Below are 55,037 nucleotides of genomic sequence, written 5' to 3'. Positions count from 1 at the left end.
CGCTCGCAATGTGGCGGCCCGCGCCCGCACTGCGAACCGAACACGCGCTGCGCGACGGCGCTCTGGTGCCGCCCTTCTACGATTCGATGATTGCCAAGCTGGTGGCGCACGGCCGCACGCGCGACGAAGCCCGGCAACGGCTGCTCGCGGGGCTGCAAGACACAGTGGCGCTGGGCGTTGGCACGAACCAGCAGTTTCTGCAGCGCATGCTGGCGCACCCGGTGTTCGCAAGCGGCGCAGCGACTACCGCCTTCATCGCCGAACAACTCGATGGCCTGCTCGCGCCCGATGCCGAGGCCGAAAAACGCGCGACGCTGCTCGCTGCGCTGTTGCTCCAGCTGGGAGAGCACGGCTGGCCGTCGCCGCTCGCCCATCGGCTACCGAACGCATTGCGCTTTGCGCTCGATGGCGCGACCTGCGCAGCGCGCGTGCAGCCGCTGGGTGCGGGCCGGTTCGACATTGCCATTGCCGACCAGCCGCCAGTGCGCATGGAGTTGCTTGCGCTGCCGGGCGAAGGCCAGGTGCGCTTCTCCTGCAATGGCTTGGCCGAACAAGCGGTGGCGGTGCGCCACTCGGCCAATCGCCTCTTCTTTCACTACGGCGGCCGGCCTTTTCAGCTTGAGAACCTCACCCACGTTGCCGTCGCGCGGGAAGGCTCCGCTGCCGCCGACGGGTTGCTGCGCGCTTCCATGAACGGCCGCGTCATCGCGCTGCTGGCCGCTGAAGGCGATGCGGTGGCCGCCGGCCAGCCGATCGTCACGCTGGAGGCCATGAAGATGGAACATGTGCACTGTGCGCCGCGTGCCGGCCGCCTGGCCGCGCTGCATGTGGCGGTTGGCGCGCAAGTGGCCGCCCGCCATGTGGTGGCCGAAATCTCCGATGCCTGACCGATGCCACTCCTGCGCCGACATGTGTTGAAAGCCGCTCGATGAACACTTCATCCCGATACCGGTCCGTTTTCTCGCCCGGTCTCTTCGCTGGCCATGTGATCGTCGTCACCGGTGGCGGCTCGGGCATCGGGCGCTGCACGGCGCACGAACTCGCGTCGCTCGGCGCGCAGGTGGTGCTGGTCGGCCGCAATGCCGCGAAGCTCGAATCGGTGAAAGAAGAGATCGCCGGCAACGGCGGCAAGGCCAGCACACAGGCCTTCGACATCCGCGAGGAAGATGCAGTGCGCAGCGCGGTAGCCGCCATCGTCGCCGCACACGGGCGCGTCGACGGGCTGGTCAACAACGCCGGCGGCCAATACATCACGCCGCTCGCAGCCATCTCGGCCAAGGGTTGGGAGGCGGTAATCCACACCAACCTCACGGGCGGCTTTCTCGTGGCGCGCGAATGCTTTGTGCAGAGCATGCAGGCGCACGGCGGCGCCATCGTCAACATCGTGGCCGACATGTGGGGCTCAATGCCCAACATGGGCCACAGCGGCGCGGCGCGCGCCGGCATGGTGAGCTTTACCGAAACCGCCGCGCTCGAATGGGCCGCGAACGGCGTGCGCGTGAACGCGGTGGCCCCGGGCTACATCGCATCGAGCGGCATGGACCACTACCCGCCCGAAGCGGGCGACATGCTGCGCGCAATGCGCAACACGGTGCCCGCGGGCCGCTTCGGCAACGAGGCCGAGACGTCCGCCGCCATCGCCTTCCTGTTGAGCCCTGCGGCAAGCTTCATCAGCGGCGGCGTGCTGCGCGTAGACGGCGCGCGGCCTCAGGTGCGCATGGGCTGGCCGATGACGCTGCCTGATGCACAGGTGCAGCAGCGCCGGGCCGTGCGCCCGTTCGACGGCTTTCACCTCGCCCGCACGCCGCGTGTCTTCAAGAACGGCGACGAACCGAACGACTGACTGGAGACAACCGCATGCAGTACACCCACGAGCACCTCGAAATACAGAAGACGCTGCGCCGCTTCATCGACGAAGAAATCAACCCGCACGTCGACGAATGGGAAGCCGCCGAGATCTTTCCTGCGCACGAGGTCTTCAAGAAACTCGGCAACCTCGGCATGCTGGGCCTGAACAAGCCTGAAGCCTTCGGCGGCGCGGGGCTCGACTATTCGTATGCGATGGCCATGGCCGAGGCGCTGGGCCATGTGAGCTGCGGCGGCGTGCCAATGGCCATTGGCGTGCAAACGGACATGTGCACGCCCGCGCTCGCCCGCTTTGGCAGCGACGAACTGCGGCGCGAGTTCCTGGCACCTGCCATTGCGGGCGACGTGGTCGGCTGCATCGGCGTGAGCGAGCCCGGTGCCGGGAGCGACGTGGCGGGCCTGAAGAGCCACGCGCGAAAGGACGGCGGCGACTACCTCATCAGCGGCCAGAAGATGTGGATCACCAACAGCCTGCAAGCCGACTGGATGTGCATGCTGGTCAATACCAGCGACGGGCAAAGTGCAGCGGGCTACAGCCCTCATCGCAACAAGTCGCTGGTGATGGTGCCGATGGACAGCCCGGGCATCGAGAAGGCAAAGAAGATCCGCAAGATCGGCATGCACTCGAGCGACACGGGGCTCATCTACTTCGACAACGTTCGCGTGCCGCAGCGATACCGCATCGGGGAGGAGGGCCAAGGCTTTGTCTACCAGATGCAGCAATTCCAGGAAGAGCGGCTTTGGGCGGCCGCCAGCTCGCTCGAGCCGATGGAAGACTGCATTGCGCAGACCATCGAGTGGGCGCAGGAGCGCAAGATGTTCGGCGCCACGCTGGCCGACCAGCAATGGGTTCAGTTCAAGCTGGCCGAACTCAAGACCGAAGTGGAGGCGCTGCGCGCCCTCACTTACCGCGCCTGCGACCTGCATGTGCAGGGCCAGGACGTGCTCGAACTCGCCTCGATGGCCAAGCTCAAGACCGGGCGGCTCACGCGCCAGGTGGCAGACACCTGCCTGCAGTTCTGGGGCGGCATGGGCTTTACGCTCGAGAACCGCGTTTCGCGCCTTTACCGGGACGGCCGCCTGGGCTCGATCGGGGGCGGCGCGGACGAGGTGATGCTCGGCATCCTCGCGAAGACGATGGGCATCGCCAAGCGGCCGCCGCGCGGCTGAACACCGACATGGATGCAGAACTGCAAGCCGACCGGGCAGCCCTTGCCGACACGGTGAGGCGCTTTGCTGAAAGCGAGATCGCGTCGAACGTCCAGGACTGGGAAGACGCGGGCGAGTTTCCTCTTGCGCTGTATGCACGCGCGGCAGCACTGGGCTTGCTGGGCCTTGGCTACCCGGAAGCGCTGGGCGGCACGCCGGCTTCTTATGCGCTCAGGCTGCCGGCGTGGATTGCGCTCGCGCGCCACGGCAAGAGCGGCGGCGTGCTCGCAAGCCTGTTCTCGCACAACATCGGCCTGCCGCCCGTGGTGCTGCACGCGAACGAGGCGGTGCGCAGAGAAGTGGTGCCACCGGTGCTGCGCGGCGAGAAGATCTCTGCGCTGGCCATCACCGAGCCCGGCGGTGGCTCCGACGTGGCGGCACTGCGCACCACGGCGCACCGGGACGGCGACTCTTACGTGGTGAACGGCGAAAAGACCTTCATCACATCGGGCATGCGCGCCGAGTGGATCACGGTGGCCGTGCGCACCTGCGATGCGCGCGGCGCCAGCGGCATCTCCATGCTGCTGGTGCCCGGCGATTCACCCGGCCTTACGCGCACCCGCCTCGCAAAGATGGGTTGGCTGTGCTCCGACACCGCGCAGCTTCACTTCGACAACGTGCGCGTGCCCGCACGCTATCTGCTCGGCAACGAGGGTTCGGGCTTTCGCATGATCATGGGCAACTTCAACGGCGAGCGCATCGGACTGGCGGCGGGCGCCCTCGGGTTTGCACAAGCCTGCCTGGACGAAGCGCTGGCGTGGTCGCAGGAGCGCAAGAGCTTCGGCGTCGCGCTCATCGAGCACCAGGCGGTGCGCCACAAGCTGGTCGACATGCAGATGCGCATCGCGTCCACCGAGGCGTGGCTCGAGGCTGTATCGGCAGAAGGCGATGCACACGAGGCCGCGGGCCGCTTCAACGCGCCCGAGTGGGTTGCGAACGTTTGCATGCTCAAGAATCACGCGACGCAAACCATGCAGTTCTGCGCCGACCAGGCCGTGCAGATACTGGGCGGCATGGGCTTCATGCGCGGCACCGTGAGCGAACGCATCTACCGCGAAGTCAAGGTGATGATGATCGGCGGCGGGGCCGAAGAAATCATGAAGGAACTGGCCGCGCGGCAACTGGGCTGGCTGTAGGCCGCGAGGCTCAGTCGTTCTTCTCGCTGTCGCTATCGTTATCGCTATCGCTATCACCCTGCCGGGCAGCAGCCAGCGCATTGGCCGCTCGCAGCTTGTCCTTCTTGCTCGGCCGCTTGCCTTTGATGCCACCCGTGCCGGAGTTGTCGACCACCGGAACGGCGGCTTCGGTGGGCTCGAAACCCTCGATGCGCTCGCGCGGGAGGTGAAGGCCCTGGCGCTTTTCGATGAGCCGAAAGTGCGCCTCGGTCGCTGCGCTCACAAAGCTGATGGCCAGCCCGTTTTCCCCGGCGCGGCCTGTGCGTCCGATGCGATGGATGTAGTCGGTGGGCGAGCGCGGCAGGTCGTAGTTGATGACGACCGGCAGCTGTGCAATGTCGATGCCGCGTGCGGCAAGGTCGGTGGCAATCACCACGTCCCAGCGGCTCTCCTTGAACTGCGCGAGGATGCCGGTGCGCGTGCCCTGCGCAATGTCGCCATGAAAGGGCACTGCGTACACGCCGTTCTTGTAGAGCTTCTCGGCCACGGTCTGGGCCGCATGCTGCGTGGCGACGAAGACCAGCACGCGGTCCCACTCGTTTTCTTTCAGCAGGTGGCGCAGCAACTGGGTGCGGCGGTTCGCGTCGACCTCGATCACGCGCTGGACGATGGCAGGCTCGGTGCCGGGCTCGCCCTGCACATCGATCACCTCGGGGTCGCGCAGCGTGCCGTCCGCCAGCGCCTGGATCGCGGGCGGGAAGGTGGCAGAAAAAAGCAGGTTCTGGCGCCGCGCAGGCAGCAGCGCGACGATGCGGCCCAGTTCTTCGGCAAAGCCGAGGTCGAGCAAGCGGTCGGCCTCGTCGAGCACCAGCATCGAAACCGCGTTGAGCTTGAGCGCGTTGTGCTCCACAAGGTCGAGCAGCCGGCCCGGCGTGGCCACCACGATGTCGGCGCCGCCGCGCAGGCTCATCATCTGCGGGTTGATGGATACGCCACCGAAGGCGACGGCAATCTTGAGCCTTTCGGGCAGGTGCTGCGCCAGGCTGCGCATGGTCTCGCCCACCTGGGCGGCGAGTTCACGCGTGGGCACCAGCACCAGCGCGCGCACGCGGCGTGGCGACTCTGCGCGCTCGGCCGAGAGGCGCTGCAACAGCGGCAGGGAAAATGCGGCGGTCTTGCCGGAACCGGTCTGCGCCGAGCCCCGCACGTCGCGGCCTTTCAAAATTGCGGGAATGGCCGCAGCCTGGATGGCGGTCGGCGCGGCATAGCCGCTTTCGGCGGCAGCCTGCACGAGCGCGGGGGCCAGGCCCAGTGAGTCGAATGGCATGTGAGCAGACAGAGAGAGATGAACCGGAAAACAGTGAAAACGCAAGCGTTGAAGAAGAAGAGATCGACCGAATGACGATGAAGAGCAATCAGTCCACCGCCCTGGTGTATTCCACCGAAGCCGGGGGCCGGATGTGTCCCGAGTGCCGCGCACCCATGGCGCAGTGCCGCTGCAAGGAACTCAAGACGCGCGTTCCGGCCGCTGACGGCATTGTGCGTGTATCGCACGAAACCAAGGGCCGCAAAGGCAAGGGCGTGACGGTGGTCAAGGGCCTCGCGCTCGATGCGGCCGCGCTCGCGGCCGTGGGCAAGCAGCTCAAGACCGCCTGCGGCTCAGGAGGAACGGTGAAGGACGGCATCATCGAGATCCAGGGCGACCACCGCGAACTCGTCATTGCGGCCCTTGCGAAGCAGGGCCACGTGGTGAAGCGCGCCGGCGGCTGAAGCCCATGAAACCCGAAGACCTGCAGCGCCTCGTGACGCTCGAAATGCCTTTCGGCAAGCACAAGGGCACGTTGATTGCCGATTTGCCCGGCAATTATCTGAATTGGTTCGCACGCGAGGGTTTTCCCGCAGGTGAAATCGGCCGGCTGCTCCATTTAATGCATGAAATAGACCACAACGGGCTCTCCGGCCTTCTGGAACCGTTGCGAAACCGCCCGCCAAGGCGTGATGTTTCGTAATAAGAGCGAATTTCATCACCCTTTTTCCAGATCGCATTGATAATCGTGCCTACGTGTCTGTGAGCTTGTCTCCCGTGCACGTAATTCGGTGATCGGTCAGTTTCGCGCCACAGCGCATTTGTTTGTTGTGATTCTGGGACTCCATCGCTTTGTCTTGTTGGTTTGAATTAGGAGTCCCTCAATGGGCAAGAAACTCTACGTAGGCAACCTCGCCTACTCTGTGCGTGACAACGACCTGGAACAGGCTTTCGGCGAGTTCGGCTCGATCGTCAGCGCCAAGGTCATGATGGAACGCGACACCGGCCGCTCCAAGGGCTTCGGTTTCGTGGAAATGGGCACCGACGCTGAAGCCCTGGCAGCCGTTGAAGCCATGAACGGCCATTCGCTCCAGGGCCGTGCCCTGACCGTGAATGAAGCACGTCCGATGGAAGCTCGCCCCCCCCGCACCGGTGGTGGCGGCGGCTACGGCGGCGGCGGCGGTGGTGGTTACGGCGGTGGTGGTGGCGGCGGCGGCTACGGTGGTGGCGGCGGTGGCCGCAGCGGTGGTGGCGGTGGCTACGGCGGCGGCGGCGGTGGTCGCGGCGGCTACTAAGCCCTCCCCCCGAGACCTCGCTCTCAAATAAAAAGCTCCTTCGGGAGCTTTTTTCGTTTCTGCTCCGGCCCGTTTTGCAGGCCCCTGGAGAACCCTTGTACGCATTTGTCCTTACCGCGTCGGTCAGCCAACGGTCAGGCGCGGGCGACGACCCTCACCGGTCCAATCAAGAGGGTCGAGACAATGCGTATAAAAAGTCAGGCTGACTTCTTTTCAGGAGTCATGTTCACAGCCGTGGGGGGTGCCTTCGCCATCGGCGCCACCACCTACACCATCGGCGACGGCGCCCGCATGGGCCCCGGTTACTTCCCGCTGATGCTGGGCATTTTGCTGGCCGTGCTCGGCGCGGCAATCATGTTCCAGGCACTGGTGGTCGAAACCGCCAGCGGAGACCCGATTGGCAAATGGGCCTGGAAGCCGCTGGCCTTTGTGCTGGGTGCCAACCTGGCTTTCGGCGTGCTGCTGGGCGGGTTGCCAAGCATCGGACTGCCCGCCATGGGAATGATCGTTGCGATCTATGCGCTCACCATCATCTCGAGCATGGCCGGCGAACACTTCAAGCTGCGCGACGTGCTGGTGCTGTCCACCATCCTGGCTGCCGGCAGCTACGTGGCCTTCATCTGGGCGCTGAAGCTCCAGATCCAGGTCTGGCCTACTTTCATTTCGGGTTGAGGAGCACACCGCCATGGAACTGTTCCACAACCTGGCGACCGGCTTCGGCGTCGCCTTCACGTTTACCAACCTGCTGTATTGCCTGGTCGGCTGCATCCTGGGCACGCTGATCGGCGTGCTGCCCGGCATTGGCCCGGTTGCAACCATTGCAATGCTGCTGCCCGCCACGTATGCACTGCCGCCGGTTTCGGCGCTGATCATGCTGGCCGGTATTTATTACGGCGCCCAGTACGGTGGCTCGACCACCGCAATCCTGGTGAACCTGCCTGGGGAGTCGTCCTCGGTGGTCACCTGTATCGACGGCTACCAGATGGCAAGGCAGGGCCGCGCAGGCCCCGCGCTTGCCGCAGCAGGCCTGGGCTCGTTCTTTGCCGGCTGCGTGGGCACGCTCATCCTGGCTGCCTTTGCACCGCCGCTGACCGAGCTGGCCTTCAAGTTCGGCCCGGCCGAATACTTCTCGCTGATGACCCTGGGCCTGATCGGCGCCGTGGTGCTCGCCTCCGGTTCGCTGCTCAAGGCGGTCGCCATGATCGTGCTGGGCCTGCTGCTGGGCATCGTCGGTACCGACGTGAACTCGGGCGTGGCGCGCTTCAGCTTCGACATTCCCGAGCTCACCGACGGCATCGGCTTTGTGGTGATTGCCATGGGCGTGTTCGGTTATGGCGAAATCATCGGCAACCTCTCGCAGCCCGATGACGAGCGCGAGGTGTTCACGCACAAGGTGAAGGGCCTGTGGCCCACCAAGGAAGACTTCAAGCGCATGACGCCCGCGGTGCTGCGCGGCACGGCGCTGGGTTCGGCGCTCGGCATCCTGCCGGGTGGTGGCGCACTGCTGGCAGCTTTTGCGGCCTATGCGCTAGAGAAGAAGATCAAGATGCGCCCCGGCGAAATCGCCTTCGGCAAGGGCAACATCCGCGGCGTGGCATCGCCCGAGTCGGCCAACAACGCCGGCGCGCAGACCTCCTTCATTCCGCTGCTCACGCTGGGCATTCCGCCCAATGCCGTGATGGCGCTGATGGTGGGCGCAATGACCATCCACAACATCCAGCCGGGCCCGCAGGTGATGACCAGCAACCCCGAGCTGTTCTGGGGCCTTATTGCCTCGATGTGGATTGGCAACGCGATGCTGATCGTACTGAACCTGCCGCTCATCGGCATGTGGATCAAGCTGCTGACGGTGCCCTACAAGTTCCTGTTTCCTGCCATCGTGCTGTTCTGCGCGATTGGCGTGTACTCGACCAACAACAATACCTTCGACATCTGGATGGTGGCGGCCTTCGGCTTCATCGGCTACCTGTTCATCAAGCTCAGGACCGAGCCCGCGCCGTTGCTGCTGGGCTTCATTCTCGGGCCGATGATGGAAGAAAACCTGCGGCGCGCGTTGCTGCTGTCGCGCGGCACATGGAGCGTGTTCGTCACGCGGCCGCTGTCGGCGGGCCTGCTGGTCGCCGCGGCGCTGCTGCTGGGCATCGTGCTGCTGCCCTCCATCAAGGCGAAGCGCGAAGAAGCCTTCGTCGAGGAATAAACGCGAGCCGGCGGTCAGCGCACAAGCAGTTGCCAGGCCATGCCGGCCACTGCCGAAGCAAGCACCACCGGAATCACGCCAGCCTTGAAGCGAAAGAGCGCGATTGCCGCGAGCGCGCCGATGATGGCAGAGGGAAACTCGAAGGGCCCTGACAAGCCCTTCGGCCAAAGCACGTGGTAGGCGAAGAAGACCGCAAGGTTGACTATCACGCCGACCACTGCCGCCGTGATCGCAGTCAGCGGTGCGGTGAATTTCAGGTTGCCGTGGGTCGACTCGATGAATGGGCCGCCCAGCAGAATGAACAGGAACGACGGCAGGAAGGTGAAAAAGGTCGCCACCGTCGCCCCTGCAGCACCCGCCGCAACCAGCGCATCCGGGCCGAACAGCGCCTGGCTCCACGCACCGACAAAGCCCACGAACGACACCACCATGATCAAGGGACCGGGTGTGGTTTCTCCGAGCGCGAGGCCGTCGATCATCTGCGTGGCCGTAAGCCAGTGGTAGTGGTCGACCGCGCCCTGGAACACATAGGGCAGCACCGCATAGGCGCCGCCAAAAGTAAGCAGCGCCGCCTTGGTGAAGAACCAGGCCATTTGCGTGAGCGCCCCGCTCCACCCGTACAGCGCCGTGAGCGCACCAAGTGCACCTAGCCACAGCAGAACGAAAACCGCCAGCACGCGCGCGAAGCGGCCCCAAGTGAACAGTGCATGCTGCGGCGTGGGCGTGTCGTCGTCGATCAGCGCCGGGCCGGCCGAGGCTGCAGCAGCGCCGTGCCCGCCGCCGGGCGCGAAGTACGCCGGCGCGAGGCGGCTGCCGACGTAGCCGATGGCGCCCGCGCCCAGCACGATCAGCGGAAACGGCAGCTGCAGCGCAAAGATCGCCACGAAAGCGGCAACGGCAATCGCCCAAAGCCACGCATTCTTGAGCACCCGCGAGCCGATGCGCCAGGCGGCGAACAGCACGATCGCCGTGACCGCCGGCTTCACGCCGTAGAGCAGCCCCGCCACCGCCGGCACCTGGCCGTAGGCCATGTAGGCCCACGACAGCCCGATGAGGATGAAGAGCGAAGGCAGCACGAAGAGCACACCCGCCGCAAGACCGCCCCAGGTGCGGTGCATGAGCCAGCCGATATAGGTGGCAAGCTGCTGCGCTTCAGGGCCGGGCAGGAGCATGCAGTAGTTGAGCGCATGCAGAAAGCGCTTTTCCGATATCCACCGCCGGCGCTCCACAAGTTCCTGGTGCATGAGCGCAATCTGCCCCGCGGGGCCGCCAAAACTGATGAAGCCGAGCTTGAGCCAATAGGCGAAAGCCTGCCAGAAGCTGACGGGTGCGGGGCGCCCGATGGGCGCAACGGGCACAACGGGCGCAACAGGTTCCGGCAGTGCCATGAAACGGGGCTTTCTGGTTTTGCTATTTCAGGAATGCGTCATAGGCGGTCTTCAGGATGAGTGCGCTCACCACGACGATGAACACCACCCGTACAAAGCCGGCCCCGTGCTTCAACGCAACACGCGTACCCAGCAGGCTGCCCGCCACATTGGCCACAGCCATCACCAGCCCATAGTGCCACCACACATGCCCCTTGAGCGCCAGCAGCAACAGGGCCGCGGCGTTGGTGAGCGTGTTGATGATCTTGGCCGACGCGGAAGCATTCAGGAAGTCGTAGCCCATCCAGCGCACGAATAAAAAGACCAGGAAGCTGCCCGCCCCCGGGCCGAAGAAGCCGTCGTAGAACCCGATCGACAGCCCGATGGCGCAAGCCGCCAGCGTTTCGGCGCGTCCGCTGAAGCGAGGCACGTGGTGGCGGCCCAGGTCTTTTCGCGCCAGCGTATAGAGCAGCACTCCGAGCAGCACGATGGGCAGCGCCCGGCGCAGGAAGTCGCCCGGAAACAAGGTGACGCCCCAGGCGCCCAGCATGGAACCCGCAAATCCGAGCACCGCTGCCGGCCACAGGGCGCTCCAGCGCATCTGCACGCGCTGGCTGAACTGGGCCGCCGCGGCCGCCGTGCCCCAAATGGAAGCACTTTTGTTGGTGCCCAGCAACGTGGCCGGAGGCGCGCCCGGAAACACTGCAAAGAGCGCCGGCACGAGGATCAAGCCACCCCCGCCCACAATCGAATCGACAAAACCTGCGAGCAGCGAAGCGCCCGTGACTACCAGCATTTCCATGCCGGCATTGTCGCACCCGGTCTGCTATAAAAAAAGGAGCTTCAGAAAGAGGCGGGGCGGGGGTGCAACCCGGCTTCGGATGTTTGAAAAGTGGCCGCCGGGACGGGTGCTTCGGGCAATAAAAAAGGCGCCGACCAGCGGCGCCTTTCAAGTTCAAACACGGCTTCTCGAACGGAAGCCTTTGAGAATTATTCTTGTAGACCGAATTTTGTCTCCTCGGACCCTCGGCAGCACGAGCTTGGCCCGTTCGCGAGTGGGCAGACTTTAGGCGGTGCACCGGGCCAGTGCATTGGGAATTACCCGCTTTGCCTTACCTTCGGAACGCTCTTGGCAGACAAAAGTGTTTCTGGGCGTTAATGGTGCCGCTAAAGCATGGCACGACTTGTGCACGCAAGTGGTTCGAGCCATTCATGGGAGCCCTCGAACCATGTCCATGTCCGAAAGTGAACGCATCGCCCTTGCCGCGCGGCTTCACGTGGCATTGCGGCGAAAGCACGGGCGCGTGACCGACACCGAATGGATGGCCACCAATGCCGAATACGCCGCCGAGATCGTTCGCATGGCGCGCGCCCATGCCGCAGAAACCAAGGACGAGGATCTCTACCTGCTCGCTACCCGCCTCGAACAGGCCATGGAGCCGCTGGCGCGCGCCGCACGGCTGGCGGCGCGCACGCCCGACGGCAATCCGCCTAAGCCGCGGCCACGGTTTGCGGGCGGGCTGCGCTGATCTTTCTTTGACGCCAGGCGTTCACCAGCCGCTCAGCCGGCAGCAAGTGCCGCCTTGCGAATACTCTGCAGCGTGCTGGCCGGCGTGATGGCTTCCGGATCGAGCAGGCAATGCAGCACCGCCGGCTTGCCGCTTGCACGGGCGCGCGCGAGCGCAGGGGCGAACTCCTCGGTGCGGGTCACCCGCTCACCGTGGCCGCCGAACACCTCGGCATAGCCCCGGAAATCCGGGTTCTTGAGCTGCGTGGCGCTCACGCGCCCCGGATAGTGCTTTTCCTGGTGCATGCGGATGGTGCCGTACATGGCGTTGTCCAGCAGCACCACGATGATCGGCAGGCCGTACTGCACGGCGGTTGCGAACTCCTGGCCATGCATCATGAAGTCGCCGTCGCCCGCGAACACCACCACCTCGCGCTGCGGCCACAGCCGCTTGGCGCCCACGCCGGCGGGCAGGCCGTAGCCCATCGATCCGCTGGTGGGTGCCAGCTGGCTCGCAAACGAGCGAAACGGCCAGAAACGATGCACCCAGGTGGCAAAGTTGCCGGCGCCGTTGCAAAAGATGGTGTCGGCCGGCAGCACCTCGCGCAGATGCTGCATCACCTCGCCCATCTGCAGCGGTCCCGGAATACGGATGGGCGCCGGATCGCTCCAGCGCAGGAAGTCTTCGCGCGCGGTTTTTGTCTCGGCCTGCCAGGCCGGCGGCAAAGCCGGATGCAACGCCGCCACCGCTTCTGCAAAAGCCTGCGGCGTGGCGTGGATGCCAAGCGCAGGACGATAGAGCTTGCCGAGCTCGTCGGCATCGGCGTGCACATGCACCAGCGCCTGCTTCGGTTGCGGAATGGCAAGCAGTTCATAGCCCTGCGACGGCACCTCGGAGAGGCGGCCGCCGACCAGGAGCACCAGGTCTGAATTGCGGATGCGCTCCAGCATGCGCGGGTTCGCGCCAAGCCCCAGGTCGCCCGCATAGCAAGGATGCTCGGCCGACAGCAGCATCTGGCGGCGGAACGAGCAATACACCGGGAGCGAGAACGCTTCGGCAAAGCCGGCGAACTGCCGCGTCGCGGCTTCGGACCAGCGGCTGCCGCCGAGGATGACCACCGGCCGCTGCGCCTCTGAGAGACGCTGCTGCAACTGCGCGATCTGCGCCGCGCCGGGGTAGGTTTCGGTCACTGCATAAGGCTGTGCATCGGCCACTGCGGCGGCTTCGGTCAGCATGTCTTCCGGCAGCGCAATCACCACCGGCCCCGGCCTGCCCGAGGTGGCAACGTGAAAGGCGCGCGAGATGAGCTCGGGCACGCGCGCAGGATCGTCGATCTGCACCACCCACTTGGCCATGGTGCCGAAGACCGCGCCGTAGTCCAGCTCCTGAAAGGCCTCGCGGCCCATCGCCTCGCGCGCCACCTGCCCCACGAAGAGCAGCATCGGGGTCGAATCCTGGTGCGCGATGTGCACGCCGGCCGCGGCGTTGGTGGCGCCTGGCCCGCGCGTGACAAAGCACACGCCGGGCTTGCCGGTGAGCTTGCCTTGCGCCTCGGCCATCATTGCTGCGCCGCCTTCCTGGCGGCACACCGTCACGTCGATCGATGCATCGTGCAAGGCGTCGAGCACGGCCAGAAAGCTTTCGCCTGGCACGCAGAACAGTTGCTCGACGCCGTGGGTGATGAGCTGGTCGACCAGGATCTGGCCGCCGGTGCGGGAAGAAGTCATGCTGTGTCCAATGCAATGAAGGTCTTGGTATCTACTCCTTCCCCCTCCGGGGGAAGGTTGGGATGGGGGCATGCGACGCTGGCCAAGCCGACAGCGATTGATACGCCGCTTGCCCCCACCCCTGCCCTCCCCCGGAAGGGGAGAAAGAAATTCATGTGAGAGCTTCGCATGCCACCACGATGCGCGAACACGCCTCTTCGAGCTGCGCCATCGAAGTGGCATACGAAATGCGGAAATACGGCGCGAGCCCGAACACGCTTCCCGGCACCACCGCTACTTCAAAATCCTGCAGCAGGTAGCTGCAGAAGTCGCTGTCGGTCTGCAGCAGCATGCCGTTCGCCGTGCGCCGGCCGAGCACGCCGGCACAGCTCGCAAAAGTATAGAAGGCGCCTTCGGGCACGCGGCAATGCAGGCCGGGCGCGCGATTCAATGCCGCCACCACGAAGTCGCGCCGCGCCTGGAAGTCGCTCCGCCGCTCGGCCACGATGTGCTGCGGCCCCGTAAGCGCCTCGATGGCGGCGGCCTGGCTCACCGACGAGGGACACGAGGTCGACTGGCTCTGCACCACCGCCATGGCCGCAATCAGCGCACGCGGGCCCGCCCCGTAGCCGACGCGCCAGCCCGTCATCGCATAAGCCTTCGACACGCCGTTGACGGTGAGCGTGCGTTCGCGTAGCCGCGGCTCCACGGCCGCGGGGGTTGCAAATGCAAGGCCGTCGTAGAGGATGTGCTCGTAGATGTCGTCGGCCAGCACCCACGCGTGCGGGTGCCTCAGCAGCACCTCGCACAGTGGAACCAGCTGCGCAGCGCTGTAGGCCGCGCCGCTCGGGTTGGACGGCGAGTTCAAAAAGAGCCAGCGCGTGCGCGGCGTGATGGCGGCCTCGAGCTGCGCCGCTTCCAGCCTGAAGCCGTTGGCCTCGCTGCAAGGCACGCTCACTGGCACGCCGCCGCAGATCTGAACGATGTCCGCGTAGGAGGTCCAGTAGGGCGCGGGCAAGATCACCTCGTCGCCCGGGTTCAGGCTTGCCATGAGCGCATTGAAAATCACCTGCTTGGCGCCTGCGCCCACGCTGATTTCATTCAATGCAAAGTCCAGGCCGTTGTCGCGCTTGAACTTGAACTGCACCGCCGCCTTCATCGCCGGGCTGCCGTCGAGCACGGTGTAGCGTGTGTCGCCACGCTCCATGGCACGGGCCGCGGCGGCGCGAATGTACTCGGGCGTGTCGAAGTCCGGCTCGCCCGCGCCCAGCACAATCACCGGCCGGCCCGCGCGCTTGAGCGCGTTGGCGTGGTCGGTAATGCGCAAGATTTCCGACACGCCGATGGCCCGCACGCGCTGCGCGGGCTCGAATTCCGAAGACGAAGAAAGCGGCGGGGCAAGCACGGCGGAAGTCACTTCGCGTATGCCTCCAGCGGCTTGTCGTTGGGTTCCGCAATCAGCTGCTTGAGCGCTGTGCTCATCGGCAGGTTCAGGCTGGTGTTCTTAGGCGGAATAGGCGCGACGAACCATTTGGTGTAGATCTTCTCGAGCTCGCCGCTCTTCATGAGCTTGCGCAGCGAATCGTCCACCGCGGCCTTGAAGGCCGGGTCATCCTTGCGGAACAACAGCGCGATCGGCTCCGAGCCCAGCGCCTCGCCAGTGATGCGGTAGCCCGCGGGGTTCTTCGAGTTGGCGATGATTCCGGCAAGCAGGTTGTCGTCGAGCACAAAGGCATCGGCGCGGCCCGACTCCATCAGCAGAAAGCTCTCGAGGTGGTCCTTGCCGAGCATCGTGTTGATGGTGGTGTTCTGCGCGCGCTCGCGCTTGCGCAGCAGCTGCACGGCGGTGGTGCCGGTGGAGGCCGACACGGTGCGGCCCGCCAGCTGGTCGAGCGAGTTGATGCCTGAGTCGACCTTGGTGGCCATGCGCACTTCGCTCACATACGTGGTGAGCGCAAAGGCCACCTGCTGCTGTCGCGCGGTGTTGTTGGTGGTGGGGCCGCAGCCGATATCCAGCGTGCCGTTCTGCACCAGCGGAATGGTGTTCTGCGCCGTGACGGCCATGTATTCGAGCTTGGCAGAAGGCGCGATGTCCTTCAGCACGCGCTCGCAAAGCTCGACGTGGTAGCCCACATATTTATCGTTGGCGCCCAGCATGTAGGCCATGGGCGGCGAGGCCTCGCGCACGCCGAGCACGGCCTTGCCGCTGCTCTTGATCTTGTCGAGCGTGCCGCCGGCGGGGGCCTGCTGCGCCGAAGCGCCAAAAGCGACCGCAAGCAGCGCTGCAGTGGTGAGTGTCTTGAAACGCATCTTCATGTTCTCTGTCTCCTGGTAATTTTTATTCGGGGCTGCGCGGCAAGAACAGCGGCCTTGGTTGGATCAATCCCCGATATCGAAGGTCACGCCCTGCGCAAGTGGCAATGCCGTCGAATAGTTGATGGTGTTCGTTGCCCGGCGCATATACGCCTTCCAGCTGTCGGAGCCGGCTTCGCGGCCACCGCCGGTTTCTTTCTCGCCGCCGAAGGCACCGCCGATCTCGGCGCCGCTCGGGCCGATGTTGACGTTGGCAATGCCGCAATCGGAGCCCGCGCTCGACAGGAAGCGCTCGGCCTCACGCACGTTCAGCGTAAAGATCGACGACGAGAGGCCCGCGCCCACCGCGTTGTGCCATTCGATGGCATCGTCGAGCTCGCTGTAGCGCACCACATAAAGAATGGGTGCAAAGGTTTCGCGCAGCACCGGGCCTTCGTGCGACTTGAGTTCCACGAGCGCGGGGCGCACGTAGTAGGCGTCCTTGGTGCCGATGCCTTCGACACGCTCGCCGCCATGCACCTTGGCGCCGATCTCGCGGCTTTCGCCCAGCGCCTTCTGCATGCCGTCGAATGCGGCGCGGTCGATGAGCGGCCCCACGAGCGTGCCGGCCTCGCGCGGATCGCCGACCCGCACGTTGCCGTACACCTTGGCGAGCTTGGGCACCAGCGCGTCGTACACGCTGTCGTGCACAAAGAGCCGGCGCAGCGTGGTGCAGCGCTGGCCGGCCGTGCCCATGGCCGAGAACGCAATGGCGCGCAGCGTAAGGTCGAGGTCGGCCGATGGGGTGACGATGGCGGCGTTGTTGCCGCCGAGTTCAAGAATGGCGCGTGCAAAACGCGCAGCCAGCTTCGGCCCCACCTGCTTGCCCATCGCAGTCGAGCCGGTGGCCGAGAGAATCGGCACGCGGTAGTCGTCGACCAGCACTTCGCCGATGTCGCGCTGCCCCAGCAGCAGGCCGAGCAGGCCTTCGGGTGCGTCTTCTCCAAAGCGCGCAACGGCCCGCTGGGCAATGGCGTGCGTGGCCAGCGCGGTGAGCGGCGTTTTTTCGGACGGCTTCCACACCACCGGATCGCCGCACACCAGCGCCAGCGCGGCGTTCCACGACCACACGGCCACCGGAAAGTTGAAGGCCGAGATCACGCCGCACACGCCCAGCGGATGCCAGGTTTCCATCATGCGGTGCTCCGCGCGCTCGGTGGCGAGCGTCAGGCCGTAGAGCTGGCGCGAGAGGCCTACCGCAAAGTCGCAGATGTCGATCATTTCCTGCACTTCGCCCGCACCTTCGGTCGGAATCTTTCCGGCCTCGAGGGTGACGAGGCGGCCGAGGTCCGCCTTGGCGGCGCGCAGTTCTTCGCCCAGCAGGCGCACCAGCTCGCCGCGGCGCGGCGCGGGCACACTGCGCCAGGCCTTGAAGGCTTCATGCGCCTGGCCGATGGCGGCGGTCGCTTCGGCCGGGCTGGTTTGCGGCACCTGTGCAATCACCTCGCCGGTCAACGGCGAGCGCACCGTCAACTCGCCGCCGGTGTAGGCGCTGCGGGGCACGCCCAGGCGCTGCAGCAGCTGTTCGATTTCGGCGGCAAGGGAGACGGGGGCTTGGGCTTCGGACATGGGCGCGCTCCGGGAAGGGAGGAAGAGAGGAAAGGAAACGGCAAGACGGGACCGGCGCAATATCTTCCAATCCCGCGCACTTGCCTAGTGAAAAAAAGGAAGGACTTGATGCGTTTGCCGAATGAACCTGGCATGCGCCCGTGCGGGACGGGCTTCGCGCCTACGCGCGAAGCGCTGGCTGGCACCGAAGATCGCGCATCCCACTTTCCGTCGAGCCATGAAAGCGATCCTCACCCTGTACGCTGCGATCCATGCGCTGATGGCGCTCGCATTTGCCGCCGCGTCGCTCGTTCTTGTCGTGATTGCGGCGCGGGCCGGCTGGGGCGCAGTGATGCAGGGGCTCGACCTGCCCGCCGCCGAGGCGATCATCGAAGCGGTAGGCCTGCTGGCAGCCGGCGTCGTGGCGCTGCAGATTTCCCAGACTGTGCTCGAAGAAGAGGTGGTGCGCGATGCGCACATCGGCGCGCCGACCCGGGTGCGCCGCTTTCTTTCGCGGTTCATGGTGGTCATCGTGGTTGCCGTCGCGGTCGAGGGGCTGGTCGCAACCTTCAAGGCGCGCGAGGCGCCCGAGCTGATGCTGCATGCCGCCGCAATGCTGGGCTCGGTGGGCCTTCTCATGGCGGGCTGGGGCATCTTCATACGCCTGAACCGCTACGCCGAAGAACTGGAGCCCGAGGCGATGGAAGAGGCCAAGCGCGAAGACATCAAGCTGAAATGAACACGGCGCCTATCGGGGCTCCGGCGCGTCCGGCAGGGGAATCTTCTGCCCCGCCGGCGACCCCGCCAAGCTCTGCGCAGGCCTTCTGAGCGTTGCATCGAAGGGGTTGATCTTCGGCCCGATGGCCGCGGCCTCGCGCTTGAGCAGCTCGACCACTGTGGGCATCCGGTCGGCGTTGAGCCGGTCTGCGATGGTGCCCACGCTCAGTGCGGCCACCGCGCGGCCCTCGCGGTCGAGAATGGGCACAGCCACGCCGGCCATGCCTTCGAGCAGGCCCGTGTTGCGCCCCGCATAGCCGGCCTGGCGCACGCGCTCGATCTCGGTGCGCAGATAGACCTCGTCGTACACACCGTACTCACGCACGCGCGAAAGGTTGAAGCGGATCACCTCCTCGCGCTCGGCCTCCGGCAGAAACGCCAGGATGGCGAGCGCGCCCTGCCCCACGCCCAGCGCAATGCGCCCGCCGATATCCCCGGTGAACGAGCGAATGGGAAATGGCCCTTCGCTTCGGTCGAGGCACACCGCGTCGAAGCCGCTGCGCGCCAAAAGAAAGATGCTGTCGCCCAGGCTCGCGCACAGGCGCAGCAGCACGGGGCGGCAAATGGAACGCAGGTCGCCCGGGTTTCCGGCGCTGGCCGCAAGCGCAAAGAAATCGATGCTCAGGCGATAGAGCTTGCTGCGCTCGTCCTGCTCGACCATGCCCTCGGCCATGAGCGACTGCAGCAGGCGGTGCGTGGTCGCCTGCGTGAGGCCCACCGACCGTGCAATTTGCGTCACGCGGCCGCCTTCGGCCTGCACCGCGCCGAGCGCGCGAAGCACTGAAAACAGACGCGGAACGCCGCCGCTTGCAACTGCGGGGCTTTCGATGGCTTCTTTGGTGGAATTCCTGGCATCCATTCTGCGGATCATATTCCGTTGACCGGAATAAATTAGAGAAATATTCTGATTAATGGAATACCCGGGTCGAGTTGGCGCAATCGTTGCAATAGAGTGAATTGAAAGTTCTCTCTTGTCCATGGCGCGCACCAAGGTGCGGCGCGCCGTTCACGACACCGCGCAGAAAGGCTCTTCCATGTCATTCCTACGGCTCACCGACGTGACCAAGTTCTACGGCGCCACGCGTGCCGTGTCGGCCATGAACCTTGCGGTGGAAAAGGGAGAGTTCGTTTCGCTGCTCGGCCCTTCGGGCTGCGGCAAGACCACCACGCTGCAGATGATTGCGGGGTTCGAGGCGGTCTCCAGCGGGCGCATCGAGCTTGCCGGCGAGGACATCACGCACGCCAAGGCCAACACGCGGGGCCTGGGCATCGTGTTCCAGACCTATGCGCTCTTTCCGCACATGACCGTGGCCGACAACGTGAGCTTCGGCCTCGAGATGCGCAAGATGCCCAAGGCCGAGCGCGCTGAACGGGTGAAGCAGGCCCTCGCACTCGTTCACCTCGAAGCGCATGCCACGCGCTACCCGCGTGAGCTCTCGGGCGGGCAGCGCCAGCGCGTGGCACTGGCGCGCGCATTGGTCATCGAGCCGCCGGTGTTGCTGCTCGACGAACCTCTGTCCAACCTGGACGCGAAGCTGCGCGAAGAAATGCAGTTCGAGCTGCGCCAGATCCAGCGCAAGGTCGGCACCACCACGGTAATGGTCACGCACGACCAGAGCGAGGCCATGTCCATCAGCGACCGCGTGGTGGTAATGGAAGGTGGCTGCGCCACGCAGATCGACCATCCGCACCGCGTGTACGAGCATCCGAGCACGCGCTTCATCTCCACCTTCGTCGGCAAGGCCAACCTGCTGGACGCCCGCGTCACGGCGTGTGGCGCACGCAGTTGCCGCGTCGAGGTCGGCTCGCTCACCGTCGAGGTCGAAGACACCGGCTACAAATCGGGCGACCGGGTGCTGATGAGCGTGCGGCCTGAAAAGCTGCAGCCGGTGCAAGCCGGGCGCGGCCGCCTCGACGGCACGGTGCGGGAGCGCTTCTTCCTGGGGAGCCAATGGCTCTATCGCCTGGGCACACCCGCCGGCGACCTGATGGTGCTGAGCCCCAACGACGGCCGCGAAGCGCTGGACGAAGGCAGCCCGGTCGGCATCGACTGGCCCGCGCATTGCACGCGCCTGTTGCCGGCCGAAGAGGCGGTGGCGGCATGAGCGGTTCGACCCGCAAGGCCACGCCCTGGTGGCTCTCGGCACCCGCGCTGCTGCTGTTCGCAGCCTTGCTGGTGGTGCCGCTCGTGCTCACGGCGGTGCTGTCTTTCAATGTGTACGACCCCGCCACCGGGCCCAAGGCGGGCGAATTCACGTTCGAACACTACGCGCAGGTTTTCACCGACTCGTACTACCACGGCATCTTCTGGCGCACCTTCTGGATCTCGGGCCTCGTCACGCTGATCTGTGTGCTCATCGGCGCCCCTGAAGCCTATGTGCTGAGCCGCATGCGCAACCCCTGGCGGTCGATCCTGCTGCTGGTGGTGCTGGCGCCGCTGCTGGTTTCGGTGGTGGTGCGCGCTTTCGGCTGGAGCATGCTGCTGGGGCCCGAAGGCGCCGTGAATGCGCTGCTGGGCGTTGTGGGCATCGGGCCGGTGAAGATGCTCTACACAGAAGTTGCGGTGATCGTGGCGCTGGTCCACGTGATGCTTCCGTTCATGGTGATTCCGGTGTGGACCTCGCTGCAGAAGCTCGATGCAGGCGTGGAGAACGCCGCGCTTTCGCTCAGAGCCTCGCACTTCACCACGCTGCGGCGCATCGTGCTGCCGCAGGTGATGCCGGGCATTCTCTCGGGCAGCCTGATCGTGTTCGGCCTGGCCGCAAGCTCGTTTGCGATACCGGGTCTGCTCGGTGGGCGCCGCCTGAAGATGGTTGCCACGGTCGTCTACGACGAATACCTGCACGAGCTCAACTGGCCGCTCGGCGCCGCGGTTGCGCTGGTTCTGCTGGCGGCCAACCTCATCGTGATGCTGAGCTACAACCGGCTGGTAGAAGGCCGCTACAAGAAAGCGCTGGGCTGACCCAATGAGCAAGAACGGCCCCCTCGCCCTCGCGTTCAACGCGCTCGTCATCACCTTCATGCTGGCGCCGCTGGTGGTGGTGTGCATCGTGGCGTTCACACCCGAAAACACGTTGACCATTCCGACCACGCACTTCTCGCTGCGCTGGTTCAAGGCGGTGTTTGCGCACCCCGACTTCATGCAGTCGTTCTGGAACAGCCTGTGGCTTGCGCTGGCTTCGGCCACCATTGCCACGCTGCTCGCGGTGCCGGCCGGCATGGCCATTACGCGCTATGCATTTCCGGGGCGCGACTTCCTGAACGGCCTCTTTCTTTCGCCGCTGATCATTCCGCACCTGGTGCTGGGCGTGGCGTTGTTGCGCCTCTTCGCACTGGTGGGCGGCACGGGCAGCTTTGGGTGGCTGGTCATGGCGCATGCGCTGATCGTCACGCCCTACACGCTGCGCCTGGTGGTGGCCGCGCTCGTGGGCTTCGACCGAAGCGCCGAGCAGGCTGCGCTGTCGCTGGGCGCGAGCCAGGCCACGGTGTTCCGGCGCATCACGCTGCCGATGATCCTGCCGGGGGTCACGGGCGGCTGGCTGCTGTCCTTCATCAACAGCTTCGACGAAGTGACGATGTCGATCTTTGTCACATCGCCCAGCACGGTCACGCTGCCGGTGCGCATGTACATGTATGCCACCGAGTCGATCGACCCGCTGATGGCCGCGGTGTCGGCGCTGATGGTGGCGGTAACCGCCATCGCGATGGTGGTGCTCGACCGCGTCTACGGCCTCGACCGCGTGCTGGTGGGGCGCCGATAGATGAGCTTGCCGACCGTTATTCAACCGCTGCTGCATCGCGTGGCCGAAACCGGCCGTGCCGAGGTGCGCTTCACGCTCGACGGCGAGCCTGCCTCCGCGCTTGCGGGCGACACCGTGCTCACGGCCGTACTCACGCAAGCCGCCCAGCTGCGCCGCAACGAATTCAGCGGCGCGCCTCGCGCGGGCTTCTGCATGATGGGCGCCTGCCAGGACTGCTGGATTGCCACTGAGCAAGGCGGGCGCCTGCGCGCCTGCTCCACCTTCATTGCGCCGGGCATGGCGCTGGTTACTGGAGGGAGCGGCGCATGACGGCTCCTTCTTCTTCCGCATTGCAGCCGGTGATCGTCGGCGCAGGGCCGGCAGGCGTGCGCGCCGCACAGGCGCTGGTGGCGCACGGCCTGCGCCCCGTGGTAATCGACGAAGCCTCGCGTGCCGGCGGCCAGATCTACCGCCGCCCGCCTGCGAGCCTGGCGGAGCGCAGCGCGAATGTGCTCTACGGTTTCGAGGCCCGCCGCGCCGATGCGGTGCACACCGCTTTCGACGCCTTGCGCGAACGCATCGACTACCGCCCCGACAGCCTGGTGTGGAACGCGCAAGGCGGCCGGCTCGACGTGCTGCACGGCCCCACGCGCAGCACCTCCAGCGTGCCCTACAGCCAATTGATTGTCGCCACGGGCGCCACCGACCGCGTGCTGCCGGTACCTGGCTGGACGCTGCCGGGCGTCTACACGTTGGGCGGCGCGCAAGTGGCACTCAAGTTCCAGGGCTGCGCCATCGGGCAGCGGGTGGTGTTCATGGGCACAGGCCCGCTGCTGTATCTCGTCGCGTACCAATACGCCAAGGCAGGAGCGAAGGTCGCTGCGGTGCTCGACACCTCGCGGTTCGCGGACCAGCTTGCCGCCACCCCCGCGATGCTGCGGCAGCCGGCGGTGTTCGCGAAAGGCGTTTACTACGTGGCTTGGCTGCGCGCGCACGGCGTGGCGCTGCACGGCGGTGTGCGGCCGTTGCGTGTGCTCGGCGACGCAACGGAAAGCCGCGTGGCCGGCGTGGCGTGGCATGACGGACGCGAAGAGCGCACGTTGCCCTGCGATGCCGTCGGCTTCGGCTATGCGCTACGCTCCGAAACGCAACTGGCCGAACTGCTGGGCTGCCGCTTCGAATTTGCGCCGCTGCACCGTGCGCACCTGCCGGTGCGCGACGCGGCCGGCCGCTCCAGCATGAGGGGCGTGTACCTAGCGGGCGATGGCGCCGGCATCATGGGTGCCGATGCGGCCGAGTGGGCTGGCGAGCGTGCCGCGCTTGCGCTGCTGGCCGACGGCGGCGTGGCCGTCGACACCGCGCGCGCCGCAATGCTCGAACGCAAGCTGCACAAGCTCGGCGCCTTCCGCCAGGGGCTGGAGCGCGCCTTTCCGGTGCCGCACGACTGGGCCGCCCACGCGCCCGACGAGCTGGTGGTGTGCCGCTGCGAGAACATCACCGCGGGCACGCTGCGCCAAGCCGTGGCCGAGAACGGTGCCGATGAAATGAACCGGCTGAAGGCGCTTTCTCGGGTGGGCATGGGCCGCTGCCAAGGCCGCATGTGCGGCGTGGCGGCAGCCGAGATCCTTGCGCATGCCACGAGGCAACCGCTGCAGCAGGTCGGCCGGCTGCGCGGGCAGGCTCCGATCAAGCCGATTCCGATTCAGCTTGCCACCTCGGCAACAGCAACTGCCGCCGAAGGAGCAAGCACGTGACCGGGCGCAAGACATTGCGCACCGACGTCGCCATCGTCGGCGGCGGCATCGTGGGTGCGTCCGCCGCGCTGGCCTTGCGGCAGATGGGCATCGGCGTGGTGCTGCTGGAGCGGGACTTGTGCGGCTCGCGTTCGAGCGGCGTCAACTACGGCGGCGTGCGGCGCCAGGGTCGGCCGGTGAGCCAGTTGCCGCTGGCGCAACGCGCGCACCGCATCTGGGGCCGCTTGCGCGAAACCATCGGCACCGACGGCGAATACCTGCGCTCCGGCCACTTCAAGATTGCACGCAGCGAAGCCGACATGGCGTCGCTGGAGCGGTACCGCGAGCGGAGCCGCGACTTCGATCTTGGGCTCGAACTGATCTCGGCTGCCCGCCTGCGCGAGTGCTGCCCCTGGCTTGGCACGCGCGCCGTCGGCGGCTCTTTGTGCGCCGAAGACGGGCAGGCCAACCCGCGGCTGGTGTCGCCAGCCTTCGCGCTTGCGGCGCAGCGTGCGGGCGCGCAGATCTTCGAGCGCCACAAGGTCGACGAGGTGGTGCACGACGGCAGGGGCTTCCTGCTGCGTTCGGGCAACGCGCTCGAAGTGCATGCACCGGCGCTGCTCAATTGCGCGGGCGCATGGTCCGGCCCCATTGCCGAATATTTCGGCGAGGCCGTTCCACTGCGCTCCAGCCACCCGGTGATGGCTGTGACCGAACCCGTGCCGCACTTCATGGACTGGAGCCTCGGCGTAGAGGGCGGCGGCATCTACTGCCGGCAGGTGGCGCGCGGCAACCTGGTGCTCGGCGGCGGCAGGGGCTTTGCGCTCGACGCCGATCGCGCGCGTGCCGATCGCGACGCCATCGCCACGCTCGCGGCACAAGCTGTCGAGCTGCTGCCCACGCTGCGGCATGCGCATTTCATCCGCACCTGGAGCGGCACCGAAGGCAACCTGCCCGACCACCAGCCGGTGCTCGGGCCAAGCCGCACCACGCCCGGGCTGTTCCACGGCTTCGGCTTTTCGGGAGCGGGTTTCCAGATAGGCCCCGCAGCCGGCGAAGTGCTTGCCGAACTCGTGCGCGACGGACGCAGCAGCACCCCGATCGAGAGCTTCTCGATCGACCGCTTCCTTGCGTCCGCCGTGGCAGCAGAAGAAGAAACAGCAGCAGCAGACAACACCACCACCCACACCCCACCCTGAAAGGAAAACACCATGTCCCGTTTTCAGAAGAAGCCCTTCTTTTTCTCCCTTCGCCGGAGCTTGCTCGGTGCGGCAGCGGTTGCTGCGCTCGCGGCCGGCGGCACGGCCGGCGCGCAGACCAAGACGCTCTACATCGGCATGAACGGCGGCACCATGGAGAAGGCATACACGCAGTACGTGTTCCCCGCCTTCGAGAAGCTCTACGGCGCCAAGGTGGTGGTGGTGCCGGGCACTTCGTCCGACATCCTTGCAAAGGCGCAGGCCAACAAGGACCGCCCGCAGATGCACGTGATGTTCCTGGACGACGGCATCATGGTGCGCGCCATCGGCATGGGCCTGTGCCAGAAGCAGCGGCCCAATCCGTCGCTTGCCGAAATCTACCCGGCCGCACGCTTCAAGGACGACATGGCCAGCGGCGTGAGCCTGGGCATGACGGGCCTCGCCTACAACGCCAAGATGTTCAAGGACAAGGGCTGGGCGCCGCCCACCTCGTGGATGGACCTGGCCGACCCCAAGTACAAGGGCAAGGTGGTGTTCCAGTCGATGTCGTCATCATCTTTTGGACTGCACGGCTTCCTGATGTTCAACCGCATCCAGGGTGGCAACGACAAGAACGTGGAACCGGGCTTCAAGGCCTGGCCCACCACCATCGGCCCGAACGTGCTCGAGTACATCCCGAGTTCGGCCAAGCTGTCGGAAATGGTGCAGACCGGCGAAGCCGCGATCTTTCCGCTGACGCCCACGGCCGTGGCCGCGCTGAAGACCAAGGGCATTCCGGTGGAGTACGCGCCGCCGAAGGAAGGCGCGGTGGTGCTGATGGTGGGCCAGTGCGTGATTGCGAACAACAGCGAACCCGAGTTGTCGCAAAAGCTCGCCGAGTTCTTGTTGAGCCCGCTGGCTCAGGCCAACGTATTGCAGTACGGCGCGCAGATTCCCACCAACCCCAAGGCACCTGCCGTGGGCGATGGTGTGCAGCAGGTGGCCGACATCAACAAGTGGATGAAGACTGCGGTCACCATTGACTGGGACAGCATCAATGCGAACCGGCCTGCGTGGAATGCGCGTTGGAACAAGACTATCGAGAAGTGATAGGTGCGTGAGTTTTGGGGTGGCTGTGTTCAGGGCGGCGCACCCAGAGCGTGCCCAGTGCACAGGGCATCGGGTGCTCCCCGCAGCGAAATAAAGGAGGAGCCGAAGGCGGGGGACATTCGCGGAGGGGAGTACCCGGTGGCCTGTGCACAAGCCCTGAACAGCAGCGCACCCAAACATCAACAGTCCCAAGCAGAAGTTCTCAGCGATTCGCTTCCAGAATCCACCCCACAGCCTTCTCGGCCATCATCAATGTCGGGCTGTTCGTGTTGCCGCTGGTGATGGTTGGCATCGCACCCGCGTCGACCACGCGCAGCCCCTGCACGCCGCGCACACGAAGCTTTGAGTCGAGCACCGCCATCGTGTCACCGTCGGAGCCCATCTTGGTTGTACCCACCGGATGGAAGATGGTGGTTGCAATGTCTCCCGCGAGGCGCGCCAGGTCTTCGTCGCTCTGGTACTGCACGCCGGGCTTCCATTCCTCGGGCTTGTATTTGGCGAGTGCGGGCTGCGATGCGATGCGGCGCGTCACGCGCAGCGAATCGGCTGCCACCTTGCGGTCTTCATCCGTGCTCAGGTAGTTGGGTGCAATGGCAGGCGCGTCCTGAAAGCGCGGGCTCTTGATGCGCACCGTGCCGCGGCTCGTGGGGTTGAGGTTGCACACGCTCGCCGTAAAGGCCGGAAAGCTGTGCAGCGGCTCGCCGAATGCGTCTAGCGACAACGGCTGCACGTGGTATTCGAGATTGGGCCACTCATGCTCGGGCGAACTGCGCGTGAACGCGCCCAACTGCGACGGTGCCATGCTCATCGGGCCGCTGCGCTTCATCAGGTACTCGAGGCCGATTTTTGCCTTGCCGTACATCGACGACGCCAGCACATTGAGCGTGGGCGCGCCGTTGATCTTGTAGACCGCGCGAATCTGCAAGTGGTCTTGCAGGTTGGCGCCGACGCCCGGCGCATCGACCACCACATCGATGCCGTGCTGGCGCAGCAGCTCGGCCGGGCCAATGCCCGAGAGTTGCAAGATTTGCGGCGAACCGATGCTTCCCCCGCAAAGCACCACCTCGCGCGTGGCATGCGCGGTAATCATCTGTTGGCCGTCCCACACCTGCACGCCGGTGCAACGCTGGCTGCCGTCGGCCTGGGTCTCGATGATCAGCCTGGTGACGTGCGCATTGACCCACATCTCGAAGTTGGGCCGGCCATAGCACACGGGCCGCAAGAACGCCTTCGCCGTATTCCAGCGCCAGCCGTTCTTCTGGTTGACCTGGAAATAGCCGACGCCTTCGTTGCTGCCGCGATTGAAGTCCGTGCTGTGCGGAACGCCGGCCTGCACTGCCGCTTCGGCGAACGCGTCGAGGATGTCCCAGCGCAGGCGCTGCTTTTCCACCCGCCATTCGCCGCCGGCGCCGTGCAGTTCGTCGGCGCCAAGGTAATAGTCTTCGTGCTTCTTGAAGTCGGGCAGCACGTTCTGCCACTTCCAGTCGTCGTCACCCGTGAGCTGCGCCCACTGGTCGTAGTCGCGCGACTGGCCGCGCATGTAGATCATGCCGTTGATGCTGGAGCAGCCGCCCAGCGTCTTGCCGCGCGGGTAGCGCAGCGTGCGGCCATTCAGCCCCGCGTCGGGCTCGGTGCTGTAGAGCCAGTCGGTGCGGGGATTGCCGATGCAATAGAGGTAGCCCACGGGAATGTGGATCCAGTGGTAGTCGTCCTTGCGGCCGGCTTCGATCAGCAGCGTGCGCTGTTGCGATTTGCGGGTCAGCCGGTTGCACATCAGCGCGCCGGCCGTGCCGCCGCCGATGACGATGTAGTCGAATGTGTTGTCGCTCATGGCGCCTGCTTGTCTCCGGAACGATATTTTTGATGCTCATGGGCCTTGCACCGGCCTCTTGGGCAAGTTTCGCCCAAGCCTTGTACAAAAAGCCAATGATTTCGGCGCCGGTAGCTTATAAATCGCTCTTATATGACTGCCTCGGCATTGGACCTCCAGATCCTGCGCGCCTTCGTGCTCGCGGCGCGCGAAGGCAGCGTTTCCCGGGCGGCCGAGCGGCTGCACCTGACGCAGCCGGCCGTCAGCCTGCAATTGAAGCGACTGGCCGAAGAAACCGGGCTCCAGCTCTTCACGCGCACGCCGCATGGGCTGGCGCTCACTGCCGACGGCGCCGCATTGCTGCCGCAGGCCGAGCGCGTGCTCTCCGCCGTGGGCGACCTGCAGCAGGCCGCGCGCAACTTGCAGGGCACGGTGCGGGGGGCGCTGCGCATCGGCACCATCCTCGATCCGGAGTTCACCCGCTTGGGCGTGTTCCTGCGCGAGCTTGTCGAATCCGCGCCGCAGATCGAAACCGAGTTGCGCCACGGCATGAGCGGCACGGTGCTGGCGCAGGTGCTGCGCGGCGAGCTCGATGTGGGGTTTCACCTCGATGCCAATGCCGATGCCGATCGCGAGGCTGGAGACAACGACGCCGCGCCGGCCCCGCTCGCGGCGCGCACGCTCACGCGCTTCACCTACCGCGTGGTCGCACCCGCGGGTTGGGGTCCGCAGGTGCTGGGCCGCGACTGGAAGGCGCTGGCCGCCCTGCCCTGGCTTGCCACGCCGCCCGAGTCCGCACACCATCGGCTGCTCGACAAAGTGTTCGGCCCGCTCGGGCTCTCGCCGCGGCGCGTGGCGCTTGTCGACCAGGAAGCCTCGATGCTCGACCTGCTGAAGTCGGGCGTGGGGCTTAGCCTCCTGCGCGACTCCATTGCCATTCGCGAGAGCCAGTCTCACGGCCTTGTGATGGCCGACCGCGTGCAGCTGGACTGCGCGCTGCGCTTCGTCTCGCTGGCATCGCGGCGCAACGAACCCGTGATTGCAAGCGCCTGGAACGCGCTGGCACGGGCATGGAACTGACCGGAAAGCGGGCGCGGATGGGTCTTCAAACGGCGTGCCGCCCTACGCAAAGCACCGGCGCCGCGTACGGGAAAAGCCGATTCATCCGGTTACGATGCGCCCTTTCCGACCGCTTCTTTTTTCTTACTACGCCCTGCCCCGCCGCACCATGTCCATAGCAACTTCGCCTGCCGACGCATCCGCCGCCGACAGCGTGTTGCCGCGCCTCGAGCAGCGCGAACAGGACGGCCGCAGCTGGACTGTGGCCAGCGGCCGCTGGACCACGCTGGCCATGTCGTCGCGAGCCGCGTGGCAGGCCATCGAGAAAGACCTGGCGGGCGCTCCGACGTCGGACGGCCGCGCCTGGGACCTGCGGCCCATCGAGCAGCTCGACCACATCGGCGCGCAGTTGCTTTGGGAACACTGGCGCCACGATTGGCCGGCCACGCTCGAGATGTCGCCGCAACACAAGGCGGTGCTCGACCAAGTGGCCCAGTACACGGTCGGAACGCCCGAAGAGCCGCCGCCCACGCTTGCCGAGCGGCTGCGGCATTTTTCGCACACAGGCCCGCGCGCGCTGCAGGTGGTGCGCGACTTCGTGGGGCTCATCGGCCAGCTTGCGCTCGACGCCTGCACGCTTGCCCGTGCGCCGCACCGTGCGCCGTGGCGCGATTTTTCAGGTCACCTGTACCAGTTCGGCGCGACTGCGCTGCACATCACGGCACTGGTGGGCCTGCTGATTGGCGTGGTGCTGGCCTACCTGATCTCGCAGCAGTTGCGCCAATACGGCGCCGAAGCTTTCGTGGTCAACATCCTCGGGCTGTCGCTGATCCGCGAGCTCGGGCCGGTGCTTGCCGCGGTGCTGATTGCGGGGCGCTCGGGGTCGGCCATCACGGCGCAGATCGGCGTGATGCGCGTTACCGAAGAACTCGACGCGATGCGCGTGATGGGCATTCCGCACGGCTTCCGGCTGGTAATGCCGCGGGTGATGGCGCTTGCCATTGCGATGCCGCTGATCAGCCTCTGGACATCGATGGCGGCGCTTGCGGGCGGCATGCTGGCGGCCGACGCGGCGCTCGACATTTCGCCCGCCTATTTTCTTTCGGCGCTGCCGCGCGCCGTGCCCATGGTCAACATCTGGCTCGCGCTGGCAAAGTCGGCGGTGTTCGGCATCTTGATTGCGCTGATCGGCTGCTACTTCGGCATGAAAGTGAAACCCAACACCGAGAGCCTGGGGCGCGGCACGACCTCGTCGGTAGTGACCTCGATCACCGCGGTGATCCTGGTCGACGCGCTGTTCGCGGTGCTGTTCAAAGGTGTGGGGTTCAGGGCATGAGCGCTTCGAACAACGTCGTCGACATCAGCAAGCTCTGGACGGTATTCAAGAACGCCGAGGGCGAGCATGTGGTGCACCGCGATCTCGAACTGCACATTGCGCGCGGCGAAGTGCTTTCGCTGGTGGGCGGATCGGGCACCGGCAAGACCGTGCTGCTGCGGCAGATTCTCGGGCTCGAAAAACCGTCGAAGGGCACGGTCGAGGTGCTGGGCCAGGCGCCCGGCGAACTCAGCGCCAAGGGTGCGGCCAACGTGGGCATGCTGTTCCAGCACGGTGCGCTGTTCTCGGCCTTCAGCGTGCTCGAGAACATTGCCTTTCCGCTGCGCGAGCTCAAGCTGCTGCCCGACGAGCTGATTCGCAACGCGGCACTGGTCAAGCTGCAGATGGTGGGCTTGCAGCCCAGGCACGCCAACATGAGCCCGGCCGATCTGTCGGGCGGCATGATCAAGCGCGTGGCGCTGGCGCGCGCCCTCATCATGGACCCGCCGCTGCTGCTGCTGGACGAACCCACGGCCGGCCTCGACCCCGAGGCTTCGGACAGTTTCTGCGACCTGCTGCGCGGCCTGCACCGCGAACTGGGCCTTACGGTGGTCATGGTCACGCACGACCTGGACACGCTGTTCGACCTGAGCACCCGCATTGCGGTGCTGGCCGACCACAAGGTCATCGTCAGCGGCTCCGCGCGCGAAGTCATCGCGTATCCGCATCCGTTCATTCACGAATATTTTCTGGGAGGGCGCGGCCAGCGCGCCCTGGAGGCCCTGCATGACAAACCCTCCAATGCCGCGCCGCCAACTGCCGACGCAGCCCACTGAAAGGTAGCCACACCATGGAAAACAAAGCCCATGCCCTCGCCGCCGGCGCCTTCGTGCTCGGCCTGATTGCCGTGCTCGTGGGGCTGGTGGTCTGGTTCACGCGCGACGACACCGTGCGCAACATCTACGAGCTGTCCACACGAGATCCGGTCAGCGGCCTGCAGCCTCAGGCCATGGTGCGCTACCGCGGCATCGCAGTCGGCAAGGTGACTTCGATCGACTTCGACCCCAAGACCAAGGGCAATGTGCGAGTGCGCATCACGGTCGACCAGCGCGTGCCGCTCACCAAGTCGAGCTTTGCCACGCTGAGCTACCAGGGCGTAACCGGCCTGGCCTTCATTGCGCTGGACGACAAGGGCGAATCGAACGTCGTGCTCGCACCCAACAACGACGACCCGCCCCGTATTCCGCTGAAGCCATCGATGCTCGCGCAACTGCAGGACCGCGGCGAAGCCATCATCAACCAGGTCGACGAAGCGACCAAGCGCGCCAACCAGCTGCTCGGCGACGGCAACCAGAAGCGGGTGGCCGATGCACTGGAGAACATCGCCGCCGCATCGGCCAGCGCCAACACGCTGCTCAAGCAACTGGACAACACGGTGAAGACCGGCCTCAACCCGACGCTCGCCGCGCTGCCGGGCACGCTGTCTTCAGTAAAGACGGCAGCCGGCGACGTTTCGCGCGTGGCTAACAACTTCAATGCCACCGTGAGCCGCCTGAATGCGCCCGAAGGCCCGATCGAGCGCCTGGGCGACGGCACAAAGGCACTGGCGCAGGCGGTCGATTCGTTCAACTCGGCCACGCTGCCGCGCGTGAACCGGGTGGCGGACGACACCTCGCGCGCGGTGCGCCGGCTCGGCCGTGCGGCCGACGGCATCAACGACAACCCGCAATCGCTGCTGTTCGGCAATGGTGGCACCGCCGCAGGGCCCGGCGAGCCGGGCTTCTCCGCGCCGCCCGCCACCAACTCCCTGGGACGCCCCTGAAGTGATCACCATGAAGAAGAACGCCATGCACCCCCGCCGCTCCCTTCGCTTTGGTTTTGGTTCGGGAACCGTTCTTGCGCTGTTGCTGCTCGCCGGCTGCGGCGCGCTGCCCGACAAGCCCGCGCGCGCGACGCTCTACGACTTCGGCCCCGGCATTGCCGCGCCGGCCGCCGCCGCCAATCCGCCCGCTGCTGCATCGCCCATGCTTGCGCTGGCCGAAATCGAGAGCAACGCGCGGCTGGACGGCACGCAGATCCTCTACCGGCTGGGCTATGCGGACGCGAACGAACTGCGCCCCTACGGACAATCGCGCTGGAGCCTGCCGCCGGCACAGCTGCTGCGCCAGCGGCTGCGCGACGCCCTCTCGGAGCGGCGCACGGTGCTCGGTCCCGAAGAAAGCGCAACCATCGCGCGCACCCAAGGCCGCGTGCCCGACATGCTGCGCATTTCACTCGACGAGTTCAGCCACTACTTCGAATCAGCCGGCAGCAGCGTTGGCTTGGTTCGCCTGCGCGCCACGCTGATTCGCAGCACCACCGGCGGCGACCGCGTGCTTGGCCAGCGCACCTTCACCGTGCGGCGCCCGGCACCGAGCGCCGATGCGCCCGGCGGTGTGAAGGCACTGGCCGCGGCCACCGATGCCGCCGTGGCCGACGTCGTGCAGTGGGTCGACCAGCTGCCACGGCAATAGGCCCGGCGTCGGCCCGGCAGTGCCCTACCAACAACCCCGAGGAGATCTCACCATGAACGCAACACGCATCGCCGGCATCCTGCTCATCGTGGCCGGCATCGCGGGCCTCGGGCTCGGCGGCTTCAGCTTCACGAAGGAAACGCACCAGGCCAAGCTCGGCCCGCTGGAGTTTTCCGTGAAGGAGAAGCAGCAGGTCAACTTTCCGGCCTGGGCAAGCGTGGCCGCGATCGTCGTGGGCGGGGCGCTGGTGCTGTTCGGCGGCAAGAAGAGCTGATCGCCCCTAGGGCGGCGAGCCGCCGAGCCCCGCCAGGAGTTGCGGCAACAGCACCTCCGACGGGCCGCGCAACACCACCTCCGCCGCATCGTCGAGATGCGGCAACGGCTCCATGTTCAGCGTGATCAGCTTGCTGCCGTGCGACACCGCCATCTGCGGCAGCTCGGCGGCCGGATAGACGATGGCCGTGCTGCCGACCACCATGAACACATCCGACTCCTGCGCGGCCGCCTGGGCATCGAGCAGCACACCGTGGTTCAGCATTTCCCCGAACATGACCACGTCCGGCCGGGCGCGCGAGGCGCAGCGCATGCAGCGGTGAAAGGGCCACGGGCCCTGGCGGTTGCCGCAGTGGTCGCAGCGCCAGCGGCGCAGCGAGCCGTGCAGTTCGAGCACGTCGAGCCCCCCGGCCAGCGTCAGTAGTCCGTCCACGTTCTGCGTGATGAGGCGCGTGGCGGGCCGCAGCCGCTGCAGCAGTGCAAGTGCGGTATGCCCCGGATTCGGTTGCGCGTTCTCTACCGCAGAAAGCCGGTGTGACCAGAAGCGCGTGAAGCCCGCCGGGTCGCGCTGCAGGTCTTCGGCATGCGAGTACTGCAGCGCGTTCTGGTTCATCCACAGTCCGTCGCTGTCGCGGTAGGTCGGAATGCCCGAGGCCTTGGAAAGGCCCGCTCCCGAGAACACCACGATGCGCCGGGCGGCGCTCAGCAGTGCAATGGCGGACTCGACGGGAGATGCGGAAGAAGACGAAGAAGAAGCGGAAATGTCCGGGCTCATGGATCCAGATGTGCGGAAGCGTTTCTTCCGGCCGACGTTGCGCCCAGCCGCTCGGAGACGGTGCCCGCGCAGGCCTTGAGCGCGCGTGCGATTTCGCCGTCCCAGGCAGTGTCGAAGATGGCGGCGGGGCCAATTGCCGTGACCGACAGCACGATGGTGCCGGTGTGGTCGAACACCGGCGCCGCCATGGCGCTCACGCCCTCGATCACCTCGCCTTCCGAGCGGCTGATGCCGTGCACGCGCACTTCCTGCAGCTGGCGCTCGAATTCGCTCCACGACGGCAGCGGCGGCTGCGGCGGCATGCCGGCCGGCGGCGTCTGCTCGCCCGCCTTGCGCTGCTTTTGGCGCTGGCGCTCGGCGTCGAGCAATTGCCTGACTGTCTCGGCCTCGAGGTAGGCGGCGAATATGCGCCCGGAGGCCGTGTTGGTGAGCGAGAAGACCGTGCCGTGCCGCATGTTCACATGCACCGGCGACGGCGACTCGGCCGTGCGCACGATGGTTGCGCCCCGTGCACCCCACACCGCCAGCGCCACCGTATGGCCGATGCGCTGCGCCACCCCTGCAATGAGCGGCGTCGCAATGTGCACCGGGTCGGCCTGCTGCAGGCTGATGAGCCCCAGTTGCAAGGCCAGCGGGCCAAGCAGATAGTGGCCGCTGGCACGGTCCTGCTCGATGAGGCCCAGCCGTCCGAAGCTCACCATGTAGGGGTGGGCCTTGGCGGCGGTCATGTCGGCTTCCCGCGCCAGGTCTTTCAGGGCCATCGGCCGACCGTGGTGCACCAGCGCGCGCAGCAGCTGGCCGCCCACTTCGATGCTCTGGATGCCGCGCTGGGCGGCGCGGTCGGTCTCGTTGGCTGCCATGGCCGCCTTGGCGTCTGGTTGTTCGTTCATGAAGAAGGGATTAGACATTAACCGATCTCGGGCTTACACTTCAGAAATTCGTTATCCGCAAATTCGTTTGCTTTAGACGAATCCAATTTTCGATCCAACCGACGGAGACACACGATGAGCCAAGCCAAGAAGTTCGCCAGCCAGGCCGACATGGAAGAAAAGAAGATCACTTTCAGCCAGATCTCCGAGCACGCCTGGGCCTACACGGCCGAGGGCGATCCGAACACCGGCATCGTCATTGGCGACGACTGCGTGCTGGTGGCCGACACGCAGGCCACGCCCGCCATGGCGGCCGACGTGGTGCGCCGCATCCGCGAGGTGACCGACAAGCCCATCAAGTACGTGGTGCTGACGCACTACCACGCCGTGCGCGTGCTGGGCGCTGCCGGCTACGGGGCCGAGCACATCCTGGCCAGCCAGGACACGCGCGACCTCATCGTGGAGCGCGGCGAGCAGGACAAGGCCAGCGAAATCGGCCGCTTTCCGCGCCTCTTCCAGAACGTGGAGACGGTGCCCCCGGGCCTGACCTGGCCCACCATGACCTTCACCGGCAAGATGACACTGTGGCTCGGCAAGCTCGAGGTGCAGCTGATCCAGCTGGGCCGCGGCCACACCAAGGGCGACACGGTCGTGTGGCTGCCCGAGGAGCGCACCCTGCTGTCGGGCGACCTGGTCGAGTTTGGCGCCACGCCGTACGCGGGCGACGCCTACTTCAAGGACTGGCCGCAAACGCTCGACAACATCGCGGCGCTCAAGCCCGCCGCGCTGGTGCCTGGCCGCGGCGCCGCACTCACCACGCCGGCCGAAGTGGCCGAGGGCCTGACCGGCACGCGCAACTTCATCTCCGACGTGTATGCAAGCGTGCAAGAAGGCGTAAAGGCCGGCCGCGACCTGAACACTGTCTACAAAGACACCTACGCCAAGCTCAAGCCCAAGTACAGCCAGTGGGTGATCTTCGACCACTGCATGCCGTTCGACGTGAGCCGGGCCTACGACGAAGCCTCGGGCCATGCCGATCCGCGTGTGTGGACGGCCGAGCGGGACATCGAGATGTGGAAGGCGCTCGAAGGCTGATCCCGCATTGCTCCCTCCCCTCCCGGGGGAGGGAGCAATACCAAAGACACGGAGACAAACGTGATCGACTACCAAAGCCTGCGCTTCGACTACAAGCGCCACGCCGACCAGGATTCGGACACGCCTGTCCGCCACCCGGTGGTCGTCGTCGGCGCCGGCCCGGTGGGCCTCACGCTCGCCATCGACCTGGCGCTGCGCAAGATTCCCGTGGTGCTGCTCGACAACGACAACACCCTTTCCAGCGGCTCGCGCGCCATCTGCTTTGCCAAGCGCACGCTCGAGGTGTTCGACCGCCTGGGTTGCGGCGACCGCATGGTCGGCAAGGGCGTGTCGTGGCACGTGGGCAGGGTGTTCTTCCATGACGAGCAGGTCTACAGCTTCGACCTGCTGCCCGAACACGGCCACGAGCGCCCGGCCTTCATCAACCTGCAGCAGTACTACGTCGAGGGCTACCTCGTCGAACGCGCCGCGGCGCTCCCGCTGATCGATCTGCGCTGGAACAACAAGGTCACAGGCATCGAGCAGAACGACGAAGGCGCCATTCTCAGTGTGGAAACGCCCGAGGGCGACTACAGGCTGCAGGCCGGCTACGTTGCAGCCTGCGACGGCTCGCGTTCCAACCTGCGCCAGATGTTGGGCCTTGAAGCCAAGGGCCGCGTATTCCGCGACCGCTTCCTGATCGCGGACATCACGATGGATGCGCAACTGCCCACGGAGCGCCGCTTCTGGTTCGACCCTTCGTTCCACCCCGGCCAGAGCGTGCTGCTGCACAAGCAGGCCGACGGCATGTGGCGCGTCGACTTCCAGCTAGGCTGGGACGCCGATCCGGTGGAAGAGCGCAAGCCCGAGAACATCACGCCGCGCGTGCGCGCGCTGCTCGACAGCATCGGCTTCGAGGGCGTGCAGTTCACCATCGGCTGGGCCAGCGTCTACACCTTTGCATGCCAGCGCATGGAGCGCTTTCGCCACGGCCGCGTGCTGTTCGCTGGCGACTCTGCGCACGGCGTGTCGCCATTTGGCGCGCGCGGCGCCAATTCGGGCGTGCAAGATGCGGACAACCTCGCCTGGAAGCTTGCGGCCGTGCTCCAGGGCGACGCACCCGACGCACTGCTCGATAGCTACGCAAGCGAGCGCGAATTCGCGGCCGACGAGAACATTCGCAACTCGACGCGCGCAACCGACTTCATCACGCCCAAGAGCGAAGTAAGCCGCCTGTTCCGCGACGCGGTGCTGGAGCTCACCAAGCGCCACGCCTTTGCGCGCACGCTGGTCAACAGCGGACGGCTCTCGGTGCCGTCGGTGCTGCGGGATTCGCCGCTCAACACGCCGGACGCCGACACCTTTGCCGGTGCGATGGTGCCCGGCGCGGCAGCCGCCGATGCACCCGTGGTGCGCTCCGACGGCACCAGTGGCTGGCTGCTGCGGGAATGCCATGTGGCGCAGTTCACGGCGCTGGTGTTCGGCCAGGGCGAAGCCGCCGAGCGCGGCCTGCAGGCGCTGAAGGCAGTCGACTTTCCGCTGCACGTCGTGTGCGTGAAAGCCGCTACAACCGAAGGCGAACTCGCCATGCAGCGCTACGACGCGCTACCCGGCACTGTCTACCTGCTGCGGCCCGACCAGCACGTGTGCGCACGCTGGCGGCAACCCACGGCTGCGAACATCCGCGCGGCCATCGACCGAGCCTTGGCAAAAGGATGAGCAGCACCATGCAACAACATCTGGTCACCGCGCCCAACCTCGAGGCGCCCGACGATTTCTACGAGGCGCTGATCGAGGCCCACCAGGGGCTTTCCACCGAGGAGAGCCATGCCTTCAACGCACGGCTCGTGCTTGTGCTGGCAAACCACGTCGGCTCGCTCGCCGTGCTGCGCGAGGCTTTCGAGGCCGCGCGCGGCAGCTGAACACACCGGCCAACTCATCGCGATTTCCGGAAGAGAAAACCATGACAAACCCAACCGCCAATACAAGCCCCGATTCCGGGCGGCGCTACCAGAGCGGCTTCGGCAACGAGTACGCGTCGGAGGCCGTTGCCGGCGCCCTGCCCCAGGGCCGCAACAACCCGCAGCGCGCACCCTTCGACCTTTACACCGAACTGCTTTCGGGCACCGCCTTCACCGCGCCGCGCCATGAAAACCGCCGCACGTGGCTGTACCGGCGCCAGCCTTCGGTAGTGTCCGGCCGCTACCAGCCGTATACGCAGGCGCAATGGACCACGGGCGCCGACCGCGAGATTGCACTGCCGCCCGAGCCCCTGCGCTGGCATCCGATGCCGCTCGACGGCGCGGCCGACGTGGATTTCATCGACGGCATGCACACCATTGCTGCCAACGGCGACGCCGAGTCGCAGGTCGGCATCGGCTCGCTCATGTACCTTGCCGGCCGCTCGATGGAGAAGCGCGCCTTCGTCAACGCCGACGGCGAGATGCTCGTCGTGCCGCAGCAGGGCCGCCTGGTCATCACCACCGAACTCGGCGTGCTCGATGTGAAGCCTGGCGAAATCGCGGTGCTGCCGCGCGGCATGGCATTCAAGGTGGCATTGCCCGACGGAATCTCGCGCGGCTACGTCTGCGAGAACTACGGCGCGCATTTCCGCCTGCCCGAACTCGGCCCCATCGGCTCGAACGGCCTGGCCAACGCGCGCGACTTTCAGGCGCCTGTGGCCGCCTTCGAAGAAGACGGCGGCGCCTACGAACTCGTCAAGAAATTCGGCGGCCGTTTCTGGAAGGCGCCAACGAAGCAGTCCCCCTTCAACGTGGTTGCATGGCATGGCAACCTGGCGCCGGTGAAGTACGACACGGCCAACTTCATGGTCATCGGCTCCATCAGCTTCGATCACCCCGACCCATCGATCTTCACCGTGCTGACCTCGCCGAGCGACACGCCCGGCACCGCGAACTGCGACTTCGTGATCTTCCCGCCGCGCTGGATGGTGATGGAAAACACCTTCCGTCCGCCATGGTTCCACCGCAACCTCATGAGCGAATTCATGGGCCTGGTGCTCGGCGAATACGACGCCAAGCCGGGCGGCTTCAAGCCTGGCGGTGCCAGCCTGCACAACTGCATGGTGCCGCACGGGCCCGACGAGGAAGCCTTCGACAAGGCCACGCACACCGACCTGAAGCCGCACAAGCTCGACAACACGCTGGCCTTCATGTTCGAAAGCCGCTTGCGCTTCATTCCCACGAACTTCGCGCTGCAGAGCCCCGCGCTGGACACGGACTACGCCGATTGCTGGGCCGGCCTCAAGGACCAGTTCAAGCCATGAAGATGAACAGGAAGAGCGCTTTCGCCCTTGGCCGCCGCGCGGCGGCCGTCGCGCTGCTCGCAGCGCCGCTCGTGCTGGCGCACGCGGCGGACTTTCCGTCGAAACCGATCAGGTTCATCGTGCCCTACAGCCCCGGCGGCACCACCGATCTGGTGGCGCGCACGGTCGGCCAGAAGGTGTCGGAGAAACTGGGCCAGCCCGTGCTCATCGACAACCGCGCCGGCGCCGGCGGCAACATCGGCATGGATGCCGTGGCGAAGGCCGCGCCGGACGGCTACACCATCGGCTTTGGCGCCATCTCGACCAATGCGCTCAACCCGCACATCTACAAATCGATGGCCTTCGATCCGCGCACGGACTTCGCGGCGATCAGCCTGCTCGGCACCTCGACCATCGTGCTCGAAGTGCCCGCATCGTCGGCCATCAAGTCGGTGCCCGACCTGATCGCAGCCGCGAAGAAGAACCCCGGCCTGCCCTACGCCACCGCGGGCGCCGGCACCTCGATGAACCTGGCCGGCGTGATGTTTGCGCAAATGACGGGCACCGAGCTCGTGCACGTCGCCTACAAGGGCAGCGGCCCGGCCATCACCGACATGCTGGGCAACAACATCGGCGTGATGTTCGACAACCTGCCAGCGTCGCTGCCGCACATCCAGGCCGGCAAGCTGCGCGCGCTGGCCGTGGCAGGCCCGGTGCGCTCGCCCTCGCTGCCCGACGTGCCGACGATGGCCGAAGCCGGGCTCAAGGGCTATGCGCTCGATCCGTGGTTCGGCGTGTACGGCCCCGCGAAGCTGCCGGCACCGATCGTGAAGGCGCTGAACGAAGCCTTCGTCGAAGCGCTGGCAATGCCCGACGTGAAGGCCAAGCTGCAGCAGGCCGGCTTTTCGCCGCGCGGTTCGACGGCGCAGGAGCTGACGACGCTGACCGAAACCGAATACAAGCGCCTCGGCGAAGTGGCCAAGAAGGCCGGCATGACCGCAGATTGAACCGAAACACAGAAAGACATTCCATGACCATCGCACTGAACGCCACCCATGACACCAAGCTGCGCAGCTGGGTTGCTTCGGCCAACGAAGCCGGCTGCGACTTCCCGATCCAGAACCTGCCGTTCGGCCGATTTCGCGCGGCGGGCAGCAGCGAGGCTTTTCGCATCGGGGTGGCCATTGGCGACCAGGTGCTCGACCTGAAGGCCGCAGGCCTGGTCGATACCGACGACATGAATGTGCTGATGAACGCCAGCGTGAAAGACCGCGAGGCACTTCGCGCGGCAATTTCGGCGGGCCTTGCAGAGGGCAGCGGCAAGCAGGCCGCTTGGTCGAAGGCGCTGCTGCCGCAGGCCGCGGCCGAGCTCACCGTGCCTTGCCGCATCGGCGACTACACCGACTTCTACACCGGCATTCACCATGCAACCACCATCGGCAAGCTGTTTCGCCCCGACCAGCCGCTGATGCCCAACTACAAGTGGGTGCCCATCGGCTATCACGGCCGCGCCTCGTCCATCGTGGTGAGCGGGCAGGTCTTCAAGCGTCCCCAGGGGCAGACCAAGGCCCCGGACGCGGCAGAGCCCAGCTTCGGCCCTTCGAAGCGGCTGGACTACGAACTGGAATTGGGTTTTCTGGTCGGCCGCGGCAATGCGCTTGGCGAGCCGATTGCCATCGGCAAGGCCGAAGAGCATCTGTTCGGCGTGACGCTGCTCAACGACTGGTCGGCGCGCGACCTGCAGGCCTGGGAATACCAACCGCTCGGCCCATTTCTCTCGAAGAATTTCGCAAGCACGCTGTCGCCATGGATCGTGACGATGGAAGCGCTGGCGCCGTTTCGCGCCAGGTTCGAGCGGCCGGCCGGGGACCCGCAGCCGCTCGCGTATCTCGACGCACCATCGAACCGCGAAAGCGGCGCGCTCGACATCACGCTCGAAGTGCTGCTGCAGACTGCAAAGATGCGCGCCGCGGGTGAAGCACCCACTCGGCTCACGCGGGGCAACACCACCGAGGCTGCCTACTGGACCGCTGCGCAGCTCGTCACGCACCATACGGTGAACGGCTGCAACCTGCAGCCCGGCGACCTGCTGGGTTCGGGCACGCTCTCGGGCCCGAAGCCCGACGAGGCCGGCTCACTGATAGAACTCACACAAGGCGGCAAGCAGCCGATCACGCTGCCCAACGGCGAGAAGCGCACGTTCCTCGAAGACGGCGACACGCTGGTCATACGCGGCTACTGCGAACGCGAGGGCGCGGTGCGAATCGGCTTGGGTGAAGTCAGCGGCACAGTGATCGCCTGAGGTCCGGGCGTTGTCCCCTCTCCCTCCGGGAGAGGGAGAAAGACCTTCAGGGCGCGGGCGCGGCAGTGGTGGCTGCGGGCCAGGCCACTTCACTCGCCACACGCGGCTTTCCTATCGGCGCGCCGGCCTTGCCGATCCTGACAGCCGCCATGTCGGCTTCGCTCGGGTACTGGTCCATCAGCACATAGTCGAACACCCGGCGCGCAATGGGCGCCGCAGCTCCGGCGCCCCAGCCGGCGTTCTCGACGATCACCGCCAGGGCGACCTTCGGGTTGTTGACCGGTGCAAACGCCATGAACAGCGCGTGATCGCGCTGGTGCTCTTCGAGCGCGCGGGCGTTGTATTTGGTGTTCTGCGCCTGCGTGACGGCCTGCGCCGTCCCAGTCTTGCCGGCCGCCTGGTAGCCCGCACCGGCAAACACACTGCGCGCAGTGCCGCTGGTGACCACGCTGGTCAGGCCCTCGCGGATCACCGAGACATTGGCAGCGGTGTAGCCCAGGTTCTCCGCCGGCGGCTGGGGCAGCGGCGCCACCTGGCCGCTCACCGTGTTGCGCGTGGCCAGCACCAGATGCGGCTTGTGCTTCATGCCGCCGTCGGCCACGATGGCCGTCGCCTGCGCAAGCTGCAGCATGGTGAAGGAGTTGTAGCCCTGGCCGATGCCGAGCGAAATGGTCTCGCCTGCGTACCACTTCTTCTGCTCGGGGCGCTTGTAGGCGTTGCGCTTCCACTCGGTGCTGGGCAGCACGCCGCGCACCTCGCCGCCCAGGTCGATGCCGGTGATCTGGCCGAAACCCAGCGGCTTCATGAAGTCGTGGATCAGGTCCACGCCCATCTCGTTGGCCAGCGAGTAATAGTAGATGTTGCTCGACAGCTGGATCGAGCGCCGCATGTCGACGCCGCCGATGTTGCCCTCGGGGCTGCCGAAGCGGTGGCCGCCAAAATTGAAGTACCCGGGGTCGTTCACCACCACGTTCGGCCCGCGCTTGCCGGTTTGCAGTGCGGCCAGCGCCATGAAAGGCTTGTAGGTCGAGCCGGGCGGATAGGTGCCGCGCAGCGCGCGGTTGAGCAGCGGTTTGTCGAGCGATTCGCTCAGCTCTTTCCAGCTTTCGGTGTCGATGCCTTCGACGAAGAGGTTCGGATCGAAGGTCGGCTTGCTCACAAAGGCCAGCACCTCGCCCGTCCTGGGATCGATGGCCACCAGCGCGCCGCGGCGGTCGCCGAACATGTCTTCCACGAGCTTCTGCAGCTTGATGTCGAGCGACAGCATCACGGTGTTGCCCGGCGTGGCCGGATGGCTTGCAAGCCGTCGCACCGCCCGGCCGCCGGCCGAGGTTTCCATTTGCTCGACGCCCGTCTGGCCGTGCAGCGTTTTTTCGTAGCTTTGCTCGATGCCGAGCTTGCCGATGTAGTCGGTGCCCTTGTAGTTGGCCTGGTCTTCCTCGGCCCAGTCTTCCATCGCGGTTTTCTCGCGCTGGTTGATGCGGCCGATGTAGCCGAGCACGTGCGAAGCGACTTCGCCATGCGGATAGTTGCGGAACAGGCGCGCCTTGATTTCCACGCCCGGAAACCGGTAGCGCTGCGCCGCGAAGCGGGCGACTTCCTCGTCGCTCAGGCGGGTGCGAATCGGAATGGAGTCGAAGCTGCGCGAGTCTTCGCGCAGGCGCTTGAAGCGGCGACGGTCGCGCGGCGAAACCTCGAGCACCTGCGTCAGGCTTTCAATGGTCTCTTCGACGTCGCCCACCTTAGATGGCGTGATCTCGAGCGTGTAGGCCGAATAGTTGGAAGCCAGCACGATGCCGTTGCGGTCCAGGATGAGACCGCGGTTGGGCACCACCGGCACCACCGCCGTGCGATTGCTCTCGGCCTGCTCGGCCAGGTCTTCGTGCCGCACCACCTGCAGATAGACCAGCCGCGAACCAAGCAGGCCGAACGCGAAGAGCACCGCCATGCCGATCACGATCACGCGGCGCTTGAAGCGCGCGAGGTCGGCGGCAACGTTGCGGATTTCGGTCATGGCGGGATGAGCTTAGGCGCGTGCAGGTGCGTTGGCAAATGCGCGGGCAAATGCGACTGCCTGCGCCCGCCGCCGGGCCGCCCCAAGGCGATCCGCGCCTCCCCCTCGGAGGGTGGAGTTACACGCAGCGAAGCGAAGTGAAAAGCCGGGGGGCACCATGACTAGAGGGGTCGGTTCTCGTCGGGTTCCGGAGTGCGGCGCTGGGGCGCCAGCAGCAGCGCCGTTGCCAGCGGCCACAGCAAGGCTTCGATGGCCGGCGAAGCCAGCACCCACCAGCCCGGAAAAATGCCGCCACCGATCATCCGCGTGACCACTTCGATGAACTGCGAAAGCGCAAAGAGCGGCAGCACCTGCAGCGCCTGCGAGGCCACCGGATACCAGAGCAGGCGCCGATGGATGGTGATCGCGAAGAAGCCGAGCGTGGTGTAGGACAGCGCATGCTGGCCCAGCATGGACGCCTGGTGCACGTCCATGCACAGGCCAAAGACGAATGCCGCGCCAATGCCCACGCGCATGGGTTGGTGCACGCCCCAGAACACGATGGCCAGCGCGAGCAGGTCGGGCATCCACGCGGCGCGGCCGATCGGAATCATGTTGATGAGCAGCGCCACCACCAGGCTCGACCACATGAAGAGCGGGCTGACGGGCAGCAGCAGCTGCTGTTGGCCGGGGCGTTTGATCATCGGGCGCGCTCCGCGGCTTTCTTGTCGGCCTTGTCTGCTTTTGCAGCCGGCTTGGGCTCGGGCTTCTTGCCGCGGGCGGGGGCGGCCGGCGCGGGCGGCGCCGCGGGCGCTCCGGTGGGCGACAGCACCAGCACATAGCGCGCGGCCGTAACGCGGGCAAGCGGCACGCAGTAGATGCGCGCAAACGCCGAATCGGCGCGGCGCTCGATACGCTCGATCTTTGCAACCGGCAGGCCCGGCGGATAGACGCCGTCGACGCCGCTGGTGGAAAGCAGGTCGCCCTCCTGCAGGTCGGCATTGGCGGCCATGAAGCGCAGCTCGAGCCCGGAGCCGTGCGCCGACGCATCGCCGAACGCGACGCTGCGCACGCCGGTGCGGGTGTTCTGCACCGGGATGGAAAGATCGCGGTCGATGACCAGCGTGACCTCGCTCGTGAAGGGCTGCACCTGCGTCACCTGGCCGAGCACTCCGTTTGCATCGATCACCGGCGAACCGGCCGCCACGCCCTGCGTGAGCCCCTGGTCGATGACGATCTTGCGCGTGTACGGGTCGGCGGCGTCATAGAGCACTTCGGCCGCGCGGCCGGGCGCCTGGGTGGTCTGGCGCAATTCGAGCAATGCGCGCAGGCGCGCGTTGTCCTGCGCGAGCGTGTCGGCCTGGCTTGCACGTTCGGCCTGCAGCATGAGGGCCTTGCGGGCTTCTTCTTCGTTGCGCTGGGCCTTTTGCAGGTCTTCGAAGTAGCGGCTGCCGCCCATCACGAACTGCACCGGCTTGAGCGCCAGCCATTGCACCGGATACAGCACCGCGCCGACAGCCGCGCGTATGGGCTGCACAAGATGAAAGCGCGCATCGGCCACCATCAGGAAGAGCGCGAGCGCACCGAAGAAAATCAACTTGCTCAGGGCCGACTGCCCCTGGTTGAACAGGGGCGGGGCTGTGCGATCGAGCGTGCCCAAGGGCATGGTTCAGGCCTGGCTGTGCAACGTCAGATGGCAAAAAGGCCGGCCTGCACAAGCAGGGCCGGCCGATGAGGGCAGTGGTGCATTCACTCGCTCGTGAAGATGCTTCCCAAGCGGTCCATGCGCTCGAGGGCAATGCCGCAGCCGCGCACCACGCAGGTCAGCGGGTCTTCGGCCACCAGCACCGGCAGGCCGGTTTCCTCGGCCAGCAGGCGGTCGAGGTCGCGCAACAGTGCGCCGCCGCCGGTCAGCATCATGCCGCGCTCGGCAATGTCGGCGCCCAGCTCGGGTGGCGTTTGCTCCAGCGCGTTCTTCACGGCCGAGACGATGTTGTTCAGGGGGTCGGTCAGGGCTTCCAGCACCTCGTTGCTGCTGATGGTGAAGCTGCGCGGCACGCCTTCGGAAAGGTTGCGGCCCTTGACTTCCATTTCCTTGACTTCGGAGCCCGGAAAGGCCGAGCCGATGTTCTTCTTGATGACTTCGGCCGTCGGCTCGCCGATCAGCATGCCGTAGTTGCGGCGGATGTAGTTGATGATGGCTTCGTCGAAGCGGTCGCCGCCCACGCGCACGGAGCCCTTGTAGACCATGCCGCCCAGGCTGATGACGCCCACCTCGGTGGTGCCGCCGCCGATGTCCACCACCATGGAGCCCGAAGCCTCGCTGACCGGCAGGCCCGCGCCAATGGCTGCGGCCATGGGTTCTTCGATGAGGTAGACCGACGTGGCGCCAGCGGCTTCGGCCGCGTCCTTGATGGCTCGGCGCTCGACCTGGGTGGAACCGCAGGGAACGCAGATGATGATGCGCGGGCTGGGCGTGAGCAGCGTGCGCGGGTGCACCATCTTGATGAACTGCTTGATCATCTGCTCGGTGATCACGAAGTCGGCAATCACGCCGTCCTTCATCGGGCGGATCGCCTCGATGTTGCCGGGCACCTTGCCCAGCATGGCCTTGGCCTCGCGGCCGACGGCCTGGATCACCTTCTTGCCGTGGGGGCCGCCTTCATGGCGAATGGCGACCACGGAGGGCTCGTCCAGCACGATGCCCTTGTTGCGGGCAAAGATCAGTGTGTTGGCTGTGCCGAGGTCGATCGCGAGGTCGGTGGAAAAGTACCGACGGAAAGCTCCAAACATGTGCGGAATCCTCTGGAGCACGCCTGCGCGTCGGCAAGTCGTCGCTCTCTGTTTTTTGGTCGTTTGACGGGGTGAATTGATCGTTTTTGGCGCAAAAGCCGGCGCGTTCGCGGGGGTTGCGGCAAAGGCGGGATAATACCTGAATCCCCCTCTGAATCCCGTGTCAGCACCCTCTCCGGCGTGCGATTACTTCCGGTTTTCCAGCCATTTCGATCCATGTCACTTTCCGCTTCAGATATTGCACGCATCGCCTCGCTGGCCAGGCTGCAGCTTGCTTCCGACGAAAGCGAGCGCATGCTCAGCCAGATTAACGGCTTTTTTGACTTAGTCGAACGTATGCGTTCGGTCGACACCGCCGGCGTCGAGCCGCTTGCGCATCCGGTGGCCGCCATCGAGGACATCACCCTGCGGCTGCGCGACGACGTGGTGAGCGAGCCCAACAACCGCGAAGCCAACCAGAAGAGCGCCCCGGCCGTCGAAGCCGGCCTGTTCCTCGTGCCCAAGGTGATCGAATGAGCGGCGAATTGCATCAGATGGGCGTGGTCGCCCTGGCCAAGGCCCTGGCGGACCGCAAGGTTTCGGCGGTCGAGGCCGCCCAGGCTTTCCTGGGGCGCATGAAGGCCCACGAATCGCTCGGCACCTTTGTGGACGTGAACGAGGAAGTCACGCTGGCCCAGGCCCGCGCAGCCGATGCGCAAATTGCCGGCGGCAACGCCCCGGCGCTGGCCGGCGTGCCGATTGCGCACAAGGACATCTTCGTCACCACCGATTTCGCCACCACCGCTGGCTCGAAGATGCTCGCGGGCTACCGCTCGCCCTTCGATGCCACGGTGGTTCGCCGCTTGGCCGAGGCCGGCGCGGTCACGCTCGGCAAGCTGAGCTGCGACGAATTCGCCATGGGTTCGGCCAACGAGAACGTCGCCGTGCCCGCCGTGGGCCACGACAAGGCCGTGCCGGTGCAAAACCCCTGGAACCGCGACCGCATTCCGGGCGGCTCGTCGGGCGCCAGCGCCGCGGCCGTGGCGGCCCGCCTGGCACCCGCGGCCACCGGCACCGACACCGGCGGCTCGATCCGCCAGCCGGCCTCGTTCTGCGGCATTACCGGCATCAAGCCGACCTACGGGCGCGCGTCGCGCTACGGCATGGTGGCTTTTGCGTCGAGCCTCGACCAGGCCGGCCCGATGGCCCGCTCGGCCGAAGACTGCGCGCTGCTGCTGTCGGCCTTCTGCGGCCCCGACCTGGACCGCGACTCCACTTCGCTCGACAAGCCCGCCGAAGACTTCAGCCGTTCGCTGAACGATTCGCTCGAGGGCCTGCGCATCGGCGTGCCGAAGGAGTTCTTCGGCGAAGGCGTGGCGCCGGGTGTGCGCGCCGCGGTGGATGCGGCGCTGGCGCAGTACGAGAAGCTCGGCGCAAAGCGCGTCGAAGTGAGCCTGCCGCGCACCGAGCTGTCGATTCCCGTGTACTACATCCTGGCCGCGGCCGAGGCGTCGAGCAACCTGAGCCGCTTCGACGGCGTGAAGTTCGGACATCGGGCCAAGCAGTACAAAGACCTCGGCGACATGTACGAGCGCACGCGCGCCGAAGGCTTTGGCGACGAGGTCAAGCGCCGCATCATGATTGGCACCTACGTGCTCTCGCATGGCTACTACGACGCCTACTACCTGCAGGCGCAAAAAGTGCGCCGCATGATTGCCGACGACTTCCAGCAGGCCTTCAAGCAGTGCGACGTGATCGCCGGCCCTGCCGCGCCGACCACCGCGTGGAAGATCGGCGAGCATGGGGACGATCCTGTTGCCGACTACCTCGCAGACATCTTCACGCTGCCCGCTTCGCTGGCCGGCCTGCCCGGCATGAGCGTGCCCGCGGGCTTCGATGCAGGCATGCCCGTGGGGCTGCAATTGATCGGCAATTACTTCGGCGAAGCGAAGCTGCTGGGCGCAGCCCATCGTTTCCAACAAGCCACCGACTGGCACACGCGCACGCCGGAGGGCTTCTGAAATGAGCGAGACCGTGAACACCTTCGAAGCACAACAACAGGGCCGCCCGACCGGCCCGCTGGTGCGCGGCTATGAAGTCATCATCGGCTTCGAGACGCACGCCCAACTGTCGACCGCAAGCAAGATTTTTAGCCGCGCCTCCACCGCTTTTGGCGCCGAGCCCAACACGCAAGCCTGCGCGGTCGACCTGGCGTTGCCGGGCACGCTGCCCGTGATGAACAAGGGTGCCGTCGAACGCGCCATCAAGCTGGGCCTGGCGCTCGGCTCGCACATTGCGCCGCGCAGCGTGTTCGCGCGCAAGAACTACTTCTACCCCGATCTGCCCAAGGGCTACCAGATCAGCCAGTTCGAGATTCCGGTCGTGCAGGGCGGTGCAGTCTCGTTCTTTCTGGGCGAAGAAAAGAAAACCGTTCGCCTGGTGCGCGCCCACCTCGAGGAAGACGCGGGCAAGTCGCTGCACGAAGACTTCATTGGCCAGAGCGGCATCGACCTGAACCGCGCCGGCACGCCGCTGCTGGAGATCGTGACCGAGCCCGACATGCGCTCCACCGCCGAGGCCGTGGCCTATGCGCGCGAGCTGCACAAGATCGTCACGTGGATCGGCATTTGCGACGGCAACATGCAGGAAGGCAGCTTTCGCTGCGACGCCAACGTGTCGGTGCGCAAGCCGGGCGAAAAGCTCGGCACGCGGCGCGAGATCAAGAACCTGAACAGCTTCAAGTTCATGCAGCAAGCCATCGACTACGAGATCAACTCGCAGATCGACGAGCTCGAAGACGGCCGCAAGATCGAGCAGGCCACCGTGCTGTTCGATCCCGACACCGGCGAGACGCGCACCATGCGCACCAAGGAAGACGCTGCCGACTACCGCTACTTTCCGGATCCGGACCTGCCGCCGCTCGCCATCGAACCCGAGTGGATCGAGCGCGTGCGTGCCACCATGCCCGAACTGCCGCGCGCCATGGCCGAGCGCTATGTGCGCGACCACGGCATGTCCGAATACGACGCGGCGCAGCTCACCCAGAGCCCGGCGCTCGCGCGCTACTTCGACGACGCGGTGAAGGCCGGCGCAACCCCCAAGCTCGCAAGCAACTGGATCACCGGCGAAATGGCGCGCCGCCTGAACGCGCAAGAAATCGGCATCGAAGCCGCGCCCGTCTCGGCGCAGCAGCTGGCCCAGCTGGTGCGGCGCGTTGCAGACGGCACGCTGCCCAACAACGCGGCCCGCCAGGTGTTCGATGCACTCTGGACTGGCGACGGCAGCGACGTCGACGCCATCATCGAGGCCAAGGACCTGAAGCCGATGAACGACACCGGCGCCCTCGACAAGATCCTGGACGAGGTCATTGCCAAGAACCAGAAGAATGTCGACGAGTACCGCGCCGGCAAGGAAAAGGCCTTGAACGGCCTCGTGGGCCAGGTAATGAAGGCCAGCGGCGGCAAGGCGAACCCCGCCCAGGTCACCGAACTGCTCAAGGCCAAGCTGGCCTGACCGCCGCCCGCCGGCGGCGAGTTACTTGCCGCCGCCGTTCTGAGGCGACCAGATCTGCTTGAGCCGCGCGCGCTCTTCGTCGAAGCGCGCGTTCACGCGCTTCTTCTCGTCTTCCTGCTCGCCGATGAAGCGGTTCTGCACTGCCACGCTCTGCGCGTTGTCTTCGAGCTTGCGTCGCACCGCGCCAGGCGCCTTGCTGATGTCGTGCTTGTAGAACTCAAGTTCCTCGTCGATCTTCTTACGGTCTTCGGCAAGTTCGGCCAAGCGCTTTTGCGCCGCCTGGATCACCGCGTCGATCTGCACCAGCGCTTCCTTGCGCTCCCGTTCGTGCACGGTCACGTTCGGGTAGCGCACCAGCAATGCACGCTCACGCCGGCGTTCGTCAATGAGGCGCGCGGCCTGCAATGCGGCCTCGCGGGCCCGGTCTTCACGCTCGGCCAGTTCGCGGGCGGTGTACGTCGGCTCGATCTTGCGGCGCGTGGTGCCGCTCGGGCTCAGTTCGCGCTGCTCGCGGTCGCTGCATTCGGCAATCGGCCGGTCGGCAGTGAGCGTGCGGCCGCGGGCGTCGGTGCACGAATAAATGGCGGCGGGTGCCTGCGCGGGCTGCGCAGGCGCCGCCATGGGCAGCAGTGCCGCCATCAGCGGCAGCATCAGCAGCAACGCCGATGTAGCGAAAGGGCGGGCCGGTCGGTCGAGCTTGCGCACAGGCATGGGAGTGGCCTCAAAGAGCGCCGTAGCGGGCGCGGTAGGCGAGAACGCGCTCGCGGTGTGCGCCCAGGTCGGCGGCGGCGTTGCCAGACAGAAAATTGAGCAGGTCGTCCAGCGTGGCAATGGCCACCACTTGGAGGCCCAGCTGGTTGCGCACGTACTGCACTGCGCTGTGGTCCACGTCCACGCCGTTTTCGGTGGCTTTCTCCTGCCGGTCGAGCGCGATGGACACCGCGTGCGGCGTGGCGCCGGCAGCCTCGATGGCCGCAATCGATTCGCGCACTGCGGTGCCGGCCGACATCACGTCGTCGACGATGAGCACACGGCCCTTGAGCGGTGCCCCCACCAGGTTGCCGCCCTCGCCGTGGGCCTTGGCTTCCTTGCGGTTGTAGGCAAAGGGGTAGTTGCGACCGCGGCGGGCCAGCTCGGCGGCCACCGTGGCGCCCAGCGGAATGCCCTTGTAGGCGGGGCCGAAGATCATGTCGAACTCGACGCCGCTCTCGATCAGCCGGTCTGCATAGAATCCGGCGAGACGCGCGATCTTGGCGCCGTCGTCGAAGAGGCCCGAATTGAAGAAGTAGGGGCTCAGGCGGCCGGCCTTGGTCTTGAACTCGCCGAAGCGCAGCACGCCGGAGTCGAGTGCGAACTGGACGAAATCCTGCGCAACCGCACTGCTTTCCACACCATCTACAGCCATCGGAATATCCTTGTGTTCAAACTGACCAGCCTCAATCTCAATGGCCTGCGTTCGGCCGCCACCAAGGGGGTGGCGGACTGGGTGGCCGAACTTGCGCCGGATTGTATTTGCATGCAGGAGATCCGGGTGCAGGCCAGCGACATCGAGGGCCGGTTCGAAGAAATGGCCGGCCTGAAGGGCCATTTCCACTTTGCCGAGAAAAAAGGCTACGCCGGCACCGCCATCTATACAAAGCACGCGCCAAGCGATGTGATCGTGGGCTGGGGCGACACCGAATTCGACGCCGAGGGCCGCTACCTCGAACTGCGCTTCGACACGCCCGCGCGCAAGCTCTCGATCATCAGCTGCTACTTTCCGAGCGGCAGTTCGGGCGAAGAGCGGCAGGAGGCCAAGTTCCGCTTCCTGAAGGGTTTCTTCCCGCACCTTGTCGCGCTCAAGAAAGAGCGCGAGTTCATCCTCTGCGGCGACATCAACATCGCCCACAAGGAAATCGACCTCAAGAACTGGCGCGGCAACCAGAAGAACAGCGGCTTCCTGCCCGAAGAACGCGCCTGGATGACCCGCCTGCTCGACGCCGGCACCGACGGCGCGGGCCTGGTGGACGTGTACCGCATGCTCAAGCCCGAGACCACGGCCGAGGCCTACACCTGGTGGAGCAACCGCGGCCAGGCCTATGCCAACAACGTGGGATGGCGGCTCGACTACCACCTGGCCACGCCGGCGCTCGGCGCGTTGGCGCGCAACGAGCAGATCTACAAGACCATCAAGTTCAGCGACCACGCGCCGATCACGGTCGACTACGACTTCACGCTGTAGCCGCGGCCCGCTTCAGCGGGGGGCGCTTTTTCCGGCGTGCCGCGCCAGGTGCACCTGGTGCAGCGTGATCTTGCGCACTTCGGCCTGGCTGGTCTCGATGTGCGCGCGCAGCAGCATTGCGGCCTGGTCGCCGCGATTGGCGCGAACGGCTTTCAGGATCTTGGCGTGCTCGTCATAGGTGGCGTCGATGCGCGGCTGCTGCGTGAAGTCGAGGCGGCGGATGATGCGGATGCGGTCGGTCACGTCGCCATGAACGCGCGCCATCTCGGCGTTGCCCGCGGCGGCCACCAGCGAGCAATGAAAAGCTTCGTCCCATTGCGCCACCTGGGCGGTGTCGCTGCTGCGCTGGGCTGTGGGCACAAGCCAGATGTCGGCCAGCGCTTCGAGCAGGCTGCGGTCGACGCGGCGGTCGGCCTCGCACAGGCGATGCACGGCCGTGGTCTCGAGCACCATGCGCAGGTCGTAGAGCTGCTCGAACTGGTCGAAGTCGAAAGGCAGCACGCGCCAGCCGCTGCGGAACAGCACCTCGACGAAGCCCTCTTGCTGCAAGCGGAACAGCGCCTGCCGCACCGGCGTGCGCGAAACGCCCAGCCGCTCGCTGATCTCGTTCTCGGTGAAGCGGTCGCCCGGCACAAGAATGAAATCGGCAACGTCGCGCTTGAGCTGCGCGTACACCTCGTCCGCGCGTGTGCGAAAAACGGTTTCGCCGGCGGCGGGGGCGGCGGACATGGGCGAGGCGGGGCGGGAACGAACAGTAGACACTTGTGGAATGGTAGTCGCTGTCATTGCCCGCCACGAAGCGCAGCCAGCAACGCCGCGCTCGGCGCGGTCCAACCCACAATGCCGCCCTGGGCGCGAACCATGTCGAGCGTGGCCGCCTTGAAGGCCGGAAAGTAGCTCTCGGTGCAGTCTTCGAGCAGCAGGCAGTCGTAGCCGCGGTCATTGGCTTCGCGCATGCTGGTCTGCACGCAAACCTCGGTGGTCACCCCGCCGAACAGCAGGTGCGTAATGCCGCGCGCTTGCAGCAGTTCATGCAGGCCTGTGGCGTAGAACGCGCCCTTGCCGGGTTTGTCGATGACGATTTCGCCGTCGATCGGAGCCAGCGCATCGATGATCTGATTGCCCGGTTCGCCCGCCACGAGAATGCGCCCCATCGGGCCTTCGTCGCCGATGCGCAATGCCGGATTGCCGCGGTTGCGCTTGGCAGGCGGGCAATCGGAAAGATCGGGCTTGTGCGCCTCCCGCGTGTGCACCACAAGGCCGGCTGCTTCTCGCCAAGCCCGCAAAGCCGTTCTTGTCGCCGGAACGATCGCTTCGAGCAGGGACACATCGTTGCCCAGCGTTTCGCCGAAGCCTCCGGGTTCGATGAAGTCGCGCTGCATGTCGATGAGGACCAGGGCAGCTTTCTTGATCTCGAACTCGTAGGGGAAGGGAATGGCTTCTTCTATGCGCATGTTCTTGCTCGCTTGTTCAGAGGGCGCGGGTGCGGCGATGGGCGGCCTTCCGATGAACAGCAGGCACTCATGCAGCAATCTCCGAAGACTCATGGTGCCCGCCGCCCATGTGCGCCCCGATCACGTGCCTCTCAGCGCCCTCAGCCGAAGTCTCGAACACGATGCGCCCTTCGCTCATCACGACGATGCGATCAGCCAGTTCCAGCAACTCGTCGAGGTCTTCGCTGATGAGCAGCACCGCCCCGCCCTTTTCGCGCACCTGCACGATGCGCTCGTGAATTTCGGCAACGGCCGCAAAGTCGAGCCCGAACACCGGGTTGGCCGCAATCAGCACGTTGATGTCGCCGGCGAGCTCACGGGCCAGGACGGCGCGCTGCACGTTGCCGCCGGAGAGGCTACGAATCGGCGCGCCCTCGCCTTGCGTCTTGACACCATATTCGGCAATCCACTCGCGCGCCCGGTTCCGCCAGAAGGGAAAGTTCAACACGCCGCCGCGCGACAAGGGCGGCCGGTCGAAATCACGAAGCGCCATGTTTTCCGCCACACTGAGATCGCCCACGCACGCATTGCGCAGCGGCTCTTCGGGAAGGCTGCGCACCTTGAGGCTGCGGTTCTCCCCGCGGCGTGCGTTGTAAGGCTGGCCCAACACCGTCACGCGGCCGGCAAGGCGGGGCCGCTGTCCGACCAAGGCCTCGACCAGCTCGCGCTGGCCGTTGCCCGAGACGCCCGCCACCCCCAGAATTTCGCCGGCGCGCACGGACAAGCCCAGGCCGTGCAACGCCAGCGTGCCGCGGTCGCCCTGCGCCTGGAGGCCTTCGACCATCAATGCGACAGGCGCTGCATCGGCCACGGGCCGCCTTGCAGCAGGCAACAAGGCAGGCGCTGAAGCCGCGCCGTCTTCAACACCCATCATGGCCTGTGCCAAGTGGGCCGGGCTCGTGTCCGCCACACGGCAATGGTGCACCGCCTTGCCGCGGCGCAACACCGTCACGCCGTCGGCATAGGCCATCACCTCGCGAAACTTGTGCGTGATGATGAGCACGGTGCAAAGCCCGCTGCGCGCGAACTCGCGCACATGGCCCAGCACTTCATCCGCCTCCTGCGGCGTCAGCACGGAGGTCGGCTCGTCGAGGATCAGGAGGCGCGGCTTCAGGTACAGCTGCTTGAGCAGTTCGAGCTTCTGTTTTTCGCCCGCGGCAAGCTCTGAAGGCCGTGCGTCCAGGTCGAGGCTGAAGGGCGTTGTCGCAAGAAACTCCTTCAGCTCCGCGCGCTTGGTTTTCCAGTCGATCAATGCGGGCGTCTTGCCTCCCGCGAGCAGCAGGTTCTCCGCCACCGTCATGCCCGGCGCCAGCGTGAAATGCTGGTAGACCATGCCGATGCCCAGTGCGCGCGCCACGATGGGGTTGGCAATGTCCTGCTCGCGCCCGTCGATCAGAATGCTGCCCTCCTCGGCGCGCTGAAAGCCCGCCACGCACTTCACCAGCGTGCTCTTGCCGGCGCCGTTTTCGCCGAGCAGCGCATGCACGGTGCCCGGTTCCACGCGCATCGTCACACGGTCCATCGCGGTGAAACTGCCGAAGCGCTTGGTGAGCTCGTAGGTGTCGAGCGCGAGTGCGCCGCTGCCGCCCGGCAGGGCGCCGATTGCATGGGAAGCGGCGCTCATGCGTGCATCACCCGAGCGCAAGCGCGGTTAGCAGCTGCTGCGAAGTGGCATGCGCGCCGAACACGCCCCCCTGCATCGTGATCATCTTCAGCGCCGCCAGATGATTGCCATGGTCGGTGGCGGCCGTGCAGTCGGACAGCAGCAGGCATTCGAAGCCGC

The 55,037-nt window shown here is 66.1% G+C and carries 55 protein-coding genes (2 of these 55 cut by a window edge); 34 read left to right on the top strand and 21 right to left on the bottom strand.

What is annotated here, in order from left to right:
- The 4 genes in view from J2X67_RS10135 to J2X67_RS10120 are tightly spaced (at most 41 nt apart) and all read left to right on the top strand, a layout consistent with a single transcriptional unit that may run on beyond the window.
- Positions 1–887, top strand: the 3' end of a protein-coding gene (locus tag J2X67_RS10135) for an acetyl-CoA carboxylase biotin carboxylase subunit (RefSeq protein WP_309952713.1). The gene continues 1,063 nt to the left of window position 1, outside the view; 887 of the gene's 1,950 nt are visible here — the last part of the coding sequence; its start codon lies off the left edge, out of view; the stop codon is at positions 885–887.
- Between the two features lie 41 nt (positions 888–928).
- On the top strand, positions 929–1,843 hold the full coding sequence (locus J2X67_RS10130; protein WP_309952711.1) for an SDR family oxidoreductase: 915 nt from the start codon (positions 929–931) through the stop codon (positions 1,841–1,843).
- A 14-nt stretch (positions 1,844–1,857) separates the two neighbouring features.
- Positions 1,858–3,036 carry an acyl-CoA dehydrogenase family protein gene (locus J2X67_RS10125; protein WP_309952709.1) on the top strand — a complete coding sequence of 393 codons (1,179 nt, stop codon included), beginning with the start codon at positions 1,858–1,860 and terminating at the stop codon, positions 3,034–3,036.
- Positions 3,037–3,044: 8 nt separating this feature from the next.
- Positions 3,045–4,211, top strand: coding sequence for an acyl-CoA dehydrogenase family protein (locus J2X67_RS10120; RefSeq protein WP_309952707.1), 1,167 nt, complete (start codon positions 3,045–3,047; stop codon positions 4,209–4,211).
- 10 nt (positions 4,212–4,221) lie between these two features.
- Here the strand turns inward: J2X67_RS10120 and J2X67_RS10115 are convergent, their stop codons facing one another.
- Positions 4,222–5,517 carry a DEAD/DEAH box helicase gene (locus J2X67_RS10115; RefSeq protein ID WP_309952705.1) on the bottom strand — a complete coding sequence of 432 codons (1,296 nt, stop codon included), beginning with the start codon at positions 5,515–5,517 and terminating at the stop codon, positions 4,222–4,224.
- 77 nt (positions 5,518–5,594) lie between these two features.
- On the opposite strand from J2X67_RS10115, the gene J2X67_RS10110 reads away from it, so the two are divergent.
- The 5 genes from J2X67_RS10110 (at position 5,595) to J2X67_RS10090 (ending at position 8,988) form a co-directional block, all read left to right on the top strand.
- The gene (locus J2X67_RS10110; RefSeq protein WP_309953082.1) at positions 5,595–5,960 is read left to right on the top strand and encodes a translation initiation factor Sui1; all 366 of its coding nucleotides are present in this window, start codon (positions 5,595–5,597) and stop codon (positions 5,958–5,960) included.
- Between the two features lie 5 nt (positions 5,961–5,965).
- Entirely contained in the window at positions 5,966–6,199 is a 234-nt protein-coding gene (locus tag J2X67_RS10105; RefSeq protein WP_157611531.1) for a DUF3820 family protein, read from the top strand.
- Positions 6,200–6,380: 181 nt separating this feature from the next.
- On the top strand, positions 6,381–6,791 hold the full coding sequence (locus tag J2X67_RS10100) for an RNA-binding protein (RefSeq protein WP_192323417.1): 411 nt from the start codon (positions 6,381–6,383) through the stop codon (positions 6,789–6,791).
- A 183-nt stretch (positions 6,792–6,974) separates the two neighbouring features.
- Positions 6,975–7,463, top strand: coding sequence for a tripartite tricarboxylate transporter TctB family protein (locus J2X67_RS10095; RefSeq protein WP_309952700.1), 489 nt, complete (start codon positions 6,975–6,977; stop codon positions 7,461–7,463).
- Between the two features lie 13 nt (positions 7,464–7,476).
- Positions 7,477–8,988 (top strand): tripartite tricarboxylate transporter permease, encoded by a 1,512-nt coding sequence (locus J2X67_RS10090; protein WP_309952699.1) that lies wholly within the window; start codon positions 7,477–7,479, stop codon positions 8,986–8,988.
- 14 nt (positions 8,989–9,002) lie between these two features.
- Here J2X67_RS10090 and chrA read toward each other — a convergent pair whose 3' ends face one another.
- Together chrA and J2X67_RS10080 are read right to left on the bottom strand one after the other, a co-directional pair.
- Positions 9,003–10,376 (bottom strand): chromate efflux transporter, encoded by a 1,374-nt coding sequence (gene chrA, locus J2X67_RS10085; protein WP_309952697.1) that lies wholly within the window; start codon positions 10,374–10,376, stop codon positions 9,003–9,005.
- 22 nt (positions 10,377–10,398) lie between these two features.
- On the bottom strand, positions 10,399–11,157 hold the full coding sequence (locus J2X67_RS10080; protein ID WP_309952696.1) for a TSUP family transporter: 759 nt from the start codon (positions 11,155–11,157) through the stop codon (positions 10,399–10,401).
- A 427-nt stretch (positions 11,158–11,584) separates the two neighbouring features.
- Here J2X67_RS10080 and J2X67_RS10075 point away from each other — a divergent pair, with 427 nt between their 5' ends.
- On the top strand, positions 11,585–11,884 hold the full coding sequence (locus J2X67_RS10075) for a hypothetical protein (protein ID WP_309952694.1): 300 nt from the start codon (positions 11,585–11,587) through the stop codon (positions 11,882–11,884).
- A gap of 32 nt (positions 11,885–11,916) precedes the next feature.
- Here J2X67_RS10075 and J2X67_RS10070 read toward each other — a convergent pair whose 3' ends face one another.
- The 4 genes from J2X67_RS10070 to J2X67_RS10055 all read right to left on the bottom strand — a co-directional run bounded on the left by J2X67_RS10070 (position 11,917) and on the right by J2X67_RS10055 (position 17,490).
- Entirely contained in the window at positions 11,917–13,590 is a 1,674-nt protein-coding gene (locus J2X67_RS10070) for a thiamine pyrophosphate-binding protein (RefSeq protein WP_309952692.1), read from the bottom strand.
- Between the two features lie 151 nt (positions 13,591–13,741).
- Positions 13,742–14,986 carry a pyridoxal phosphate-dependent aminotransferase gene (locus J2X67_RS10065; RefSeq protein WP_309952691.1) on the bottom strand — a complete coding sequence of 415 codons (1,245 nt, stop codon included), beginning with the start codon at positions 14,984–14,986 and terminating at the stop codon, positions 13,742–13,744.
- On the bottom strand, positions 14,983–15,885 hold the full coding sequence (locus J2X67_RS10060) for an amino acid ABC transporter substrate-binding protein (protein ID WP_309952689.1): 903 nt from the start codon (positions 15,883–15,885) through the stop codon (positions 14,983–14,985). The genes J2X67_RS10065 and J2X67_RS10060 overlap by 4 nt, the downstream gene beginning before the upstream one ends.
- Before the next feature lie 63 nt (positions 15,886–15,948).
- The gene (locus tag J2X67_RS10055) at positions 15,949–17,490 is read right to left on the bottom strand and encodes an aldehyde dehydrogenase family protein (RefSeq protein WP_309952687.1); all 1,542 of its coding nucleotides are present in this window, start codon (positions 17,488–17,490) and stop codon (positions 15,949–15,951) included.
- 217 nt (positions 17,491–17,707) lie between these two features.
- Between J2X67_RS10055 and J2X67_RS10050 the strand changes: the two genes are divergently transcribed.
- A complete protein-coding gene (locus J2X67_RS10050; RefSeq protein ID WP_309952684.1) occupies positions 17,708–18,208 on the top strand; it encodes a hypothetical protein in 501 nt (166 codons plus the stop codon).
- A gap of 9 nt (positions 18,209–18,217) precedes the next feature.
- On the opposite strand, the gene J2X67_RS10045 is transcribed toward J2X67_RS10050, so the two are convergent.
- Positions 18,218–19,105 (bottom strand): IclR family transcriptional regulator, encoded by an 888-nt coding sequence (locus J2X67_RS10045; RefSeq protein ID WP_409050481.1) that lies wholly within the window; start codon positions 19,103–19,105, stop codon positions 18,218–18,220.
- Positions 19,106–19,280: 175 nt separating this feature from the next.
- On the opposite strand from J2X67_RS10045, the gene J2X67_RS10040 reads away from it, so the two are divergent.
- From J2X67_RS10040 to J2X67_RS10010, 7 genes are read left to right on the top strand one after another with little or no spacing between them, the layout of a single operon-like run.
- Positions 19,281–20,351: an ABC transporter ATP-binding protein gene (locus J2X67_RS10040; protein WP_309952683.1), complete on the top strand. Its 1,071-nt coding sequence runs from the start codon at positions 19,281–19,283 to the stop codon at positions 20,349–20,351.
- Positions 20,348–21,208 carry an ABC transporter permease gene (locus J2X67_RS10035; RefSeq protein WP_309952682.1) on the top strand — a complete coding sequence of 287 codons (861 nt, stop codon included), beginning with the start codon at positions 20,348–20,350 and terminating at the stop codon, positions 21,206–21,208. The genes J2X67_RS10040 and J2X67_RS10035 overlap by 4 nt, the downstream gene beginning before the upstream one ends.
- A 4-nt stretch (positions 21,209–21,212) precedes the next feature.
- A complete protein-coding gene (locus J2X67_RS10030; RefSeq protein ID WP_047784138.1) occupies positions 21,213–22,007 on the top strand; it encodes an ABC transporter permease in 795 nt (264 codons plus the stop codon).
- Positions 22,008–22,316: a (2Fe-2S)-binding protein gene (locus tag J2X67_RS10025; RefSeq protein WP_309952680.1), complete on the top strand. Its 309-nt coding sequence runs from the start codon at positions 22,008–22,010 to the stop codon at positions 22,314–22,316.
- Positions 22,313–23,740 (top strand): FAD-dependent oxidoreductase, encoded by a 1,428-nt coding sequence (locus J2X67_RS10020; protein ID WP_309952679.1) that lies wholly within the window; start codon positions 22,313–22,315, stop codon positions 23,738–23,740. Before J2X67_RS10025 ends, J2X67_RS10020 begins: the two co-directional genes overlap by 4 nt.
- Positions 23,737–24,918, top strand: a complete 1,182-nt coding sequence (locus tag J2X67_RS10015; RefSeq protein ID WP_309952678.1) for an FAD-dependent oxidoreductase — start codon at positions 23,737–23,739, stop codon at positions 24,916–24,918. The genes J2X67_RS10020 and J2X67_RS10015 overlap by 4 nt, the downstream gene beginning before the upstream one ends.
- A gap of 12 nt (positions 24,919–24,930) precedes the next feature.
- Positions 24,931–26,007, top strand: coding sequence for an ABC transporter substrate-binding protein (locus tag J2X67_RS10010; protein WP_309952676.1), 1,077 nt, complete (start codon positions 24,931–24,933; stop codon positions 26,005–26,007).
- A gap of 202 nt (positions 26,008–26,209) precedes the next feature.
- Here the strand turns inward: J2X67_RS10010 and J2X67_RS10005 are convergent, their stop codons facing one another.
- Entirely contained in the window at positions 26,210–27,838 is a 1,629-nt protein-coding gene (locus J2X67_RS10005; protein ID WP_309952673.1) for a GMC family oxidoreductase N-terminal domain-containing protein, read from the bottom strand.
- A gap of 132 nt (positions 27,839–27,970) precedes the next feature.
- Here J2X67_RS10005 and J2X67_RS10000 point away from each other — a divergent pair, with 132 nt between their 5' ends.
- The 6 genes from J2X67_RS10000 (at position 27,971) to J2X67_RS09975 (ending at position 32,978) form a co-directional block, all read left to right on the top strand.
- Positions 27,971–28,897 (top strand): LysR family transcriptional regulator, encoded by a 927-nt coding sequence (locus J2X67_RS10000; protein WP_309952672.1) that lies wholly within the window; start codon positions 27,971–27,973, stop codon positions 28,895–28,897.
- 148 nt (positions 28,898–29,045) lie between these two features.
- A complete protein-coding gene (locus J2X67_RS09995) occupies positions 29,046–30,212 on the top strand; it encodes an ABC transporter permease (protein WP_309952669.1) in 1,167 nt (388 codons plus the stop codon).
- Positions 30,209–31,027: an ATP-binding cassette domain-containing protein gene (locus tag J2X67_RS09990; RefSeq protein ID WP_309952667.1), complete on the top strand. Its 819-nt coding sequence runs from the start codon at positions 30,209–30,211 to the stop codon at positions 31,025–31,027. Before J2X67_RS09995 ends, J2X67_RS09990 begins: the two co-directional genes overlap by 4 nt.
- Positions 31,028–31,041: 14 nt before the next feature.
- Positions 31,042–32,013, top strand: a complete 972-nt coding sequence (locus tag J2X67_RS09985) for an MlaD family protein (RefSeq protein ID WP_309952664.1) — start codon at positions 31,042–31,044, stop codon at positions 32,011–32,013.
- Positions 32,014–32,023: 10 nt separating this feature from the next.
- Positions 32,024–32,704 (top strand): ABC-type transport auxiliary lipoprotein family protein, encoded by a 681-nt coding sequence (locus J2X67_RS09980; protein ID WP_409050480.1) that lies wholly within the window; start codon positions 32,024–32,026, stop codon positions 32,702–32,704.
- A 52-nt stretch (positions 32,705–32,756) separates the two neighbouring features.
- The gene (locus J2X67_RS09975) at positions 32,757–32,978 is read left to right on the top strand and encodes a hypothetical protein (RefSeq protein WP_157611485.1); all 222 of its coding nucleotides are present in this window, start codon (positions 32,757–32,759) and stop codon (positions 32,976–32,978) included.
- Between the two features lie 6 nt (positions 32,979–32,984).
- On the opposite strand, the gene J2X67_RS09970 is transcribed toward J2X67_RS09975, so the two are convergent.
- The gene (locus tag J2X67_RS09970) at positions 32,985–33,752 is read right to left on the bottom strand and encodes a Sir2 family NAD-dependent protein deacetylase (protein WP_309952661.1); all 768 of its coding nucleotides are present in this window, start codon (positions 33,750–33,752) and stop codon (positions 32,985–32,987) included.
- Positions 33,749–34,612 (bottom strand): IclR family transcriptional regulator, encoded by an 864-nt coding sequence (locus tag J2X67_RS09965; RefSeq protein WP_309953076.1) that lies wholly within the window; start codon positions 34,610–34,612, stop codon positions 33,749–33,751. Before J2X67_RS09965 ends, J2X67_RS09970 begins: the two co-directional genes overlap by 4 nt.
- A 144-nt stretch (positions 34,613–34,756) precedes the next feature.
- Here J2X67_RS09965 and J2X67_RS09960 point away from each other — a divergent pair, with 144 nt between their 5' ends.
- From J2X67_RS09960 to fahA, 6 genes are read left to right on the top strand one after another with little or no spacing between them, the layout of a single operon-like run.
- Entirely contained in the window at positions 34,757–35,716 is a 960-nt protein-coding gene (locus J2X67_RS09960; RefSeq protein ID WP_309952659.1) for an MBL fold metallo-hydrolase, read from the top strand.
- 60 nt (positions 35,717–35,776) lie between these two features.
- Positions 35,777–37,414 (top strand): FAD-dependent oxidoreductase, encoded by a 1,638-nt coding sequence (locus tag J2X67_RS09955; RefSeq protein ID WP_309952658.1) that lies wholly within the window; start codon positions 35,777–35,779, stop codon positions 37,412–37,414.
- A gap of 8 nt (positions 37,415–37,422) precedes the next feature.
- A complete protein-coding gene (locus J2X67_RS09950; RefSeq protein WP_309952656.1) occupies positions 37,423–37,617 on the top strand; it encodes a DUF2783 domain-containing protein in 195 nt (64 codons plus the stop codon).
- A gap of 41 nt (positions 37,618–37,658) precedes the next feature.
- Complete coding sequence (gene hmgA / locus J2X67_RS09945) at positions 37,659–38,981, top strand: homogentisate 1,2-dioxygenase (protein WP_309952654.1); 1,323 nt, start codon at positions 37,659–37,661, stop codon at positions 38,979–38,981.
- Positions 38,982–38,983: 2 nt separating this feature from the next.
- On the top strand, positions 38,984–39,967 hold the full coding sequence (locus J2X67_RS09940; protein WP_409050486.1) for a Bug family tripartite tricarboxylate transporter substrate binding protein: 984 nt from the start codon (positions 38,984–38,986) through the stop codon (positions 39,965–39,967).
- A 23-nt stretch (positions 39,968–39,990) separates the two neighbouring features.
- A complete protein-coding gene (gene fahA / locus J2X67_RS09935) occupies positions 39,991–41,262 on the top strand; it encodes a fumarylacetoacetase (RefSeq protein ID WP_309952650.1) in 1,272 nt (423 codons plus the stop codon).
- 46 nt (positions 41,263–41,308) lie between these two features.
- On the opposite strand, the gene mrdA is transcribed toward fahA, so the two are convergent.
- From mrdA to J2X67_RS09915, 4 genes are all read right to left on the bottom strand, one after another.
- Complete coding sequence (mrdA, locus tag J2X67_RS09930; RefSeq protein ID WP_309952648.1) at positions 41,309–43,276, bottom strand: penicillin-binding protein 2; 1,968 nt, start codon at positions 43,274–43,276, stop codon at positions 41,309–41,311.
- A gap of 161 nt (positions 43,277–43,437) precedes the next feature.
- Positions 43,438–43,959, bottom strand: coding sequence for a rod shape-determining protein MreD (mreD, locus tag J2X67_RS09925; RefSeq protein ID WP_309952646.1), 522 nt, complete (start codon positions 43,957–43,959; stop codon positions 43,438–43,440).
- Positions 43,956–44,921, bottom strand: coding sequence for a rod shape-determining protein MreC (gene mreC / locus J2X67_RS09920; RefSeq protein WP_309952643.1), 966 nt, complete (start codon positions 44,919–44,921; stop codon positions 43,956–43,958). The genes mreD and mreC overlap by 4 nt, the downstream gene beginning before the upstream one ends.
- Positions 44,922–45,004: 83 nt before the next feature.
- Entirely contained in the window at positions 45,005–46,048 is a 1,044-nt protein-coding gene (locus tag J2X67_RS09915; protein WP_007833435.1) for a rod shape-determining protein, read from the bottom strand.
- A gap of 216 nt (positions 46,049–46,264) precedes the next feature.
- Here J2X67_RS09915 and gatC point away from each other — a divergent pair, with 216 nt between their 5' ends.
- The 3 genes from gatC to gatB are packed head-to-tail and all read left to right on the top strand — an operon-like array spanning position 46,265 to position 49,540.
- On the top strand, positions 46,265–46,564 hold the full coding sequence (gene gatC, locus J2X67_RS09910) for an Asp-tRNA(Asn)/Glu-tRNA(Gln) amidotransferase subunit GatC (protein ID WP_307703377.1): 300 nt from the start codon (positions 46,265–46,267) through the stop codon (positions 46,562–46,564).
- A complete protein-coding gene (gatA, locus tag J2X67_RS09905) occupies positions 46,561–48,048 on the top strand; it encodes an Asp-tRNA(Asn)/Glu-tRNA(Gln) amidotransferase subunit GatA (RefSeq protein ID WP_309952642.1) in 1,488 nt (495 codons plus the stop codon). The genes gatC and gatA overlap by 4 nt, the downstream gene beginning before the upstream one ends.
- A gap of 1 nt (position 48,049) precedes the next feature.
- On the top strand, positions 48,050–49,540 hold the full coding sequence (gene gatB / locus J2X67_RS09900; protein ID WP_309952639.1) for an Asp-tRNA(Asn)/Glu-tRNA(Gln) amidotransferase subunit GatB: 1,491 nt from the start codon (positions 48,050–48,052) through the stop codon (positions 49,538–49,540).
- 21 nt (positions 49,541–49,561) lie between these two features.
- Here the strand turns inward: gatB and J2X67_RS09895 are convergent, their stop codons facing one another.
- Positions 49,562–50,179, bottom strand: a complete 618-nt coding sequence (locus J2X67_RS09895) for a DUF4124 domain-containing protein (protein WP_409050485.1) — start codon at positions 50,177–50,179, stop codon at positions 49,562–49,564.
- Positions 50,180–50,261: 82 nt separating this feature from the next.
- Positions 50,262–50,945: an orotate phosphoribosyltransferase gene (pyrE, locus tag J2X67_RS09890; protein WP_309952636.1), complete on the bottom strand. Its 684-nt coding sequence runs from the start codon at positions 50,943–50,945 to the stop codon at positions 50,262–50,264.
- A 12-nt stretch (positions 50,946–50,957) separates the two neighbouring features.
- Here pyrE and J2X67_RS09885 point away from each other — a divergent pair, with 12 nt between their 5' ends.
- Positions 50,958–51,761, top strand: coding sequence for an exodeoxyribonuclease III (locus J2X67_RS09885; protein ID WP_309952633.1), 804 nt, complete (start codon positions 50,958–50,960; stop codon positions 51,759–51,761).
- Between the two features lie 12 nt (positions 51,762–51,773).
- On the opposite strand, the gene J2X67_RS09880 is transcribed toward J2X67_RS09885, so the two are convergent.
- The 4 genes from J2X67_RS09880 to J2X67_RS09865 form a co-directional block, all read right to left on the bottom strand.
- A complete protein-coding gene (locus tag J2X67_RS09880) occupies positions 51,774–52,490 on the bottom strand; it encodes a GntR family transcriptional regulator (RefSeq protein ID WP_309952631.1) in 717 nt (238 codons plus the stop codon).
- Between the two features lie 53 nt (positions 52,491–52,543).
- Positions 52,544–53,215 carry an isochorismatase family cysteine hydrolase gene (locus J2X67_RS09875; protein ID WP_309952629.1) on the bottom strand — a complete coding sequence of 224 codons (672 nt, stop codon included), beginning with the start codon at positions 53,213–53,215 and terminating at the stop codon, positions 52,544–52,546.
- Between the two features lie 67 nt (positions 53,216–53,282).
- Entirely contained in the window at positions 53,283–54,878 is a 1,596-nt protein-coding gene (locus J2X67_RS09870; protein WP_309952628.1) for an ABC transporter ATP-binding protein, read from the bottom strand.
- A 7-nt stretch (positions 54,879–54,885) separates the two neighbouring features.
- Positions 54,886–55,037 carry the final stretch of an isochorismatase family cysteine hydrolase gene (locus tag J2X67_RS09865; RefSeq protein WP_309952626.1) on the bottom strand. Its footprint extends 556 nt past the window's final position, so the window shows 152 of its 708 coding nt (coding positions 557–708); its start codon lies beyond the right edge, outside the window; the stop codon is at positions 54,886–54,888.

Source organism: Variovorax sp. 3319 (genome assembly GCF_031456585.1).
Taxonomy (GTDB): Bacteria; Pseudomonadota; Gammaproteobacteria; order Burkholderiales; family Burkholderiaceae_C; genus Variovorax; species Variovorax paradoxus_P.
This window is presented reverse-complemented; position numbering and strand designations above follow the sequence as displayed.

What these genes read in the sequence shown, in the direction of transcription:
- J2X67_RS10030 (WP_047784138.1), top strand. Translation starts at nt 21,213, where the DNA reads ATGAGCAAGAACGGCCCCCTCGCCCTCGCGTTCAACGCGCTCGTCATC.
- mreC (WP_309952643.1), bottom strand. Translation starts at nt 44,921, where the DNA reads ATGCCCTTGGGCACGCTCGATCGCACAGCCCCGCCCCTGTTCAACCAG.
- J2X67_RS09960 (WP_309952659.1), top strand. Translation starts at nt 34,757, where the DNA reads ATGAGCCAAGCCAAGAAGTTCGCCAGCCAGGCCGACATGGAAGAAAAG.
- J2X67_RS10100 (WP_192323417.1), top strand. Translation starts at nt 6,381, where the DNA reads ATGGGCAAGAAACTCTACGTAGGCAACCTCGCCTACTCTGTGCGTGAC.
- J2X67_RS10130 (WP_309952711.1), top strand. Translation starts at nt 929, where the DNA reads ATGAACACTTCATCCCGATACCGGTCCGTTTTCTCGCCCGGTCTCTTC.
- J2X67_RS09965 (WP_309953076.1), bottom strand. Translation starts at nt 34,612, where the DNA reads ATGGCAGCCAACGAGACCGACCGCGCCGCCCAGCGCGGCATCCAGAGC.
- J2X67_RS09895 (WP_409050485.1), bottom strand. Translation starts at nt 50,179, where the DNA reads ATGGCGGCACTGCTGCCCATGGCGGCGCCTGCGCAGCCCGCGCAGGCA.
- J2X67_RS10040 (WP_309952683.1), top strand. Translation starts at nt 19,281, where the DNA reads ATGTCATTCCTACGGCTCACCGACGTGACCAAGTTCTACGGCGCCACG.
- J2X67_RS10000 (WP_309952672.1), top strand. Translation starts at nt 27,971, where the DNA reads ATGACTGCCTCGGCATTGGACCTCCAGATCCTGCGCGCCTTCGTGCTC.
- J2X67_RS09975 (WP_157611485.1), top strand. Translation starts at nt 32,757, where the DNA reads ATGAACGCAACACGCATCGCCGGCATCCTGCTCATCGTGGCCGGCATC.
- J2X67_RS10090 (WP_309952699.1), top strand. Translation starts at nt 7,477, where the DNA reads ATGGAACTGTTCCACAACCTGGCGACCGGCTTCGGCGTCGCCTTCACG.
- J2X67_RS10075 (WP_309952694.1), top strand. Translation starts at nt 11,585, where the DNA reads ATGTCCATGTCCGAAAGTGAACGCATCGCCCTTGCCGCGCGGCTTCAC.
- J2X67_RS10020 (WP_309952679.1), top strand. Translation starts at nt 22,313, where the DNA reads ATGACGGCTCCTTCTTCTTCCGCATTGCAGCCGGTGATCGTCGGCGCA.
- J2X67_RS09875 (WP_309952629.1), bottom strand. Translation starts at nt 53,215, where the DNA reads ATGCGCATAGAAGAAGCCATTCCCTTCCCCTACGAGTTCGAGATCAAG.
- J2X67_RS10050 (WP_309952684.1), top strand. Translation starts at nt 17,708, where the DNA reads ATGAAAGCGATCCTCACCCTGTACGCTGCGATCCATGCGCTGATGGCG.
- J2X67_RS10005 (WP_309952673.1), bottom strand. Translation starts at nt 27,838, where the DNA reads ATGAGCGACAACACATTCGACTACATCGTCATCGGCGGCGGCACGGCC.
- J2X67_RS09970 (WP_309952661.1), bottom strand. Translation starts at nt 33,752, where the DNA reads ATGAGCCCGGACATTTCCGCTTCTTCTTCGTCTTCTTCCGCATCTCCC.
- J2X67_RS10010 (WP_309952676.1), top strand. Translation starts at nt 24,931, where the DNA reads ATGTCCCGTTTTCAGAAGAAGCCCTTCTTTTTCTCCCTTCGCCGGAGC.
- mrdA (WP_309952648.1), bottom strand. Translation starts at nt 43,276, where the DNA reads ATGACCGAAATCCGCAACGTTGCCGCCGACCTCGCGCGCTTCAAGCGC.
- fahA (WP_309952650.1), top strand. Translation starts at nt 39,991, where the DNA reads ATGACCATCGCACTGAACGCCACCCATGACACCAAGCTGCGCAGCTGG.
- pyrE (WP_309952636.1), bottom strand. Translation starts at nt 50,945, where the DNA reads ATGGCTGTAGATGGTGTGGAAAGCAGTGCGGTTGCGCAGGATTTCGTC.
- J2X67_RS09985 (WP_309952664.1), top strand. Translation starts at nt 31,042, where the DNA reads ATGGAAAACAAAGCCCATGCCCTCGCCGCCGGCGCCTTCGTGCTCGGC.
- J2X67_RS10105 (WP_157611531.1), top strand. Translation starts at nt 5,966, where the DNA reads ATGAAACCCGAAGACCTGCAGCGCCTCGTGACGCTCGAAATGCCTTTC.
- J2X67_RS10055 (WP_309952687.1), bottom strand. Translation starts at nt 17,490, where the DNA reads ATGTCCGAAGCCCAAGCCCCCGTCTCCCTTGCCGCCGAAATCGAACAG.
- hmgA (WP_309952654.1), top strand. Translation starts at nt 37,659, where the DNA reads ATGACAAACCCAACCGCCAATACAAGCCCCGATTCCGGGCGGCGCTAC.
- J2X67_RS10080 (WP_309952696.1), bottom strand. Translation starts at nt 11,157, where the DNA reads ATGGAAATGCTGGTAGTCACGGGCGCTTCGCTGCTCGCAGGTTTTGTC.
- J2X67_RS10095 (WP_309952700.1), top strand. Translation starts at nt 6,975, where the DNA reads ATGCGTATAAAAAGTCAGGCTGACTTCTTTTCAGGAGTCATGTTCACA.
- J2X67_RS09940 (WP_409050486.1), top strand. Translation starts at nt 38,984, where the DNA reads ATGAACAGGAAGAGCGCTTTCGCCCTTGGCCGCCGCGCGGCGGCCGTC.
- J2X67_RS10115 (WP_309952705.1), bottom strand. Translation starts at nt 5,517, where the DNA reads ATGCCATTCGACTCACTGGGCCTGGCCCCCGCGCTCGTGCAGGCTGCC.
- J2X67_RS10125 (WP_309952709.1), top strand. Translation starts at nt 1,858, where the DNA reads ATGCAGTACACCCACGAGCACCTCGAAATACAGAAGACGCTGCGCCGC.
- J2X67_RS10070 (WP_309952692.1), bottom strand. Translation starts at nt 13,590, where the DNA reads ATGACTTCTTCCCGCACCGGCGGCCAGATCCTGGTCGACCAGCTCATC.
- J2X67_RS09950 (WP_309952656.1), top strand. Translation starts at nt 37,423, where the DNA reads ATGCAACAACATCTGGTCACCGCGCCCAACCTCGAGGCGCCCGACGAT.
- J2X67_RS09915 (WP_007833435.1), bottom strand. Translation starts at nt 46,048, where the DNA reads ATGTTTGGAGCTTTCCGTCGGTACTTTTCCACCGACCTCGCGATCGAC.
- J2X67_RS10045 (WP_409050481.1), bottom strand. Translation starts at nt 19,105, where the DNA reads ATGGATGCCAGGAATTCCACCAAAGAAGCCATCGAAAGCCCCGCAGTT.
- J2X67_RS10025 (WP_309952680.1), top strand. Translation starts at nt 22,008, where the DNA reads ATGAGCTTGCCGACCGTTATTCAACCGCTGCTGCATCGCGTGGCCGAA.
- J2X67_RS09990 (WP_309952667.1), top strand. Translation starts at nt 30,209, where the DNA reads ATGAGCGCTTCGAACAACGTCGTCGACATCAGCAAGCTCTGGACGGTA.
- mreD (WP_309952646.1), bottom strand. Translation starts at nt 43,959, where the DNA reads ATGATCAAACGCCCCGGCCAACAGCAGCTGCTGCTGCCCGTCAGCCCG.
- gatC (WP_307703377.1), top strand. Translation starts at nt 46,265, where the DNA reads ATGTCACTTTCCGCTTCAGATATTGCACGCATCGCCTCGCTGGCCAGG.
- J2X67_RS10110 (WP_309953082.1), top strand. Translation starts at nt 5,595, where the DNA reads ATGAAGAGCAATCAGTCCACCGCCCTGGTGTATTCCACCGAAGCCGGG.
- J2X67_RS09870 (WP_309952628.1), bottom strand. Translation starts at nt 54,878, where the DNA reads ATGAGCGCCGCTTCCCATGCAATCGGCGCCCTGCCGGGCGGCAGCGGC.
- J2X67_RS09995 (WP_309952669.1), top strand. Translation starts at nt 29,046, where the DNA reads ATGTCCATAGCAACTTCGCCTGCCGACGCATCCGCCGCCGACAGCGTG.
- J2X67_RS10060 (WP_309952689.1), bottom strand. Translation starts at nt 15,885, where the DNA reads ATGAAGATGCGTTTCAAGACACTCACCACTGCAGCGCTGCTTGCGGTC.
- gatB (WP_309952639.1), top strand. Translation starts at nt 48,050, where the DNA reads ATGAGCGAGACCGTGAACACCTTCGAAGCACAACAACAGGGCCGCCCG.
- chrA (WP_309952697.1), bottom strand. Translation starts at nt 10,376, where the DNA reads ATGGCACTGCCGGAACCTGTTGCGCCCGTTGTGCCCGTTGCGCCCATC.
- J2X67_RS10035 (WP_309952682.1), top strand. Translation starts at nt 20,348, where the DNA reads ATGAGCGGTTCGACCCGCAAGGCCACGCCCTGGTGGCTCTCGGCACCC.
- J2X67_RS09880 (WP_309952631.1), bottom strand. Translation starts at nt 52,490, where the DNA reads ATGTCCGCCGCCCCCGCCGCCGGCGAAACCGTTTTTCGCACACGCGCG.
- gatA (WP_309952642.1), top strand. Translation starts at nt 46,561, where the DNA reads ATGAGCGGCGAATTGCATCAGATGGGCGTGGTCGCCCTGGCCAAGGCC.
- J2X67_RS10120 (WP_309952707.1), top strand. Translation starts at nt 3,045, where the DNA reads ATGGATGCAGAACTGCAAGCCGACCGGGCAGCCCTTGCCGACACGGTG.
- J2X67_RS09980 (WP_409050480.1), top strand. Translation starts at nt 32,024, where the DNA reads ATGAAGAAGAACGCCATGCACCCCCGCCGCTCCCTTCGCTTTGGTTTT.